This is a genomic window from Lentzea sp., from assembly GCF_035525475.1.
GTDB lineage: Bacteria > Actinomycetota > Actinomycetes > Mycobacteriales > Pseudonocardiaceae > Lentzea.
In genome coordinates this window covers 1-55,246 of record NZ_DATLEC010000066.1, presented here as the reverse complement: position 1 = coordinate 55,246, position 55,246 = coordinate 1, and the positions used below count along the sequence as shown (strand labels likewise).

Annotated in this window: 54 protein-coding genes and 1 pseudogene; 24 read left to right on the top strand and 31 right to left on the bottom strand. The window is 68.8% G+C overall.

Annotated elements, in window-relative coordinates; genetic code table 11:
- Positions 1-246: 246 nt before the first annotated feature.
- Both VM306_RS11515 and VM306_RS11510 read right to left on the bottom strand, forming a co-directional pair.
- Positions 247-1,149: an SDR family NAD(P)-dependent oxidoreductase gene (locus tag VM306_RS11515; protein ID WP_325513967.1), complete on the bottom strand. Its 903-nt coding sequence runs from the start codon at positions 1,147-1,149 to the stop codon at positions 247-249.
- The gene (locus tag VM306_RS11510; protein ID WP_325513965.1) at positions 1,146-1,757 is read right to left on the bottom strand and encodes an NAD(P)-dependent oxidoreductase; all 612 of its coding nucleotides are present in this window, start codon (positions 1,755-1,757) and stop codon (positions 1,146-1,148) included. Before VM306_RS11510 ends, VM306_RS11515 begins: the two co-directional genes overlap by 4 nt.
- 85 nt (positions 1,758-1,842) lie before the next feature.
- On the opposite strand from VM306_RS11510, the gene VM306_RS11505 reads away from it, so the two are divergent.
- Positions 1,843-2,412, top strand: coding sequence for a TetR/AcrR family transcriptional regulator (locus VM306_RS11505; protein ID WP_325513963.1), 570 nt, complete (start codon positions 1,843-1,845; stop codon positions 2,410-2,412).
- 741 nt (positions 2,413-3,153) lie between these two features.
- Here the strand turns inward: VM306_RS11505 and VM306_RS11500 are convergent.
- Both VM306_RS11500 and VM306_RS11495 read right to left on the bottom strand, forming a co-directional pair.
- The gene (locus VM306_RS11500) at positions 3,154-3,453 is read right to left on the bottom strand and encodes a hypothetical protein (protein WP_325513961.1); all 300 of its coding nucleotides are present in this window, start codon (positions 3,451-3,453) and stop codon (positions 3,154-3,156) included.
- 126 nt (positions 3,454-3,579) lie between these two features.
- Positions 3,580-3,945 (bottom strand): hypothetical protein, encoded by a 366-nt coding sequence (locus VM306_RS11495; protein WP_325513959.1) that lies wholly within the window; start codon positions 3,943-3,945, stop codon positions 3,580-3,582.
- A gap of 168 nt (positions 3,946-4,113) precedes the next feature.
- On the opposite strand from VM306_RS11495, the gene VM306_RS11490 reads away from it, so the two are divergent.
- The gene (locus tag VM306_RS11490; protein ID WP_325513957.1) at positions 4,114-4,521 is read left to right on the top strand and encodes an ATP-binding protein; all 408 of its coding nucleotides are present in this window, start codon (positions 4,114-4,116) and stop codon (positions 4,519-4,521) included.
- On the opposite strand, the gene VM306_RS11485 is transcribed toward VM306_RS11490, so the two are convergent.
- Positions 4,511-5,017, bottom strand: coding sequence for a hypothetical protein (locus tag VM306_RS11485; protein ID WP_325513955.1), 507 nt, complete (start codon positions 5,015-5,017; stop codon positions 4,511-4,513). The genes VM306_RS11490 and VM306_RS11485 overlap by 11 nt on opposite strands.
- Before the next feature lie 216 nt (positions 5,018-5,233).
- Between VM306_RS11485 and VM306_RS11480 the strand changes: the two genes are divergently transcribed.
- Positions 5,234-6,415 carry an acyltransferase gene (locus VM306_RS11480; protein ID WP_325513953.1) on the top strand — a complete coding sequence of 394 codons (1,182 nt, stop codon included), beginning with the start codon at positions 5,234-5,236 and terminating at the stop codon, positions 6,413-6,415.
- Here VM306_RS11480 and VM306_RS11475 read toward each other — a convergent pair.
- The 3 genes from VM306_RS11475 to VM306_RS11465 are packed head-to-tail and all read right to left on the bottom strand — an operon-like array spanning position 6,399 to position 8,955.
- Positions 6,399-6,878 (bottom strand): hypothetical protein, encoded by a 480-nt coding sequence (locus tag VM306_RS11475; RefSeq protein WP_325513951.1) that lies wholly within the window; start codon positions 6,876-6,878, stop codon positions 6,399-6,401. The two genes, VM306_RS11480 and VM306_RS11475, sit on opposite strands and share 17 nt — an antisense overlap.
- A complete protein-coding gene (locus tag VM306_RS11470) occupies positions 6,875-8,284 on the bottom strand; it encodes a HAMP domain-containing sensor histidine kinase (protein WP_325513949.1) in 1,410 nt (469 codons plus the stop codon). Before VM306_RS11470 ends, VM306_RS11475 begins: the two co-directional genes overlap by 4 nt.
- Entirely contained in the window at positions 8,281-8,955 is a 675-nt protein-coding gene (locus VM306_RS11465; protein ID WP_325513946.1) for a response regulator transcription factor, read from the bottom strand. The genes VM306_RS11470 and VM306_RS11465 overlap by 4 nt, the downstream gene beginning before the upstream one ends.
- 112 nt (positions 8,956-9,067) lie before the next feature.
- On the opposite strand from VM306_RS11465, the gene VM306_RS11460 reads away from it, so the two are divergent.
- A complete protein-coding gene (locus VM306_RS11460) occupies positions 9,068-9,802 on the top strand; it encodes an SGNH/GDSL hydrolase family protein (protein WP_325513944.1) in 735 nt (244 codons plus the stop codon).
- 308 nt (positions 9,803-10,110) lie between these two features.
- Here the strand turns inward: VM306_RS11460 and VM306_RS11455 are convergent, their stop codons facing one another.
- On the bottom strand, positions 10,111-10,761 hold the full coding sequence (locus VM306_RS11455) for a TetR/AcrR family transcriptional regulator C-terminal domain-containing protein (protein WP_325513942.1): 651 nt from the start codon (positions 10,759-10,761) through the stop codon (positions 10,111-10,113).
- Positions 10,762-10,827: 66 nt separating this feature from the next.
- Here VM306_RS11455 and VM306_RS11450 point away from each other — a divergent pair, with 66 nt between their 5' ends.
- The 5 genes from VM306_RS11450 (at position 10,828) to VM306_RS11430 (ending at position 16,142) form a co-directional block, all read left to right on the top strand.
- A complete protein-coding gene (locus VM306_RS11450; RefSeq protein ID WP_325513940.1) occupies positions 10,828-11,952 on the top strand; it encodes a hypothetical protein in 1,125 nt (374 codons plus the stop codon).
- 19 nt (positions 11,953-11,971) lie between these two features.
- Positions 11,972-13,147 carry a DUF5624 domain-containing protein gene (locus VM306_RS11445; RefSeq protein ID WP_325513938.1) on the top strand — a complete coding sequence of 392 codons (1,176 nt, stop codon included), beginning with the start codon at positions 11,972-11,974 and terminating at the stop codon, positions 13,145-13,147.
- A 184-nt stretch (positions 13,148-13,331) separates the two neighbouring features.
- Positions 13,332-13,661, top strand: coding sequence for a hypothetical protein (locus VM306_RS11440; protein ID WP_325513936.1), 330 nt, complete (start codon positions 13,332-13,334; stop codon positions 13,659-13,661).
- 186 nt (positions 13,662-13,847) lie between these two features.
- Positions 13,848-14,354, top strand: a complete 507-nt coding sequence (locus tag VM306_RS11435; protein WP_325513934.1) for a hypothetical protein — start codon at positions 13,848-13,850, stop codon at positions 14,352-14,354.
- 252 nt (positions 14,355-14,606) lie between these two features.
- Positions 14,607-16,142: a hypothetical protein gene (locus VM306_RS11430; protein ID WP_325513933.1), complete on the top strand. Its 1,536-nt coding sequence runs from the start codon at positions 14,607-14,609 to the stop codon at positions 16,140-16,142.
- A 52-nt stretch (positions 16,143-16,194) separates the two neighbouring features.
- On the opposite strand, the gene VM306_RS11425 is transcribed toward VM306_RS11430, so the two are convergent.
- The gene (locus tag VM306_RS11425; protein ID WP_325513931.1) at positions 16,195-17,904 is read right to left on the bottom strand and encodes an alpha/beta hydrolase; all 1,710 of its coding nucleotides are present in this window, start codon (positions 17,902-17,904) and stop codon (positions 16,195-16,197) included.
- 272 nt (positions 17,905-18,176) lie between these two features.
- Here VM306_RS11425 and VM306_RS11420 point away from each other — a divergent pair, with 272 nt between their 5' ends.
- Positions 18,177-19,373 (top strand): MFS transporter, encoded by a 1,197-nt coding sequence (locus tag VM306_RS11420; RefSeq protein WP_325513929.1) that lies wholly within the window; start codon positions 18,177-18,179, stop codon positions 19,371-19,373.
- A 95-nt stretch (positions 19,374-19,468) separates the two neighbouring features.
- On the opposite strand, the gene VM306_RS11415 is transcribed toward VM306_RS11420, so the two are convergent.
- From VM306_RS11415 to VM306_RS11390, 6 genes are read right to left on the bottom strand one after another with little or no spacing between them, the layout of a single operon-like run.
- The gene (locus tag VM306_RS11415; RefSeq protein ID WP_325513927.1) at positions 19,469-20,398 is read right to left on the bottom strand and encodes a fumarylacetoacetate hydrolase family protein; all 930 of its coding nucleotides are present in this window, start codon (positions 20,396-20,398) and stop codon (positions 19,469-19,471) included.
- 4 nt (positions 20,399-20,402) lie between these two features.
- A complete protein-coding gene (locus tag VM306_RS11410; RefSeq protein WP_325513925.1) occupies positions 20,403-21,341 on the bottom strand; it encodes a VOC family protein in 939 nt (312 codons plus the stop codon).
- The gene (locus VM306_RS11405) at positions 21,338-22,360 is read right to left on the bottom strand and encodes an amidohydrolase family protein (RefSeq protein ID WP_325513923.1); all 1,023 of its coding nucleotides are present in this window, start codon (positions 22,358-22,360) and stop codon (positions 21,338-21,340) included. The genes VM306_RS11410 and VM306_RS11405 overlap by 4 nt, the downstream gene beginning before the upstream one ends.
- A complete protein-coding gene (locus VM306_RS11400; protein ID WP_325513921.1) occupies positions 22,357-23,481 on the bottom strand; it encodes an FAD-dependent oxidoreductase in 1,125 nt (374 codons plus the stop codon). The genes VM306_RS11405 and VM306_RS11400 overlap by 4 nt, the downstream gene beginning before the upstream one ends.
- A gap of 15 nt (positions 23,482-23,496) precedes the next feature.
- Positions 23,497-24,450 carry a cyclase family protein gene (locus VM306_RS11395; protein WP_325513919.1) on the bottom strand — a complete coding sequence of 318 codons (954 nt, stop codon included), beginning with the start codon at positions 24,448-24,450 and terminating at the stop codon, positions 23,497-23,499.
- Complete coding sequence (locus VM306_RS11390) at positions 24,447-25,427, bottom strand: fumarylacetoacetate hydrolase family protein (protein ID WP_325513917.1); 981 nt, start codon at positions 25,425-25,427, stop codon at positions 24,447-24,449. The genes VM306_RS11395 and VM306_RS11390 overlap by 4 nt, the downstream gene beginning before the upstream one ends.
- Before the next feature lie 105 nt (positions 25,428-25,532).
- On the opposite strand from VM306_RS11390, the gene VM306_RS11385 reads away from it, so the two are divergent.
- Together VM306_RS11385 and VM306_RS11380 are read left to right on the top strand one after the other, a co-directional pair.
- Positions 25,533-26,438, top strand: a complete 906-nt coding sequence (locus VM306_RS11385) for a LysR family transcriptional regulator (RefSeq protein ID WP_325513915.1) — start codon at positions 25,533-25,535, stop codon at positions 26,436-26,438.
- 62 nt (positions 26,439-26,500) lie between these two features.
- Positions 26,501-26,815 (top strand): hypothetical protein, encoded by a 315-nt coding sequence (locus VM306_RS11380; RefSeq protein ID WP_325513913.1) that lies wholly within the window; start codon positions 26,501-26,503, stop codon positions 26,813-26,815.
- Positions 26,816-26,956: 141 nt separating this feature from the next.
- On the opposite strand, the gene VM306_RS11375 is transcribed toward VM306_RS11380, so the two are convergent.
- Together VM306_RS11375 and VM306_RS11370 are read right to left on the bottom strand one after the other, a co-directional pair.
- Positions 26,957-27,349: a nuclear transport factor 2 family protein gene (locus VM306_RS11375; protein WP_325513911.1), complete on the bottom strand. Its 393-nt coding sequence runs from the start codon at positions 27,347-27,349 to the stop codon at positions 26,957-26,959.
- Complete coding sequence (locus tag VM306_RS11370; RefSeq protein WP_325513907.1) at positions 27,346-28,359, bottom strand: NADP-dependent oxidoreductase; 1,014 nt, start codon at positions 28,357-28,359, stop codon at positions 27,346-27,348. The genes VM306_RS11375 and VM306_RS11370 overlap by 4 nt, the downstream gene beginning before the upstream one ends.
- Before the next feature lie 110 nt (positions 28,360-28,469).
- On the opposite strand from VM306_RS11370, the gene VM306_RS11365 reads away from it, so the two are divergent.
- Entirely contained in the window at positions 28,470-29,036 is a 567-nt protein-coding gene (locus VM306_RS11365) for a TetR/AcrR family transcriptional regulator (protein ID WP_325513904.1), read from the top strand.
- Between the two features lie 9 nt (positions 29,037-29,045).
- On the opposite strand, the gene VM306_RS11360 is transcribed toward VM306_RS11365, so the two are convergent.
- The 3 genes from VM306_RS11360 to VM306_RS11350 form a co-directional block, all read right to left on the bottom strand.
- Positions 29,046-29,204 (bottom strand): hypothetical protein, encoded by a 159-nt coding sequence (locus VM306_RS11360; RefSeq protein ID WP_325513902.1) that lies wholly within the window; start codon positions 29,202-29,204, stop codon positions 29,046-29,048.
- A 147-nt stretch (positions 29,205-29,351) separates the two neighbouring features.
- Positions 29,352-29,516, bottom strand: a complete 165-nt coding sequence (locus VM306_RS11355) for a hypothetical protein (RefSeq protein ID WP_325513900.1) — start codon at positions 29,514-29,516, stop codon at positions 29,352-29,354.
- Between the two features lie 66 nt (positions 29,517-29,582).
- A complete protein-coding gene (locus tag VM306_RS11350) occupies positions 29,583-30,017 on the bottom strand; it encodes a helix-turn-helix domain-containing protein (protein WP_325513897.1) in 435 nt (144 codons plus the stop codon).
- A 156-nt stretch (positions 30,018-30,173) separates the two neighbouring features.
- On the opposite strand from VM306_RS11350, the gene VM306_RS11345 reads away from it, so the two are divergent.
- A complete protein-coding gene (locus VM306_RS11345) occupies positions 30,174-30,938 on the top strand; it encodes an alpha/beta hydrolase (RefSeq protein WP_325513895.1) in 765 nt (254 codons plus the stop codon).
- A 967-nt stretch (positions 30,939-31,905) separates the two neighbouring features.
- Positions 31,906-32,085 carry a zinc-binding dehydrogenase gene (locus VM306_RS11340; RefSeq protein WP_325513893.1) on the top strand — a complete coding sequence of 60 codons (180 nt, stop codon included), beginning with the start codon at positions 31,906-31,908 and terminating at the stop codon, positions 32,083-32,085.
- Positions 32,086-32,094: 9 nt separating this feature from the next.
- Here the strand turns inward: VM306_RS11340 and VM306_RS11335 are convergent, their stop codons facing one another.
- Together VM306_RS11335 and VM306_RS11330 are read right to left on the bottom strand one after the other, a co-directional pair.
- Complete coding sequence (locus tag VM306_RS11335; protein ID WP_325513891.1) at positions 32,095-33,198, bottom strand: alpha/beta hydrolase-fold protein; 1,104 nt, start codon at positions 33,196-33,198, stop codon at positions 32,095-32,097.
- 16 nt (positions 33,199-33,214) lie between these two features.
- Positions 33,215-34,486, bottom strand: a complete 1,272-nt coding sequence (locus tag VM306_RS11330; protein WP_325513889.1) for an MFS transporter — start codon at positions 34,484-34,486, stop codon at positions 33,215-33,217.
- 66 nt (positions 34,487-34,552) lie between these two features.
- Between VM306_RS11330 and VM306_RS11325 the strand changes: the two genes are divergently transcribed.
- From VM306_RS11325 to VM306_RS11315, 3 genes are read left to right on the top strand one after another with little or no spacing between them, the layout of a single operon-like run.
- Positions 34,553-35,359, top strand: coding sequence for an IclR family transcriptional regulator (locus VM306_RS11325; RefSeq protein ID WP_325513887.1), 807 nt, complete (start codon positions 34,553-34,555; stop codon positions 35,357-35,359).
- A 44-nt stretch (positions 35,360-35,403) separates the two neighbouring features.
- Positions 35,404-37,191 carry a glycoside hydrolase family 3 protein gene (locus VM306_RS11320; protein WP_325513885.1) on the top strand — a complete coding sequence of 596 codons (1,788 nt, stop codon included), beginning with the start codon at positions 35,404-35,406 and terminating at the stop codon, positions 37,189-37,191.
- A gap of 4 nt (positions 37,192-37,195) precedes the next feature.
- Positions 37,196-38,149, top strand: coding sequence for an alpha/beta hydrolase (locus VM306_RS11315; protein ID WP_325513883.1), 954 nt, complete (start codon positions 37,196-37,198; stop codon positions 38,147-38,149).
- Here VM306_RS11315 and VM306_RS11310 read toward each other — a convergent pair.
- Genes VM306_RS11310 through VM306_RS11295 form a run of 4 tightly spaced genes read right to left on the bottom strand, consistent with a single transcriptional unit; the run spans position 38,109 to position 41,670 of the window.
- Complete coding sequence (locus VM306_RS11310) at positions 38,109-38,828, bottom strand: alpha/beta hydrolase fold domain-containing protein (protein ID WP_325513881.1); 720 nt, start codon at positions 38,826-38,828, stop codon at positions 38,109-38,111. The two genes, VM306_RS11315 and VM306_RS11310, sit on opposite strands and share 41 nt — an antisense overlap.
- Positions 38,825-40,099 carry an amidohydrolase family protein gene (locus VM306_RS11305; protein WP_325513879.1) on the bottom strand — a complete coding sequence of 425 codons (1,275 nt, stop codon included), beginning with the start codon at positions 40,097-40,099 and terminating at the stop codon, positions 38,825-38,827. The genes VM306_RS11310 and VM306_RS11305 overlap by 4 nt, the downstream gene beginning before the upstream one ends.
- Before the next feature lie 25 nt (positions 40,100-40,124).
- A complete protein-coding gene (locus VM306_RS11300) occupies positions 40,125-40,901 on the bottom strand; it encodes an SDR family NAD(P)-dependent oxidoreductase (protein ID WP_325513877.1) in 777 nt (258 codons plus the stop codon).
- A gap of 13 nt (positions 40,902-40,914) precedes the next feature.
- The gene (locus VM306_RS11295) at positions 40,915-41,670 is read right to left on the bottom strand and encodes an SDR family oxidoreductase (RefSeq protein ID WP_325513875.1); all 756 of its coding nucleotides are present in this window, start codon (positions 41,668-41,670) and stop codon (positions 40,915-40,917) included.
- 125 nt (positions 41,671-41,795) lie between these two features.
- Between VM306_RS11295 and VM306_RS11290 the strand changes: the two genes are divergently transcribed.
- Genes VM306_RS11290 through VM306_RS11280 form a run of 3 tightly spaced genes read left to right on the top strand, consistent with a single transcriptional unit; the run spans position 41,796 to position 44,068 of the window.
- Positions 41,796-42,353 (top strand): carboxymuconolactone decarboxylase family protein, encoded by a 558-nt coding sequence (locus tag VM306_RS11290; protein ID WP_325513873.1) that lies wholly within the window; start codon positions 41,796-41,798, stop codon positions 42,351-42,353.
- A complete protein-coding gene (locus VM306_RS11285) occupies positions 42,350-43,222 on the top strand; it encodes a fumarylacetoacetate hydrolase family protein (protein ID WP_325513871.1) in 873 nt (290 codons plus the stop codon). Before VM306_RS11290 ends, VM306_RS11285 begins: the two co-directional genes overlap by 4 nt.
- 3 nt (positions 43,223-43,225) lie before the next feature.
- Positions 43,226-44,068, top strand: a complete 843-nt coding sequence (locus VM306_RS11280) for a fumarylacetoacetate hydrolase family protein (RefSeq protein WP_325513869.1) — start codon at positions 43,226-43,228, stop codon at positions 44,066-44,068.
- A gap of 8 nt (positions 44,069-44,076) precedes the next feature.
- On the opposite strand, the gene VM306_RS11275 is transcribed toward VM306_RS11280, so the two are convergent.
- Entirely contained in the window at positions 44,077-44,343 is a 267-nt protein-coding gene (locus VM306_RS11275) for a hypothetical protein (RefSeq protein ID WP_325513867.1), read from the bottom strand.
- A gap of 269 nt (positions 44,344-44,612) precedes the next feature.
- Positions 44,613-46,031, bottom strand: a complete 1,419-nt coding sequence (locus VM306_RS11270) for a cytochrome P450 (protein WP_325513865.1) — start codon at positions 46,029-46,031, stop codon at positions 44,613-44,615.
- Between the two features lie 662 nt (positions 46,032-46,693).
- Between VM306_RS11270 and VM306_RS11265 the strand changes: the two genes are divergently transcribed.
- From VM306_RS11265 to VM306_RS11255, 3 genes are read left to right on the top strand one after another with little or no spacing between them, the layout of a single operon-like run.
- Entirely contained in the window at positions 46,694-47,110 is a 417-nt protein-coding gene (locus tag VM306_RS11265; RefSeq protein ID WP_325513862.1) for a nuclear transport factor 2 family protein, read from the top strand.
- 51 nt (positions 47,111-47,161) lie between these two features.
- On the top strand, positions 47,162-48,268 hold the full coding sequence (locus tag VM306_RS11260; RefSeq protein ID WP_325513860.1) for a type III polyketide synthase: 1,107 nt from the start codon (positions 47,162-47,164) through the stop codon (positions 48,266-48,268).
- 18 nt (positions 48,269-48,286) lie between these two features.
- Complete coding sequence (locus VM306_RS11255; RefSeq protein WP_325513858.1) at positions 48,287-49,210, top strand: aldo/keto reductase; 924 nt, start codon at positions 48,287-48,289, stop codon at positions 49,208-49,210.
- Between the two features lie 256 nt (positions 49,211-49,466).
- Here VM306_RS11255 and VM306_RS41515 read toward each other — a convergent pair.
- A pseudogene (locus VM306_RS41515) lies at positions 49,467-50,162 on the bottom strand (transposase); the annotation flags it as partial.
- Between the two features lie 1,026 nt (positions 50,163-51,188).
- Positions 51,189-55,130, bottom strand: coding sequence for a hypothetical protein (locus tag VM306_RS11250; RefSeq protein WP_325513856.1), 3,942 nt, complete (start codon positions 55,128-55,130; stop codon positions 51,189-51,191).
- Between the last annotated feature and the right edge of the window lie 116 nt (positions 55,131-55,246).

The window sequence follows — 55,246 nt, the reverse complement described above, 5'->3', positions numbered from 1 at the left end:
GAGCCACGAGTCGACCTGGTCGATCTGGGCCTGGAACTGCTTGCGGAGCTCCTCGCCCGCGGCCGGGTCCAGCTGCACCTGACCCGAGGTGACGGTGTCCTTGAGCGGGACAGCGTCGTTGTCACCGACGATGTACATACGAACCGTCGCCTCCCACGTAGTCGTTGCGGCACAACACGGAGCGGCTGCCACCACCTACACGGACGTGGGCTCGGATCGGTTCAGAACGTGATGCGCGTCGCTCGGTCAGCCGCTGAAATGGGCGTGGCTCAACGCGAGGAGCTTCTCCTGGACGGCGTGGTCGTGGGACACCGGCGGCGTGGGCGACTCCTCGTCGCGGTTGAAGTACCGGCCGGTGACACCGGCGATGCCGGGATCGGTGGCAAGGCGGAGTGCGCTCCTCGCTCCTTCGGCGGGAGTGAGCAGGCTGCGGCGGATCAGCGCGCCCACGGGACGCAGCAGCGCGGGCACGAGGTCGTCGATGATGTCCGTGGCAACGATTCCCGGGTGCAGCGCGTTGACGGTCACCGCGTCGCCGGCGAGGTCGCGGGCGAGGGCGTAGCCGGCGGTGACGGTCATGAGCTTGGCGCGCGCGTAGGCCCCGAACGCCACGAAACCCTTGGCAGGGTTCAGTTCCGCGAGGTTCTCGACGCCGGTCAGGTCCAGAGTGGCCGGACGTGCGCGGCCGGCCAGCTTGATCTGCCGGGTGTCGTTCAGCGTGTCGCTGGCGACGTTCACCACGCGGGCCCTGCCGCGTCGCAGCGGCGTGTCCAGCAGGGTCGTGAGGCCGTAGGCGGCGAGGTAGTCGAGGGCGATGTGCATCTCGACGCCGTCGGCCGAGACGCGGTGCTCGGAGAAGTGCGCGCCGGCGTTGTTGATCAGGACGTGGATCTCGTCGTGGCGGTCCCGGATGGTCTTCGCGGCGGTCAGCACGTCCGCACGCCGCGAGAGGTCTCCGGGGATGACGTCGAGCCGGCCAACCGCCTGCGGACCGATCAGCGCACGGAGAGCGTCCGCACGAGCGGGGTCGCGGGCGATGGTGACCACATGGGCACCCGCGCGGACGAGGTCGGCGGCGATGACCTGGCCCATGCCGCCGGTCGCGCCGGTGACGACAGCGACCTTGTGCGTCAGGTCGGCGGCGCTCATCGGGTGATCCGCGGGTGGGCGTGGAGGTAGCGCGGGGTCTCGGCCTCGTCGAGCAGGAACGCGGCGAGGTCGGCGCGTCCGATGGAGCTCCACAACCGGATGCGCAGGTCGGTGCCGGTCCGGTACTTGCCGATCGCGTCGTGGTCCGACAGCTTCGGCGGCCGCACGATCGTCCAGTCCAGGCCGGAGCCGGTGATGAGCTGCTCCATCGTCTCCTTGTCGCGCATCCGCTCGGCCACGTTCGCCCACACCGCCATGGAGTACAGCGACTTGTCGTGCGTCTCCAGCACGCCGTGCGCGCTGACGGCGATCAGCCGGGCCACCCCGGTCGCCTTCATCGCGGTGACGGCGGAGCGGATGCCGTCGGTGCAGACCGTCGTCGGTCCCTCGTCCGCACCGCCCAGCGCGCTGATCACCACGTTCGCGCCGGACAGGACCTGGGTGAGAGTCGAGGCGTCCGTGACGTCGGGCCAGGTCGCTTCCTGGAGGCCCCCCACCCGCACGAACGAACCCTGCCGACGGACCAGCGCGATCACACGGTGCCCGCGCCGCAGTGCGGACGACACCACGTGACGCCCGGTGGCACCCGTGGCCCCGAGAACGGCCACGGTCTTCTCTGATACATCTTGTCTCATAGTGCGCAGCATGCCCGGCCGCCGTGCTACGAGTCAAGTTGTCTCATAGAATCGGTTCGTGACCAGTGAGACGGACCCCCGGTTCCTGCGCAGCCGGGAAGCGATCCTGAACGCCGCCCGCGAGCTGCTGCTCGAGAGCGGCCCGACCGCGGTGACCCACGCGCAGGTCGCCGAACGGGCGAAAGTGGGGCGCGCGACGGTCTACCGCCACTGGCCGCAGGCCGAACCGATGCTCGTCGAGGCCATGGCCACCGTCCCGATGCCGTTCCTCGACAAGCCCACCGTCCCCACCCGCGAGTGGCTGCGCCGAGAACTCACCGCGATAGCGCGGCAACTCGAACTCGACGACGTGCGCGCCGTGTCCACCACTCTCGCGAACACCGCGCTGTGGGACCAGGCCATGGACGCCCGTCGCGCGCAGTTCGCCGGCATCCTCTCCGAGCGACTGGAAGCCGCTCTCGACGACGCCCAGGCGCGGGGAGAGATCGCTCTCACGCTCACCAGCCGGGACGCCGCCGCCATGACCATCGGGCCGATCTACTACCGCAGCACCATCGAACACGCCCCGATCGACTCCGCGCTCATCGACGCCACCATCGACGCCTTGGGCACCTGGCTCACCGCCTAGCGTGGCCGGTCAGGCGTTCGGCGCTTCGGAGTCCCGGGTTGCCCACAGTGGACTGGAACCTGTTCTCCGCCAGGAAAGCCTTCGGGTATTCGGCGGCGAGGCTGCCGAGCAGGGCCTCGAATTCCTCTGTGGACAGTCCGAAAAGGTTCGGCGTCCCGGATTCGGAGTAAGGGCTTCGCCAGGAACGACGGGAGCACCGGTTCGATGAGCACTTCGCCAGGCGCCACGATGAAGTCCGCGGTCACAGCCGTTCTCGACATCGCCTACGTCGAGTCAGGTGCACCAGACGGCACACCGGTCGTCCTGCTGTACGGCTTTCCGTACGACGTCCGCAGCTATGACCGTGTCGCGCAGGTGCTCGCTCGCACCGGTGCGCGAGAAGGCGAAGTGGTACCAGCACTACTTCCAGAGCGAGTCCGGCAGGGCGGCGCTGGAACGGGACCGCGAGGAGCTCCGCGGCCTGCTCTGGCGGGACTGGTCCCTTACCTGGGCGGAGGCCGCGAGCGAGCTCCGGAAATCGGCGCCCGTGCTCGCGCCGACCGACGACGGTTTCGGCATCAACGACCCGTTCGCCGACCAGGACCACTTCACCGGCCCGTTCGAAGGCCGGTACGTGCCTGGCGCCGGCCACAACCCGCCGCTGGAGGACCCGGCCGCCTTCGCGGATGCCGTTCTCCGGTGCCGCACACGCCGGAGCCCTGACGAGCGGTGCTCGTCAGGGCTCCGGTCAGCGACTCGACGTCAGTCTTCGTCGATGTGCGTGACGTGCGTCTCGACGTCCGGGTTCGCGCACAGGCCGCTGTCGTTGTTGGACAGGATCGGCACCGCGATGACGTTCACGTCGACGTGGCACACGTTGATGTCGCTGAGGATCTCGGAGTCGCTCAGGTTGACGAGACCGACCTGGTGGGTGTGGTCGTACTCGGCGACGTAATTGTGCACGTCGCTCATCTCGTAACCCTGCGACGCGAACGCGGGCGTGCCGACCATCAGGAAAGCCGCACCGACGGCAGCCGCGGCGGCAATCTTCTTGATTTCCACAGTCATCCTCCTAAAAGGAAATTCGATCGAGCTTCTTGGTGGAACGAAAGACCGAAACAGGGCGGCCTGTCCCAGCTCCGCCCAGTTCCGTCACGACGGCGCGATCACGGAAAGCGCCGCCTCACGTCACTTGTCGTCGGGGTTCGCGCAGAGGCCACTGTCGTTGTCCGACAGCACCGGAACCGCGATGACGTTGACGTCGATGAAGCAGGCGTTGACGTCGCTGAGCACCTCGGAGTCCTCGAGGTGGACCAGACCGGACTGACCGGTGATGTCCAGCTCAGGGGCGTCGGCCAGCGCCGTGGAGCCGATACCGATGAAGGTGCCCGCGATAGCGAGGGCCGCCCCTGCCTTCTTCAGCACAAAAATCTCCTCGATGAACGATGACGAATCGCAGCACACCGGAATCCAGATGCGGTAGCGATCTCGGCAGCACCATAACCAGATCGCTTCACCGGCCACAATTTCCACGTCACGCGAAGGCGTGAACAATGGCCGATTTTCACACCTTCGAGTGGCGGGCAGGTTTCATCCGTCTTCGCAACTGAATTCGCCGGCGCGCCGGGAGCGGAGCGGCACCGGCGAACTCCAGGCCCGGGAGGCGGTTCGCCACCCCGGCCAGCGGGCACCCAGGATCGACAGGATGCGAAGGAGGACCAGGTGACCAGCGGCAAGACCTCTTCCGATGCAGTCCACGTCTGGGAACTGGAGCCGGACGTCTCCGACATCGGCAGAGTCCGCCGGTGGACCGAGGCGACGCTCGCGAACCTCCACAAGGACGAGCTCGTCGACGTGTTGCTGGTCGTGACCGAGCTCGTGACCAACGTCTACGACCACGCGCGGTTTCCCGCCCGCGTCCAGCTGCGGCACTCGACCGAGCCGTGCGTGGTGACGGTCGCGGTCGAGGACGCCTCACCGTCCACGCCGGTACTGCGGCCGTTCTCGCCGGACTCGGTGCGGAGCCGCGGACTGGTGCTCGTGGACCGGCTGACCAAGCGGTGGGGCATCGCCAAGCGCGCGGTCGGGAAGTCCGTGTGGGCACTGATCCCCTGCCCCCTCACCCGGTGAGTTCCCACCGGCAGCGCGACCCGTCGCCCGGGTAGCCGGAGAACCCGTGCTCGCGGGCGATGTCGACGAGGCTCGCGATGAACCCGCCGTCGCCCTCTCCGTGGACGGTCGGCGACAGCCGCACGACCGACGACCGCAACCCGCGCCCGGCGAGGGCGAGAGCGGCGTCGCTCGGAGGCCGCCGGGCCTCGCCCACTCCGCCGGGGGTGGCCCCGTCGCGTTCGGTGATGGTCGCCCCGGCCCGCCCGTGCCCGAGCACGCCCGCTGCCACGGCGATCGCGCCGCCTGGCCGCAGTCCCGAGCCCATGGCCTCGATCGCGGCGGCGTCCGACGCGACGGCGTCGGCGAAGCGCCCGGCGAAGGCGATGTCGTGCCGGAAGGCGAGGTGGACGACGGCGTCCGCCGACACGGCCGCCTCGCGCAGCACGTCGAGGTCCTCGACCGACCCGCGGACGACGGCGGAGCCGACCCACCCCGACGCACCGGTGACGAACACGCGCTTGGATGAACCTCCAGTGTTACCGGCGATCGGACACCTCGACGCTAATGACCATTTCGTCCACCAGCCAAATACCGATTCGGCATGCCGAACATTCCCGGGAGGAATACGCCGGGCCAGCAAGTGACATCAGAAAAGGGCGTCGCACGCTTGCGACGTAAACGCGACATCGCCCGGACAGGTTCCGCACACGGGCTCGCCACAGTCGTCGGCATGACCGAAGTCCACTCGACCGCCACCGCCCCGAAGCGATATCTGTCCAGTTTGGACGGTCTGCGGGGTGCCGCGGTCCTCGGGGTGCTGCTCTTCCACACGGGCCGGCTGGTGCCGGGCGGGTTCCTGGGGGTGGACCTGTTCTTCGCCCTGTCCGGGTACCTCATCACCGACCTGCTGCTGCGGGAGGCCGACAGGACCGGCACCGTGTCGTTGACCGCGTTCTGGGGCAGGCGGATCCGCAGGTTGGTGCCCGCTCTCACGATGATGCTGGTGGTCGTCACGGTCGTCGTGTGGGCGGTGGCACCGGACGACGTGGTGCGCACGACGCTCGCCGACGGTCCGTGGGTTCAGCTCGACCTGGTCAACTGGCACCTGCTCGCGGAGTCGGCGAGCTACTGGGACCGGTTCGCCTCGGACCGGGTCTTCGAGCACCTGTGGAGCATCGCGGTCGAGGAGCAGTTCTACGCGGTGTGGCCGGTGCTCGTGCTGGTCCTCGCGAGGTGGGGGCACCGGCAGGTCGCGCTGACGGCGGCGTTGGTCTGCGCCGGGTCGCTCGTGCTGATGATCGCGTTGCTCGACCCCGCCGATCCCACCAGGGTCTACACCGGCACCGACACCAGGGCGTTCTCGCTGTTGCTGGGCGCCGTGGTCGCCACCCGGCCGGTGCGGGACGTGCTGGCACGCGCTGTGGACCGGTGGGCCGGCGTCCTGATGTCCTTGCTGCTGGCCGGAATCGGCACGACCTGGCTGCTCGTGGACGGCGTGAGCTCGACGTGGCTGTTCACCGGCGGCCTCTTCGCGCACTCGCTGTGCTCCGCGCTGCTGATCGGGCTGTGCGCGCTGGCTCCGCACACCCGTGCGGCCAGAATCCTTTCGTGGCAACCGTTGCGGTGGTTCGGCCAGATCTCCTACAGCCTGTACCTGTGGCACTGGCCCGTTTTCGTCCTGTTCTCCCCGGACGCGGGCTGGGGCCGCACCGCGCTGGCGTGCGCGGTGTCGGTCGGCATCGCCGCGCTGTCGAAGTACCTCGTGGAGGACCCGGTCCGGTTCCGCGCCACGTGGGCCCGCGGACGCAGCGGGGTTCTCGCCTTCGGCGCGGTCATGATCTGTCTCGCGCTGGTGTGGTCGCTGCTCCCCGCACCCGCGCCCGCCACGATCGACCTCACGACCCTGGGCTGATCAGCGGGCAGGTCCGCACCACGTCCGACTCCGGGGACGGCTGGACGAAGCGGACCTGCGCCTTCATGGTCCTCGCACCACCGCTCTGCACGTGGACGCCCAGCGCCGTGCACACGATCTGGTCGATGCCCAACGGCGTGACGTCCCGGTCCGTGAGCGGAACCGCGAGCTGGATGACCTCCGGGGTCGTCGTCACCACGACCCGCGTCACGGCGCTGGGTGCGATCTCCGTGTGCAGCGCTGAGCCGCCCGCCCCGGTGAGCAGCAAGCCCAGCGCGTCGAAGATCGTGCCGAGCCGGCCGGTCCTGCGCAGCTGGGGTCGCAGGACGCCCTCTCCGTCGACGAAGTACAGCGTCGGCCCCGCAGCCACGCCGGTCGGCGCCTCGCTCCTGTCCGTCACCGCCGAGGGCTCGACTCCGCAGCCCGCGAGCAGCAGGAGCACCACCGGCCAGGTCCGACTCACCTGTCCTCCACCTCCCGGGGCAGTCGCAGGACGAACCGTGCGCCACGAGGACCGTTGCCCGCTTCGACGTCGCCCCCGTGCAGGCGCGCGTTCTCCAGCGCGATCGCGAGCCCGAGTCCGCTGCCCGGCGTCCGCGTGCGGGCCGCGTCGGCCTTGTAGAAGCGGTCGAAGACGTGCGGCAGCACGTGTTCCGGCAGACCCGGCCCGTTGTCGGTGACCTCGACCAGCACCTCGCCGCCGGAGGCCGAGACGACCACGCGGACCGGTGGCTCGCCGTGCCGCAGCGCGTTGCCGACGAGGTTGGCCACGATGACGTCGACCCTGCGCCGGTCCAGCCGCGCGAAGAGCTCTCCGGGAGCCGTCAGCCGCACGAGGCCCGACCAGTTCCTGGCGCGCAGGCAGTCCCGCACGGCGCCGGTCACGTCGAACTCCTCGACGCGCAACCGGGCGGTGCCCGCGTCGAACCGCGACACCTCCATCAGGTCCTCGACCAGGGTGACGAGCCGCCTGGTCTCGGCGATGGCCAGCCGCGCGGACTCCCTCGCGTCCGGCTCCATCCCGTCCGCCGACATCGACAACACCTCGACCACCGCCGTCAGCGTGCTCAACGGCGTCCGCAGCTCGTGGGAGACGTCGGCGGCGAACCTCCGCGCGTCCGCCTGCATGCGCCGCAGAGCCGCCATCGACGTCTGCAGCGACTGGGCCATCTCGTTGACGGTGGCGGTCAGGTCCGCCAGCTCGTCCGCGCCCCGCGGGGTCGACCGCGCGTCGAGGTCACCGACGGCGAGGCGGCGAGCGGTGTCGCGGAGATCGCGCACGGGCCGCAGCACGCTCCCGGCGGCGAGCAGGGCCAGCAGCACGGCGAGCGGCAGCGCCAGCGCGGCGGTGACGACCGCGGACCTGGCCATGCCGGCGATCTCCTGCTCGACACCGCCGAGGTCCCGCGCCGCGTACACCTCGATCCCGGACGGCGTCCGGGCACCGTCCGGCGCGGTGATCACGACCGGTGTGCCCATCAGCAGCCACGGTCCGCTCTCAGTGGTGATCCGCTGCGTCACCATCCGGTTCCCGGTGCGCACCGCGGCGCGCAGGGAGTCGGTGACCAACCCCGCGCCCACGCCGTCCGCGGATCGCAGATCTCCGTACGTCACCACGGTGTTCGCCCCGGCCGCGGCCCGCAGCTGTTCGAGCGCGGCCTGGTCCGGCGGGTAGGTCAGGCCGGGGGCGACCGCGGCGATCTGGCCCGTGACGGTCTCGGTGAACCTGTGCTCGGCGGACGTGACGAGCGCGGCGCTGGCGGACCCCGCGCTCGACCACGCGGCCACCGCCGCACCGAGCACCGTCACGAGCACGAACGCGACGAGCAACCGGGCCCGCAACCCGCGCGGTCGCAGCAGTCCGCTCATACCGGCCCGAACCGGTACCCGAAGCCGCGCACCGTCTGCACGAACTCCGGGGCGGCCGGGTCGGCCTCGATCTTCGCGCGCAGCCGCTGCACGCAGTTGTCGACGAGCCTGGAGTCACCGAGGTAGTCGTGCTCCCAGACCTCCCGCAGCAACTGCTGCCGGGTGAACACGCGGCCAGGAGCCCGGGACAACGTCAGCAGCAACCGCATCTCGGTCGGCGTCAACGCCACCGGTTCGCCGTCCAGGGCCACCGTCACCGCCGTGGTGTCGACGCGGAGGCCGCGGTGGACCCGCACGCCGTCGCCAACGCCTGCGGTCCGGCGCAGCACCGCGCGGATCCGAGCGTCGAGCACGGTGGGCTGCACCGGTTTGACCACGTAGTCGTCGGCACCCGCCGCCAGCCCGCCCACGACGTCGAAGTCGTCGCCGCGCGCGGTCAGCATGATGACCGGGACCTCGCCGCCGGCGCGGATCCGGCGGCACACCTCGAACCCGTCGATCCCCGGCAGCATCAGGTCGAGCACCACGAGGTCCGGAGTGGACGACCCCAGCTCCAGCAGCCCGTCCTCCCCGGTGCCGGCGGTGCGCATGTCGTGACCGTGCCTGCTCAGCGCCAGCTCGAGACCGCGCCGGACCAGTGGGTCGTCCTCGATGAGCAGAATCGCCGCCACGGAGTCGAGTATGGACACCCCCGCGGGGATTCGCCGGTGGCCGCTGGTCCTGCGACACAACCGCGACAAAGCGGCGCAGTGCCCGGGACACCGCACCGGAACCGTCGGACCCATGACCACATCACCACGTTTCGCACTCGGGCTGGCCGGACTGCTCCTGCTCTCCACGGCGTGCTCCGGTCAGCCGACGGCGACCGGCGCGCCCGGTCTGGCCAAGGTGCTGTTCATCGGCGACTCCATCGCCGTGGGCGAGGCACTGCCGATGGCCGCCGCCTTCAAGGCGAGCGGCGTCGAGTTCCAGTCGATCGCCGCGGAGGGCGGCGGCAACGTCGTCGGGCCGTTCGCCGACGAGCACTGGCAGGAGCTGCCCGGCCAGATCACCGAGGCCGAGGCCGGCCTGGTCCTCTACCAGATCACCACGTACGACTGGGGCAGCGCGCAGGAACAACGGGCCGGCTACGAGAAACTGGTGAAGACGGTGTCCGCGGCCGGCGCGAAGCTGGTGTTCGTCACCGCGCCGCCGATCAGGCCCGACGAGTTCTACCAGCCGCACATGGCCGAGCTGGCCGGCGCTCCCGACGCTGCCCGCGCGGTCGCGGACGCGTCCTCCGGCCAGGCGGACGTGCTCGACGCCACCGAGGTGTGGGGCACCACCTACCAGCAGACCAGGGATGGCAAGGCCGACCGCGGCACCGACGGCATCCACACCTGCCCGCAGGGCGCCGCCCGCTTCACCCGGTGGCTGCTCGCCGAACTGGCCGGGCAGCACCCCGGGTTCACGCCCGCGGACCCGCGGGACTGGGCCAACGCCGGCTGGTCGGCGGACCGCCACTTCACGGGCTGCTGACCGCGGTCAGGCGACGTGGGCGATGTCGACCTCCCTCTCCTTCGTCGCCCTGCTGTTGCGCCGCAGGAAGTCGATGGCGTCGCCGATCACCGGGAGCTGGACGCCGCGGGCGATGACCGGCCGCAGCGCGACCTGCCGTTCGCTCGGGTGGGTCGAGAATGCTCAGACCGATGCTCACAAACGCTCCAGGGCGTGCGTCATCGGCCGATGACGCACTGCCCGTTTTTCGGGTCGTTCAGTGCTCACCGGAATCACGTGAAGTCATTCGGTGAGTTCAGATGTGGTTCGTGCCGGGGTGGTTCGAACCGTCAGGCCGGATCGGCGGACCTGCGCCCGTACCGGGCGGCGAGACCGTCTAAAACGAGGGCGAGGTGGCGTTCGAACCGCTGGTCACCGTCGTCGCGGAGGTGTCCGGCGACCTTGACCAGCGGTGCGCGCTCACCCAGCCAGGCATCGCGTTCGGCCAGTGAGTACCGCGCGGGATCGGTCTCGTCCGACTGGAGCCGTTCCTGCTCCTCGATGACGAACCCGACGACGAACGCGAGCACCACGTCCAGGGCGTCGTCCGCCTCCGCGAGGGTCAGCCCCGCCTCCGTCCAGCTGCGGTACAGGGGCTCCTTCATGAGGATCACCTCGGGGTCGGAGACCCGCGCGCCGCTGAAGATGCGGGCGCCGTCCCGGTGGCGCAGGTACTCGGCGCGGAGCACGCGGGCGTAGGCGGCGAGGTCGTCGCGCCAGTTCGCACCGGCCTGCGGCAGCGCCTCCATGATCCGGCGCAGGACCGTCGTGCTCATCTCGTCGAGCAGTTCCTGCTTGTTGCGCACGTGCCAGTACAGAGCAGGAGCGCGGACGTCGAGCCGCTCGGCGAGCGCGCGGACGGTGACGCCCTCGATGCCCTTCTCGTCGAGCAGCTCCAGCGCGGCGGCCACGACCTTCTCACGGGTGATCCCCTTCGGCATGGTTGACAACTTATCAAAGTTAAGCAACTCTGGCGGTGCCAGATTAACTTAGCTAAGGAGCCCACCGTGACGGACCTCCGACCGGGCAACCCCCAGACGAAGATCCTGTCGGTCCACCAACGTCTTCCCACGTCAGGCGCTCGCAGCGCCCACGTCTTCCGCACCGGCGACGGGCTGCACCTCGTCGTGCCCCAGCTGGCCGAGGACGTGCCGGGACAGCCCGCGGACATGAACGGCGGCGACGCCGACGTGGACGCCCTGCTCTACCGCTGGGAAGGAGCGCGGTTCGTCGAGGTGGACCGTCTGCGGTGTCCGAGCGGGGAGGACGCGCTGAGCTTTCGCAGCGGCGGCAGGACGTACCTGGCCTTCGCCAACCTCCGCACCGGGAAGGGTCCTTACGAGACCGACGTCGAGTCGCTCATCTACCGCGAGGACGACGGGAAATGGGTCCTCGACGAGAAGCTGCCCACCTTCGGGGCGAAGCAGTGGCACCACTTCTCGATCGACGACCGCGAGTTCCTGGCGCTGGCGCAGGGCCTGACCATGCCGGGCCTCTCACCCCGGGGTCACGGGCGTTCGGTCGTCTTCGAGCGCATCGACGGGCGGTGGAAGGAGTTCCAGGTCCTCGGAGGGCGCTGGGGGTACAACTGGGACCACTTCCGCGTCGGCGGACATCATTTCCTGGCCTATGCGGACCAGGTCACCCCCAGCGTCGTCTACCGCTGGGACGGCGATTCCTTCGTCCCCTACCAGACCTTCGCGGAGAAGTTCGGCCGGAGTTTCCTGCACTTCTCGCAGGACGGCGAGGAGTGGCTGGCCTTCGCGTGCATCAACGGCGACTCGACGCTCTACCGCTGGAACGGTGAGCTTTTCGAGCCGCACCAGTCACTCGGTGGTCTCGGAGGCCGCGAGTTCGCACTCCACCGGCACGGCGACAAGCTGTTCCTCGTCCGCATCTGCTTCATCCAGGGGAAGCCCCCCGTGGCCAGGACCGATCTGATGTCGCAGCTGTACAGGTGGGACGGCGGCAGGTTCGAGGTGGTCGAGGAGTTCCCCACCTCCGGCGGCACCGACGCGAGCTTCTTCGAGGCCGACGGCACGACCTTCCTGGTCGTCGCCAACAGCCTCACCCCGGACGTGCGGTTCCGCCAGGACTCGATCGTCTACGAACTCGCACTCGACAACGCCTGAACCGACAAGGAGAAGATCAATGCGATACGAGCCCAACCCGCACTTCATGCGGCTGTTCGAGCTGTTCACCTCGGCCCCGGACAGCATCGGCCGGAACCTGCAACGGCGACTGGGCGAGGCCCACTCCGACTCCCCGCTCCTGCTGGCGACGGGCACCGACCTGGTGCTGTTCCCCGGCGGCGGACGCCCGCCCTCGTCAGTCGACTTCAGGAAGGGCACCAGGGGGTTCTTCGAGATCACCGCGATCTCGCACCTCGGCCTCGCGATCCCCTACCTGGCCCGGCTGCGCGAGCTCGGCGACATGAGCTGCAAGGCCGCCGGCAGGGAGCTCATCGCGCAATGCCGCGTCGTCCAGGACCTCAACAGCGTCTCGTACTGGCGTGACGAGGTCGCGGTCACCGCGTGGCGGGGGCACGAGGAGAAGATCACCGATCTCGTCGACTACACCTGCGCGACCACCGCGGACTTCCTGGAACGCGCGATCGAGAACCCGAGGCTCCTGGACTTCGAGCACCTGCGCGCGAACCTGCTCGAAGGCGGCGGGCCGGACGCGGTCCCCGTGCCGTTCAACGACGTGATGGCGGCGACCTTCGCCCTCTCGGCGCTGGACTCGGTGCACCGGAGCCTGGAGTGGCTCCACGAGCAGTCCATCGACTGGAAGAAGCTGATGGTGATCGTCGCCGGTGGCGCCGGACGGCCGAGCGCCGGCCTGACCTGGCAGAGCAACAACGTGTGCCCGCTGCTCTACGAAGCGTCGGGCCACGAGCTCGACCCGGCCCGGCTGATCATCGCCCCGACCGCCCCGGCCATCGAGCCCGAGAAGTTCGCCGACAGCGAGTTCTGCGCTCGGGCCGAGGCGCGCTACCGCGAGTTCTGGTACGGCTGCCTGTCGTCGGTCGAGATGAGCCGTCTGATGTGGCCGGACTACCCGGCGTTCGAGAAGCGGATCGAGCAGGCGCCCGTGGTCGACGACGACACCGAGGTGGTCAACGCCATGCCGATCGTCCGGTCGGTCGACGACAAACGGGCCATCGTGACCCGCCTCCGCTACGTCATGGAGGACCCCGCCGCACAGATCGCGACCGCCGGCATGCAGTTCGTGCTCGACCAGCTGAGCGCCAACGGCAACCGGCCGGAGCTCGTCGAGATCCCCGGCTTCACCCACACCAGCTACCCGGCCGCGGCGATGTCGTAGATCCTGTGTGCGGCAACGCGGAGCGTGACGGCCTCACCCACTCGGTGGTCACCGCGGGTGCTCACCACGACGTCCATTGTTGGATCTCAACGGTGCCGTACTCCTGGATCTGCACGTTCACCACGTCGAGCCAGGAGGGTCGAGCCAGGAGGGTCGAGCCAGGAGGTCAGTCAGGGGCCAGGGTGTGACCACGGTCGTCAAGATCCTCGCGCCGATCGCGTTGGAGGCGCTGGCGAAAGCAGCGGAAGCGTTGCTCGCCGGCGCCGCCTACGCCGACAAGAGATCGGCAACCGCAGCAGCGGCCGGCGACGACGGCAGCATCATCACCGCCGACACGTGGCAGTACTGCGAGACCAACTTCGCGTCCCAGTGGACGCCGTTCTCCAAGCGCTACAACTTCCCCGACGGGCTGATCGTCGACTGCTACATGGTCACCGCCGCGGCGCACGACGTGGACAACAACCCCGCGGGCGTGGCGAGCTACTGCTTCGTCGCCTACGACCACGCCAGGTAGGCGGGCGACGATGCCGCTCATCTACCGCGGAATCCTGCTCGACCAGAACACGCAGATGCCGGTGATCGGTGACCAGCTCGGCGTCCGCGACGCGGATGTCGTGACGTTCCTGTCCAACAACGTCCCCTGGGTCTCGCCGACCAACGCGGGGGCACCACAGGGGACCTCCGTGTCCCCGGGAAGCGGGTGCACCCTGCCGGCACACCGGCGGCCCGCAGGAACGGGACCAACACCAAACCGGCGCTGAGGGTGTGGCAGCTCGACACGACCACGCTCGTACCGAACGAGCTGCAGTACGTCGCGGACCCGGTCGACCTGGCACACGGTTCCCTCTCGCCCGCCGGACAGATGCCGTTGCAGGACCACCGCGGCTACGTGCGCTCCACCGCGAACCTGTGGACGATCGCACCAGCGCCCGCTCAAGCGTGCGTGAACGTGGGAGGAGCACCGGTGAACGTCGAGGAACGGGCCGCGTTGGTGGACGCCACGGCGTCCGGCGGCGACGTCGAGAAGCTGGTGGCGGAGCTCAAGTCCGCCAACACCGCCGGCACGGGCCGCGCCGCCCTGATCGCCGGGCTGACCGCGGGTGTCGACCGCGCCGAGGACGACGACGCGGCCGAGGTGCTGCGCACGGTCCTCGACCGCGTCACCGGTTTCTGCGGTCCGCACGCCCGGATCGACCTGACCGACTAGAGCCGGTCCCACAGGTCGCCCATCGCACGAGCCTTGTGCTGTGCGGTGGGCGACGAGGTCTTCTCCGTCACGGAGTTCCTCGGGCAGCCCGGCCGCGGTGTCCTCCGATCGGGTGATCATCGCGTCGCCGAGGAAGATCCGACTCTCCCCCGGCTACTCCTCGTGCGGTGAGACGGAACTCCCCGTTTCCCGTGCAGGAGCGAGTGGGCCGGACGCGGTTGAGGACGGCTCTGACCACACAGGACGGTGGATGTGAGGAAACGCTGGCATCTCGCCGTGCTGGTGGCGGCCCTGATGGTGACGAGCTGCACCGGTGAGCCGCTCGGGCTCACGCTCCAGGGGGAGACCGACGCGGTGTCGGCCGAAACAGCCGCTCCATCCGAGAAGACAGTCGTCCTGGCCGCCCAGCCCGGTGCGGAGTCGGCGATCGCCGTCAGCTCCGCCCTCTTCCGCAGCGCTCCCGTCGTGGTGGTGGCCGCGGAGGCGGACCGTGCGGCCTCGGCCGGTGCGGGCGCCCTCGCGGAGCGGTTGGGCGTACCGGCGCTCCAGATCCCCGCTCCGAACGCGTCGGCGGCACCGCCGCAGCAGGCCGTGCGCGACGAGGTGAAGAGGTTGTCGCCGCAGGTGGTGCTCACCGTCGGTGCCGACGCGCGTCGTGAGGTCGAGTCGTGGGCGGGCACGGCCAAGGTGGTCGGGGTCGACGCGCCCAAGGACGGTGCCACGGCGGATCTGCCCGACGGGCTGCCGGCCGTCGAGCGCGCCCAGCCCGTGGACGTGACGGTGCTGGCGGACACCAGCCGTGACGACGTCGCGGCGATCGCCACGGCACGGGCGGCGGGGGCGCGGGTCGTCACGGTGGGCGGCACCGATCCGAGGAGCGACAAGTCGGCGATCGACGCGCTGCGCGCGGAACCGTCCGCGGCGCTGCTGGCCCTGGGCAAGGACTTCGGTCCGCCCGACCGGCTGCGCAGGCGGATCGACACGGCACCCCGCGGCGAGCTGCCCGGCGGTGGACAGGTGCTCTTCCCCGGCAGGTTGCTGGTGTGCCTCTACGGCCATCCGGACGGGCCAGCGCTCGGCGCGCTCGGCGAACAGGACCTCGAGGGCACCGTCGCACGCGCCAAGAAGCTGGCCGCCGACTACGAGCCGCTCAGCGACGTCCCCGTGGTGCCGAGCCTGGAGATCATCGTCACCGTCGCCCAGGGCTCCCCCGGCCCGGACGGCGACTACTCGGCCGAGTCCGAGGTCGAGTCGGTGCGCCCGTGGGCGGAGAGGGCCGGGAAAGAGGGCTTCTACGTGATCCTGGACCTGCAGCCGGGCAGGGCTCGTCTGGTGGACCAGGCCAAGCGGTACGCGCCGCTGCTCGAGATGCCCCACGTCGGCCTGGCCGTCGACCCGGAGTGGAAGCTCGGACCGGACCAGGTGCCGCTGCAGCAGATCGGCGGCGCCGACGCGTCGGAGATCAACGAGGTCTCGGCGTGGCTCGCCGACCTGACCGCCGCGAAGTCCCTGCCGCAGAAGCTGCTCGTGGTGCACCAGTTCCAGCTGACGATGATCCGGAACGAGCAGGCGCTCGACACCACCCGTGACGAGGTGCAGCTGCTGATCCACATGGATGGGCAGGGCACGACCGGCCAGAAGGTGTCCACGTGGGACTCCGTCGTGGGGGCTCGGCCGAGCGACCTGCCGATGGGGTGGAAGAACTTCTACGACGAGGACAAGCCGATGCTCACCCCGGAGCAGACCATGACCTACCGGCCGAAGCCGTCGATGGTCTCCTACCAGTGACGCTGCCGGTGCGGCCGGCGAGCAGGTGCTCGCCGGCCGCACCGAATCCCGATCAGCGCAGCGGTGCGTTGATGTCGCTGATCTTCGCTCGCACCGACTCGCGCAGTACCGGCAGCGGCGACTGGGCGGCCGTCGCCACGGCGACCGGTGAGTCCCGCACCGGACCGGGGACCGGGTGGACCTCGGTCTCGTTCGGCAGCGGGACTCCGGGACAGGTGACGTTGCCGGGCCGCGAGTTCCGCAGCAGGAACACGTTCACCATGCCGTCGACGCAGGGGTTGCCCTCGAAGGCGTACTGGCCGTGGAAGGGGCTGTCCGCCACCGACACGAGGCTGACGCCCGGTGCCGCGCGCACCGCGGACCTGGCCTGCTCGTACCCGGTCTGCGGGTCGAGCTCGCCCTGCACGACCAGCACCCGGCCGGCCACCTCCGCCGGCAGCGACGGCAGCTCCTGACGCGGGGCGTCGGACCAGAAAGCGCACGGTTCACTCAGGCCGTACTGCCAGCCGTAGAGCGGGTACCGCGGGCCCTGCTGGTCGGACAGCCGCTTGTACCAGGCCGCCGAACGCGTCGGCTGGTCACCGCAGGCCACGGCGTACCGGGTCGTCGGCACGAGCCGGTAGTCCTGCGGATCGTCGGCGAGCGCCCGGGCCACCGTCGCCGGGGTCAGCGACGCGAGCGGGACGCCGAACGCCTCGCGGGACCTGGCGTCGAGCTCCGGCGCGAGAGCCGACCCGGTCGCCGCCGTGGTCGCGCCGTTCGCACCCCGCACTCCCAGCACGAACACCAACGCGCCCAGCACCCAGCGCAGCGGCGAGCCCATGCCCACGAAGATCGTGTCGAACTGGTCGGGGCTGGTGCCCGAGGACGCGAAGAACCGGCGGGCACGCTCCCAGTTGGCGGCGGCCTCCTCCGTCGTGGCGCCGACCTCCTCCGGGAACTGCCGCGTCATCCACGGCAGGAACGACTCCTCGAACAACCGCTGGTTGATCTGCGGCCACGCCTCGAACGCGGCCTGGAGACGCCCCTGGAAGTCGACGCTGGAGTCCAGCACCATCTTGCCCGCACTGCGGGGGAAGAGCGACGCGTACTTCGCCCCCAGCCAAGTGCCGTAGGAATAACCCAGGTAGTCCAATTGGGACTCACCGAGCAGGATCCGGATCAGTTCCATGTCGTGCGCGGTCTGCCAGGTCGTGATGAACGGGGCGAGCGCCTCGCTCTGACACGCCTCCGCGACCGCGCGCGGCAGCTTCAGGTGCTCGGCGATGCTCCCGGCCGACCGGTCACGCGCGTCGAGGTCGGTGCGCGGCGAAAGACGGTCGATGGGCACCTCGCACGTCTCGGGCGCCGTGCCGCCCTCCTGACCGGTGCCGCGAGGGTCCATTCCGATCAGCGCGTAGCGCTCGTGGAGCTGAGGCTGGACAGCGGCCAGCTCACCGGCCAGGGACGTGCCCTGACCACCGGGACCACCGGGGTTGAGCAGCAGCGAACCGAGGTGCTCCCCGGACGCGGCGACCCGGCTGATCGAGACGACCAGGTCCCGCCCCGACTCGGGCGCGGCCCAGTCCCTGGGCACGGTCACCAGCGCGCACTCGGCGGGCAGCGCATCCGGTTGCGGAGCGAAAGCGCACGCGCCCCAGCTCAGCTTCTGCTCGGCATAACGGGAGAACGGGTCGGTCGAGGCGCTCACCGGCACGGTTGTGACAGCGAGGACGAGCGCTGTGACGACGGCGGGCACCACGGCGGCGGTCGATCTGCGCACGGCAGTCCTTTCGCGACAGGGATCCGGGCAGCACCCATCCGAGCAGGCTCCTCGACGTCGTGTCCACGGCAGCTAGTACTTTCGGCCAGGGCTGGTTTCCGTTGCGTCTCAATGGGTTCCCGGCGGTTCTTCCTGCCGCGCCACCGACACATCCACGCCGTGGATACCTGGCGTCAGGACAAGTGATTTCCGCACAGCCCAGGACGACGCCAAAACTGGGCCAAGTGATGCCGGTCACCGGAGATCGGCATGCACACCTCAACGGAGACGCCGTGCCGAATCCAGTCATCGAACCCGAAGTGGTGCACCCCGCGGGTCGTTCCCAAGCGGTCGTCCTGCTGCTCGCGAGCTGCCTCCCCGTGCTCGGCTCGGTGTTGCTCGCGCCCGTGCTGCCGAACATCCAGCAGGCGTTCGCCTCCACCCCCGGCGTAGCGGCTCTCACGCCGATCGTCCTCACCGCGCCCGCGCTGATGATCGGGCTGACGGCCCCCGTCGCGGGACGTGTGGTGGGACGGACGGGCCGCAAGAGGTTGCTGGTCATCGGCCTTGTCGCGTACGGGCTCTTCGGGACCGCGCCGCTGTGGCTGCCGTCGCTGGGGCTGATCGTGGCCAGCCGCGTCCTCGTCGGGATCGCCGAGGCCGCCATCATGACCTGCTGCACCACGCTGCTCGCCGACTACTTCCACGGGCAGCAGCGGCAGCGGTACTTCGGCCTGCAGACGGTGTGCACGACCGTTGCGGCCACCCTGTTCTTCGCGTTGGGCGGGTTGCTCGGCGGCCTGGGCTGGAGGACACCGTTCTGGCTCTACGCCGCCAGCCTTCCTCTCGCACTGCTGGCGATCAGGTACCTCTGGGAGCCCACCGGAAGCCAGGAGCGGTCCGGGGCGGTTCCGCTGGCGTGGCGTCGTTTGGCCGTTCCCGTTGGTGTCACGTTGGTGGGAGGCCTGGTCTTCTACACGTTGATCGTCGAGTTGCCCTACGTGCTGGGCGGCGTCGGTGTCGACTCCCCGGCCACGATCGGTGTGATCAGTGCGCTGGCTTCACTGGCGACCGCTGCCGGCGCGACTTTGTTCGCACGGCTGGCGGACCGGGGTCCCGGTCTCACCCTGACGCTCGCGTTCCTGTTCTCCGGCATCGGTTTGGGTGTGCTCGCCTTCGCGTCCGGGCTTCCTCTCGTCATCACCGGGGCCGTGGTCACCGGAGTCGGCAACGGCCTGCTCCTGCCCGCCTTGATCACGTGGGCGCTGGGGAGGCTCAGCTTCGACCAGCGTCCCCGCGCGTCCGGCGTGTGGACCGCGGCGCTGTTCATCGGGCAGTTCGTGTGCCCGCTCGCGGTTCTGGCCCTGTCCGAGGCGATCAACGGACTTTCCTCGGCCCTTCTGGTGATCGGTCTGGTCGCGCTGGTCCTCTCGCCTGTCGGCAAGGCCGTGGGCTCGGTCGACGCCAAGCCGGTGCGCGTCGGCCAGTGAGCATCGCCGCGGTCCGCGGGTGGTGCCGCTGGACGGCATGGCCGCGCCCGGGCAGGTGGGTCACCTGCTCGGGCGCGGCCACCAGGACAGCGAAGTCACGGCCTGTTCCGCGGTCGCCGGCGAGCACGGGGCAGCGGGTGGACCGTCCCTCCGGCGGTCACGGTGGTGGTGAGCCGGCCGATGCCCTCCACGGTGAGGGTGACCGTGTCACCGGGCCTGAGCGGCGGACGGTCCGAGCCCCGCCCCCACAGCTCCGCCAGACATCCCCCGTTGCCGCAGGTGCCGGACCCGAGCACGTCGCCGGGCCGCACCGACGTGCCCCGCGAGGCGTAGGCGACCATCTCCTCGAACGTCCAGCTCATGTTCGACAACAGGTCCTCGCCGACCACCTCGCCGTTGACCTCCGCGGTCAACGCGAGGCGGAGCAGGCCGTCCTCGTCGCGCCACGGCTCGAGCTCGTCCGGGGTGACCAGCCAGGGTCCGAGGGTGGTCGCGGTGTCCTTTCCCTTGCACGGTCCCAGTCCCACCGCCATCTCGGCGGTCTGCAGGTCGCGCGCGGACCAGTCGTTGAAGATCGTGTACCCGGCGATGTGGCCGCGTGCCTCGTCGGCCGTGAGGTCGCGGCCTTCGCGTCCGATGACCGCCGCGACCTCCAGTTCGAAGTCGAACCGCTCACAGCCCGGCGGGAGCGGCACGTCGTCGTCCGGGCCGAGGACGGCGTGCGGGTTGGTGAAGTAGAACGTCGGCGCCGCGTACCACTGCTCCGGCACCCCCGTTCCCGCCCGCATGCCCTCGACGTGTTCCTCGAACGTCACGAAGTCCCGCACCGACGCCGGTTCCAGTGGTGCGAGTAGACGCACCGCCGAGATGTGCGGACCCGGTGGCGCCGACAACGCCTCGTTGCCCGCGGCGGTCAGGTCGTCGAGGACCTCGACGAGCGAGCCCGCGTCGACCGGGTGGAGCAGGTCGTGGTCGAGCACGCCGATGCGCGTTTTTCCTTCGTGCGAGTACCTCGCGAACCTCATGGCGTCACACCGGCGGTGCGACGAAGCAGCCGCGGTCGGGGTCGTTGAACGACTCCTTGGCCACGAGCTCGTTCATCGGGTTGGCCGTCCCCCACTGGTCGGAGACCTCCGGCTGGGAGAGGTCGTAGACGCTCGGGTGCCACGCGTCCTCGTCCAGCATCTCCAGCTCGGTCGTGTACTCGACCGTGTTGCCGTGCGGGTCGAAGAAGTAGGAGAACGTGTTGTCGCCCGCGAGGTGCCGGCCGGGTCCCCAGATCTTGCGGACCCCGGCGCGCAGCAGGCGACCGGTGCCGCGCATGTACTCGTCGATGCCGCGCATCTCGAACGAGATGTGGTGCAGCGACGTGTGCGGTCCCCTCGCGAGGGCCAGGCTGTGGTGCTGCGGGTTGATGCGCATGAAGTGCATGAGCTCGCCCATGTGGGGCGAGCTGAGGCTGTCCGACAGCGCGAAGGACAGGTGCTGCTCGTACCAGGCCCGAGTCCGGTTGAGGTCGGGCGAGTTGAGGACGACGTGGGACAGCCGGACGGGGATGGCCTCCTTCTCCTCGACGCGGCGGTGCGTGCGCGTGTCCACGTCGGCGGAGACCTCGACCGTGCGCCCGTCGACGTCGAAGAACCGGAAGCCGTACCCGCCGCCGAGCGTGCCGAGCTTGTCGGGGGTGCTGATCAGCCGCACCCCGGCTGCGATGAGCGAGTCGGCGAGCGCGTCGACGTCGTCGGTGTTCGCGGCGCCGAACGCGACCAGGTCCAGGCGCTTGTCGTCCGCCTTGCGCAGCCGGACCACGTACTGCTCTGGCGACCCTTCCGCGGCGAGGAAGCTCAGCCCGCTGTCGTTCGCGACCTCGGTCAGGCCCCAGACCCCCGCGTAGAACTCGCGCTGCTTGTCGTAGTCGGGCACGGCGAGGTCGACGTGCCTCAGGTGGGTCAGCAATCGCCTGGTCACCGGTTCTCCTCCAGGGTGAGCACCGCGGCGGCGTTGCCACCGCGGATGGTGTCGAAGTCCGATTCGGACAGTGCTGCGGCGCGCAGCGTTTCCAGCGGGTCGTCGGCGCCCATGTCGAAGGGGAAGTCCGATCCGAGCAGGACGCGGCTCGCTCCGGCGACGCGCACCAGTTCGCGCAGCACGCCGGCGTCGTGGACGAGCGAGTCGAAGAACAGGTTGTGGCGCAGGTAGTGGCTGGGCGGGTGGGCGCAGCCCCGTGCGTCGGGCCGGACGTGCCACGCGTGGTCGGCCCGCCCGATGTGGGTGGGCAGGTAACCGCCACCGTGCGCCGCCACGACGCGCAGCTCCGGATGGCGGTCCAGCACGCCCGAGAAGATGAGGTGGGACAGGGCCACGGCGTTCTCGGTGGGCTGGCCGACGCTGTTGGACAGGTACCAGCGGTCGAGCCGTTCGTTCAACGTGCATCCGAAGGGGTGCAGGAAGATGATCGCGCCGGTCTCCGCGGCCAGTGCCCAGAACGGTTCGTACGCCGGGTCCGACAGCTCGCGGCCGGGAGCGTGGCTGCCGATCTCCACCCCGGCCAGCCCCGCGCTCAGAGCGTGGTCCAGCGCCCGCACCGCCTGGTCCGGGTGTTGCAACGGCGCCAGTCCGAGGCCGCGCAGGCGATCCGGAGCTTGGGCGCAGTGCTTGGCGGTGGAGGTGTTCGCCGTCTCCCACACCGCTCGCGCCAGTTCCGGCTCGGCCCAGTAGTGGTAGTGCGACGGCGACGGGCTGACGAGCTGCACGTCGACGCCGGCCATGTCCATCGCCGCGAGCCGGTGGACCACGTCGGTCAGGAGCTGCAGCCGGTCCCTGACCATCGCACCGCTGACGGCCAACGCCTCAGGGCCGTTGCGGCGGGCATCGAGCTCGCGTGCTTCGGCGTGACCACTGGTCTCCGCCACGAGGCGGTCCACTTCGGGCAGCAGGACGTGCGCGTGCACGTCCACGGTCGGTGTCGTCGTAGGGGGTGTCGTCACGGCCGGCCTGCCAGCACCGCCATCGTGCGGCCCATGAGGCCCGGCACGTCGGCATCACGGACACCGTCGAGCAACCACTGTCCTAGTTGGACGGACGCGTCCACCACGGTGCGAACGCGCTCATAGCGCCGCGCCCGGTATTCGGTGAGCACCGCGTCGTCCCACACGTCGTGCGCGGCCAGCAGTTCGGCGAGGACCTGGCTGTCCTCCAGGGACATGGCGGCGCCCTGCGCCAGCGTCGGAGGGCAGGCGTGTGCGGCGTCGCCGACGAGCACGACGCGCCCGCGGTGCCACGGGCCGTCGACCAGCAACCGGTCGAACCAGGTGTAGTTGACCAGCTCCGGATCGGTCAGGGCTTCCTGGATCTCCGGCCACGGCCCGCCGTAGTCCTTCGCCAGCGCCAGCATCTCGTCTGCGTAGGTGGACGGCGCGATGGTGGCCCGGTCGCGGTTGCGCTCCACCAGGTAGGCGTAGGCGGTGTCGGGCCCGGTCGGGCAGCAGCCCGCGATGAAGCACGCTCCGCCGTAGATCATCTGCGTGTGCTCCACCCCCGACGGCCGCGGCACGGGCGCGCGCCAGATGGCCATGCCGGTCGGCACGGGCACGTCGTCGATCCCGATCAGGCGCCGCGTCGCCGAGTTGAGGCCGTCCGCGCCGACGACCAGGTCGTAGCGCTGGCGCGTGCCGTCGGAGAACGTCACCCCGACGCCGTCGTCGTGCTGGTCGAACCCGGTGGCGGTGAGGCCCAGCCGCACCGTCGCCCCCGACGCGCGAACGGCGTCGATGAGGATCTGCTGGAGGCGTGGTCGTCGCATTCCCACGGTGGCGGGCAGGTCGTCCCCGCCGAAGGAGACGCCCGGCTGCACGGCGAGCACCGTTCCGGCCGGGTCGAGGATGCCGAGGTCGTTGAAGGGGAACCCGTCGCGGAGGACGTCGTCGAGCACACCGACGTCTCGCAGGACGCGCAAGGCGTTGCCCTGGAGGGTGATCCCGGAGCCCGCGGAGGCGTTCCAGTCGGGTTTGGCCTCCACGAGGTCGACCAGATGACCGTCCCGCCGGAGCAGGACGGTCAGCGCGTTCCCGGCGGTGCCACCGCCGAGGACGAGGACGGTGCGGGGCATGGAAGCTCCTCGTGGTTACTTGACGGCGATCGGGTTGACCGGCGAGCCGACGGCTCCGGTGACGGGAAGCGGGGCGGCGGACAGCCAGAACTCGTGGACCCCGTCGCGGGCGCAGTCGTCGGCCAGCGCCTCCAGGTCCCACATCTCCCCCACCAGGAGCCCGATGTGGGGGATGACGACCTGGTGCAACGGCTGGAACGCCTCGGTGAACTCGTTGGGGCGGACCTCGAACCCCCACGTGTCCGTGGCGATGGCGGCGATCTCGCTGCGGTGCAACCACTCCGCGGTGGTGAACGACAGGCCCGGTGCCGGGCCTCCCGCGTAGTCGCCCCAGCCGTCGCGTTTCGCGCGGGCCAGCTGCCCGGTGCGCACGAGCACGATGTCGCCGCGGCCGACAGCGACCCCGTGTGCCTCGGCCGTGGCCACGAGGTGGGTTTCGGTGATGGCGAAGCCGTCGGGCAGTTCGCCACCACCGACGACTCGGCCCACGTCGAGCAGCACGGCCCGGCCCGCGACGTGGGCTGCCATGTGCTCGATGCCGGTGACCAGGTCGCCTTCGGACGTGACCGTGGTACCCGCGTCCCGGCCGTTCCAGGCCCGTCCGTGGTCGAAGATGTGGCCGAGACCGTCCCACTGGGTGGAGCACTGCAGCGGCATGGCGATCACGTCGTCAGCGCCGCCGATGCCGTGCGGGAAGTTCTGCAGACCCGCCGCGGCGTCGGTTCCCGTGTCGAGCATGGTGTGGACGGGGTTGGTCCGCCGCCGCCAGCCCTTCTGCGGTCCGTTCATGTCGAACGGCAGGGACAACGAGAAGCTGTCGCCGCGCCGCACCAGGGCGGCTCCCTCGGTGCGCTTCTCGGCCGTGAGGTAGTTCAGCGTGCCGATGCGGTCGTCCTCGCCCCAACGTCCCCAGTTGGAACAGGTCTTCGCGGCGTCCGCGATCGCGCCCTCGGGATCGTCGCGGTTCACGCCTGCTCCTCCGCGACGCACCGGGTGCGCTGGACGCCGAGACCGGTGATGGTGGACTCCATGACGTCGCCGTCACGCAGAAGGCGACCGTGGTGGATGCCGTTACCGGCGGGAGATCCCGTGAGCACGATGTCGCCGGGCAGCAGCCGGGCTGTGTGCGAGGCGTAGGAGACGACCCGTGCGACGTCGAAGATCATGTCCTTTGTGGACTCGTCCTGCATGGGAACGCCGTTGAGGCGCAACGTCAGCCGCAGGTCCATCGGGTCGGGGACGAACTCGGCGGGCACCACGAACGGCCCCAGCGGGGTGAAGCCCGGAGCGTTCTTGGCGCGGAACCAGTCGGTGCCGATCTCCTTCATGTCCTTGCGGAACACGAGGTCGCGCGCGGTCAGGTCGTTGGCGATCGTGTAGCCGGCGACGTGCTCCAGCGCCTCTTCCGTGGACACCCGGTACGCGGGCCTGCCGATCACCGCGACCAGTTCCAGCTCCCAGTCGGGCTGCGTGGTCCACGACGGGAGAACGACGTCGTCGTACGGACCGGTGACCGCGGAGGGCAGGCCGGTGAACACGTACGGCTGGTCGTCCCGCGCACGGCGGTCCATCAACGCGGCCGCGCGCTCCCGCGCCTCGTCCTCCGTCTCGGCCGCGTCCTCCGGCCGGTTGGCGACGACGAGGTCGATGACGTGCTGGCGGTAGTTGGCGCCGGACTGGACCACCTGCCGCGGCTCGACCGGCGCGTGCACCCGCAGACCGTCCAGCGGCCGCCACGCCTGGTTTCCATCGCCCGCCAGGTCGCGCAACGCCGGCAGGGCCTCGTCCCAGCGATCCAGGACCGCGACGGTGGAGGCGGGCTGCCACCGGAGCGCCGCGCCGAGGTCCAGCACGCGGTCGTCGACGACCAGGCCGGGGAACGGCGGCTCCCCACCGCCGGAGAAGGTGCCCAGTGCGAACCGGACCGGTTGCGCGAGTGTTGCCATCAGGTGTCCTCCCGTGTCTCGAGGACTACTGTGACCGGCGTCAAACGATCACGGAAATGAATGTTCTGGATGCTCTTCATCCATGACATGGATGCTGGAGGCGCGGTGAACCTGTCGAATCTCGACCTGAACCTCGTCGTCGCCCTGCGAGCCCTGCTCGAGGAACGCAACGTCACCAGGGCAGGACAACGCATCGGACTGACCCAACCGGCCATGAGCGCGGCACTGGCCCGTCTCCGCCGCCACTTCGACGACCCGCTGCTGTCCCGCACCGGCTCGCGCTACGACCTCACGCCCCTCGGCGCCGTCCTCCTCGACCGCGCGGCCACCGCGTGCGACGTCCTGGAACGCACCTTCACCAGCCAGGCCACCTTCGACCCCGCCACCGACAGCCGCGAGTTCACCCTCATCAGCTCCGACTACGGCGCGACGGTCCTCGGCGTCCCCCTGGCCCGCGTGCTCCACGACGAAGCCCCCGGAGTCCACCTGACCTTCCACCAGACATCGCCCATCCTCCAGGAAAACCTCGGGACGCTTCTGAGCACGGTGGACGGTCTCCTCCTCCCCCACGGCGTCATCGACGGCTTCCCCGCGGTCGAGCTGTTCAGCGACCAGTGGGTGTGCCTGGTGGCCGAGGGCAACCCCGAGGTCGGTGACGAGCTCACACTCGACCAGCTCGCGCACCTGCCGTGGGCGGTCTACCAACGCGCCTACGACGCACCGGTCACGCGTCAGCTGAGCATGCTGGGGATCAGTCCCCACGTGGACGTGTCGGTGTCCTCGTTCCACCTGCTGCCCATGCTGGTCGCGAACACCAGGCGCGTCGCGCTCGTGCAGAAGAGGCTGACCGAGCTCTTCCCCGCCTTCGGCGTCCGCGTCCTGCCTTCGCCTTTTCCGTCCGTGCCGCTGCAGGAAGCCATGTGGTGGCATCCTGCGCACGCCCAGGACGCCGGGCACGCCTGGCTGCGCAAGGTGATCAGGGAAGTCGGGCAAGCCGTCACCAACTCGTGACCCCGAAGACAGAACAGGAAGAACCCGTGAAGAGACCAGTCGGACGATGGCGGATCTGTGAGATGGAGACGTGGGACCAGGAAGCCGTTGAGCTCCTGGGACCTGGATTCATCGAGTTCACAGCCGATGGAACAGGCCGTTTCGGCATCGTGGCCGTGAGCGGGTGGATGGACTGCCGGTGGGGCAAGCGCGACGGTCACCCGTTCGTCGAGTTCAGCTGGGACGGCGATGACGAGGGCGATCAGGTGAGCGGGAGAGGCTGGGCCGCCCTGGCTCCGGACGGCACGCTTTCCGGACACCTGTTCTTCCACATGGGTGACGAGTCGAGCTTTCGCGCGGCACCGTTCGCCAAGGGCGACACCTCGGACAACCGCTGAACGACGTCCGCTGTCACGCACCCGGGCGCGTGCGAGACGACGGCCCGACCGCCTCGGACAGTTCGGCGGCGGCCTGGGCCACGAGCTCGGCGAAGGTCGCGTCCGGGAGGCAAGCTCGTCCTCGTCCTGTGACCAAGCGACTCACGACCAGGCGTTGTCGGCGGCGAGGACGAGCTCCGCGATCCGCCACTCACCCCCGGCGTGGTCGAGCCGGAAGGTGAGGACGCCGGTCGTGAGCACGGCCGCGTTCGACGTCAGCATCAGGTACGCGGTCGCGGTGCCATCTCCGCGGACGACGACGTTGGTCAGGTGGTGCCGCCGCTGCCCGGTCTCCGCGGCCCACGCGGTTCGCACGAACTCCAGAATCGTCTCGCGTCCGGCGACGGGGCCGAGGGCGGGCGCGCCGGGGATCTCGAACGTCCAGGTCGCGTCGTCGGTCAGGACGGCCTCCAGCGCCGCCGGGTCGTGCCGGTCGAGCGCGAAGGCGTAGCGGGACAGGGTGTCGTGGACGGCGAGCCGTTCCGCCGGATTCATGCGACGGTGAGCACGATCTTGCCGCGGAGGTGTCCCCGAGCGGCTCGTTCGTGCGCGGCCTGGGCGTCCTTGAGGGCGAAGGTGCTGTCGATCGCGACGCGGAGGGTGCCGTCCTCGAGCAGGCGGGCGATCTCGGCCAGCTGCGCGCCGTTCGACCGGACCTGCGTGGACGTCACCGTGATGCCCAGCCTCGCGTTCTCCTCGTCGTCGAACTCGCCGAAGTAGACCGGGTAGAGGGAACCGCCGCGCTTGACCGACTTGAGGAACCGCCTGCTCCGAGTCCCGCCGACGCAGTCCAGGACGAGGTCGACGTCGCGGACGACCTCCTCGGGGCTGTCCTTCGTGTAGTCGATCACCTGGTCGGCGCCGAGGTCGCGCAGGAACTCCCCATGGCCGGCGGAGGCGACGGCGACGACCCGCGCGCCCCTCCACTTCGCGAGCTGCAGCGCGAGGTGCCCGACGCCCCCGGCGGCGCCGTTGACCAGGACGGTGTTCCCGGAGCCGAGCGCCACCGGGCGGTGCGGGGCCTTTTGGAACGGCGAGGGGAAGTCGTGGCCGAGCTCGATCAGGAACTGCCACGCCGTCAGCCCCGACATGGCCACGGCCGCGGCGTGCTCGTGGCTGACGCCGACCGGCTTGTGCGCGAAGTCCGACGCCGGCGCGGTGACGTACTCCGCGTAGGCGTTGCCCTGCAGGGAGGACGGGAAGTTCAGCATGCCGAACACCTCGTCGCCGACCGCGAAGCCCTCGACGCCGTCGCCGACCGCCGCGACGACACCCGACACGTCGGTCCCGGGGATCAGGGGCAGCTCGACCGGCGGCTTCAGCTCCTCCGGCACGTCGGGCATGCCCTCCCGCGCATACCAGTCGGGCGGGTTGACACCGACCGCGTGCACCCGGATGAGCAGTTCACCGGCGTGCAGCTCGGGCACGGGCGCTGCCTCGTAGCGCAGGACCTCGGGCCCGCCGTACTCGTGCAGGCGGATCGCGTTCATGGTCTCAGTCGGCACAGCTCTCTCCACTTCTCACGGGGGTAAGCTCTAAACGAGTCACGGACCCGTTTATCCGGGTCACTGACCCGAATATATGGGTCACTGACCCGTTTACGCAAGGAGCGCAGATGAGGGCGGACGCCAAGGCCAACCGCGACCGCCTGCTCGACGTCGCCGGCACCGTCATCACCGAGCACGGCAGCGAGGCGTCGATGCGCGACATCGCCCGCCGCGCGGGAGTCGGGCTGGCCACGTTGCAGCGGCACTTCCCCACCAGGGAGTCGCTGCTCGAAGCCCTGCTCCGCACGAGCTTCGACGAGCTGACCGAGCGGGCGACCCAGGTCGAGGCCTCGAACCCGCCCGACGAGGCGCTGACGCTGTGGCTGCGCGACTTCATCGCGGTCTGCACGAACTACCGCGGCGTCGTGACGGCGATGGTGCAGGCGATCGAGGACCCCGAGTCAGCGCTGCACAGCTCGTGCGTCGCGATGCGCGGGTCCGGCGCGCGGCTGCTCACCCGCGCCCAGGAGGCCGGTGAGGCGCGCACCGACCTCGACGGCGCCGACCTGTTCGCCCTGGTCTCCTCGCTCGTCTGGCTCAGCGACCAGCCGGGCCTCGAGGCGCGCGCCGAGCGCCTGTTCGACGTCGTGATGAGCGCCATCGTGACGAAGACGCGGGGGAACACTCCGTCCTGACCGGAGGGCCTACTTCTTCGACACCTCGATCTGGCGCTCCTTGATGTGCTGCAACCCGAGCGTGATCGACTCCTGGTCGTTGTTCGGGCCACTGCAGGAGAGGCCGACCATCTCCGAGTCCGGTTCCCGGTACACCTCGACGTACCGGATGCCCTTCTGACGCGGCACTGCACGACGCGGTGGGCGAAGTCGGTGGCCTCCGGGTCGCCCTGTCGGTGACTTCCTTGGACGGCGGCGGGTCGGCCCTCTTGTCCACACCGTGGTCCGTGGGGCACCGGAGGTAGGGCGCGAGCAGGGCGTCGTGGTCCTCCGGCGTCATGTCCAGGCGTCCGCGCGGTCGTTGCCCCTCGGGCGCTGCCGATGCCGACGTGCCGACCGGGGGGACAGGGACAGGGACGCCGCCTCCTGGCCGCCGCTCTCCGGCCGCGCGGAGCACGACGCCAGGACCAGGGCCGCGCAGACGACCACGATCCGCTTCATGCGGTGATCCTCGCGGTCGCTCGTGAGGAACCTGTGTGGATCAGGTGTGCAAACGCACCAGTGACGTCACCGGGTATGGAGACCGTCGGCGGCGTCGAACACGGCGCAGTTCTGCTGGACCACCGGCATGTACCGCTCAGCCCACACCCGCAGCCCCTCCAGCGGCGCGACGAGCGTCGTGCCCAAGCCGGTCAGCCGGTAGTACACCCGCGGAGGCTTGCTCGCCTCGACACGACGACCGACGAGCCCGTCCCGTTCCAGCGCCCTGAGGGTCTGCGCCAGCATCTTCTGCGACACACCGGTCATCTCGCGCTTCAGCTCGGTGAACCGCAACTCGCCCTCGGTGGCGGCAAGCGACAGCACCGCCATGACCGACCACCGCGACCCCACCCGGTCGAGCAGGTGCCTCGTCGGGCACAGGGGATCGAACAGGTCCCCCTGGCGCGAGGCGGTTACCCCGACGTCACCTGGTGCCGCCAAAGTGCCTTCTTCCCCGCTCACTGGCGGTTTCCTACAGTTACCACGTTCCCAAGCGTAACCAAGGAGGGCCTTGTGCACCAGCTGACTCTGTCTCCCCACCTTCCCGGCGCGACCGTGCACCGGATACCGATCGACGGGGTCGAACTCGCCGTGGAGACCCTCGGGCAGGGACCAGCCGTGCTGCTGCTGCACGGCTTCCCGCACACCCGCGCGATCTGGCGCGATGTCGCACCCCGGCTGGCCGCGGCAGGTTTCCGGGCCATCGCACCGGACCTGCACGGGCTGGGTGACAGCACCGCCGCCGTCCGTGGCTACCAGGCATCCGCGATCGCCACGGACCTGCTCCGGATGTTGGACGTTCTAGGAGAGCACGAAGCACACGTCGTCGGCACCGATCTGGGCGTCACGCCGGCATTCGCCCTGGCGGCATCGTCGCCCGAGCGCGTGAGCAGCCTGACGCTGTCGGAAGGGCTGATCGGGCTTCTACCCGGCGCAGAAGCCTTCTTGCGGCAGGGGCCGCCGTGGTGGTTCGGCTTCCACCAGGCACCCGGCGGCCTGGCCGAGGACGTCCTGGAGAACTCGGCGGAGCGCTACATCCGCTTCTTCCTCTCCGCCGGCAGCCGCCGAGGTCTGCCGGCAGACCTCACACAGGTGATCGTCGAGGCCTACCGGAGCAAAACGAGGCTCAGCAACGCTTTCGACCACTACCGCGCGATGCCGGCCACCACGGAATGGATCGGGAACCGGGCGCAGGACCAGCGACTGACGACGCCGACCCTCGCCATCGGCGGTGGCGTGGTCGGCACGGTCACCGCCCGCCAGCTAGAGCCGATCACCGACCGCCTCGACCAGCACCTGCTCGAAGACTGCGGTCACATCACCCCGATCGACCAGCCGGACACCTTCGCCGACCTTCTCATCAAGCACGCCAGGTCTGTCTGAGCTCCGCGACTGGCAACTCGGCGGGCCACCTAGGTCCTCCGATCAGAGGATGCGGCATGACTGTCCGGTGGACCGAGTTCCAGCCGCTGACCCCGGATTCGGTCGATGTGCGCCCGGTGCCGGCGCTAGGACGGTGTGCGTGCCAGAGAACCGACGCCGGAAGGGATCGCGGATGAGCCGGTCGGAGCACAACCAGATCAGTCGTCGTGTGCTGCTCGCCAGTGCGGGTCCCGCGGCAGGCGCCACGCTGACAGCCGGAGCATCCACGCAGGCGGCGGTCGCCGAGCAGGCGGTGTTCGGACCGGCGGTGTTCGGGCCGGTGAAGATCCGGCCGGGCGACCCGCGGTACGAAAACCTGTCGCGCGGCAACAACTTCCGGCACGGGGGACGGCCGGACGAGATCCGCGTGGCCGGCTCGACCGACCAGGTGGTGCGCGCGGTGACCGAAGCGGTGCGGGCCGGGCGGCGGGTACGGGGCCTTGTTCGGCATCACCAGCCCCTCCGGCTTCGGCTGCGATCTCGCCGGTGTCGTGGACGAGGTCGGGCACGGCGTCACCGGCTCCGTCCAGGGCGAGCGCGTGTACGGCGGCGTGCTCGCCGCGGCGTTGCCCACGCCCGGCCTCACCGCGGCGGCCGCCCTCGACGCGGTCCGCCTCGGGCCGGCCGCCACCCTTCTCGTCGGCGGCGCTGCCGGCGGCGTGGGCGTCCTCGCCGTACAACTCGCCCGGCTGGCCGGTGCGACCGTGATCGGCACCGCGTCACCGGGACCCTTCGACTTCGTGGAGCGGCTCGGCGCGATACCGACCACCTACGGCCCCGGCCTCGCGAACCGGGTTCGCGCGCTTGCCCTGGGTGGCATCACCGCCGCCATCGACCTGCACGGCACGGAGACCGCCGAGGCCGCGCTCGTCCTCGGCGTGCCTCCGGCACGGGCCTCGACCGTCGCGCGGACCACCGCATCCCCGGCGTGCACGCGACAGGTGCGTTCGCCGCCGCACCGGACGCACTCGAGCGCATCGCCGACGCGGTCGTCGCCCGCCACCTCTTCGTGCCCATCGCATCGTCGTTCCCCCTCGACCGAATCCGCGAGGCCGTCGCCCTGCAGGCCGCCGGCCACGTGCACGGAAAGATCGTCATCACGCCGTGACCCAGGGGTTCAGTCGTGCCGCTGGAACAACCGGGGCGCGAAGTCCCGCAGGTTGTCACGCCACGTCTGCCAGGTGTGGCCGCCTGGAGCGAACTCGGAGTACGTGTGACGGATGCCGAAGCGTTCGAAGACCGCGCGGGTGGCCACGTTGTTGGTGTAGGCGATGTCGTCCGGGTTGCCGCAGTAGACCCGGTGCAGACGTGTGCGCTGGTCGACCCGGGGATCGCGGAGCAGGTCGGCGTGCCGGGTGACGAGCCCGTCGAGCACTTCGGGGAAGTAACCGGAGCTGAAGTCGCCGATGTGAGCCATCGACCCCGGCCGGCTCAGCAGGACGTTCCACGTCTGCAACCCTCCCAGCGACAACCCGGCGAGGGCCCGGTGTTCAGGGCCGCGCAGCACGCCGAACGCGCGTTCCACCGCCGGGACGAGGTTGTCCAGCAGTTCGGCGGGATAGGAGTCGTCGCCCGGCAGGCCGGTGGCTCCCGGCACGGTGCCGTCCGGCATCACGACGACCATCGGCCGCAGACGACCTGCCTCGTACAGGTTGTCGAGGATGACGTTCGCGCGTCCGGGTTCGATCCAGTCGAGGTGGTCGCCGCCGCCCCCGTGCTGGAGGTAGAAGGTCGGCAGGTTCCGGCCACGGTGTCCCGGCGGCATCCACACGGTCGCCGCGCGCCGTGATCCGGTGACCGTGCTGTGGTAGGTCAGTTCGCTGACTTGGCCCCGAGGCCCCGGCCCCGGAACGAGGAACTCGGTTCCCTTGCCTGGTACGAGGAACGTCGACAGCGACGGGCTGGAGTGGACGGAGCTGGGGTTGGTGGGGTCCTTGGTCTCGACGCCGTCCACGACGAGGCTGTACTGGTAGTAGTCGGGCGTCAGCGGACCGGTGGTGAGCGTCCAGGTTCCCCCGCCGTCGTTGGTCATCGGCTGGTTGATCAGCCCGAACGACGGCCCCCAGCCGCCGCGCACCTCGACGGTGCGGGCGGCGGGAGCGCGGAAGGTGAAGGTCGCGGTGCGGTCCTTGCGCACCACCGGGGTGCGGGTGGTCGCACCGGCAGTGGAGGGCAGGACGGCGATCGCCGCTGTGGCTGCGAACAGGGTTCGTCGTGACACCACGGGACTGCTCCTTTCAGGAGACCTTGCGGATGGGCAGGACCAGCACGGCGCCGACCAGTCCCGCGACGGCACCGAGGACGAACAGGGCCGTGAAGTTCTGCGGCGAGGCGGCGGTGGCGCCGATGGCCAGAACGGCGGGCGCGATCGCGGGGATCAGCGAGCTCGGCAGCGTGCTCGCGATGTTCATGATCCCGAGGTCCTTGGCGGGGTTGTCCGGGTCCGGCAGCAGCTGGGTGATCAGCGCGATGTCGACGGCGAAGTAGGCGCCCTGGCCGAGGCCGACGATCGCGACGGCCACGAGGAACATGCCGAACGAGGTCGCGAACGCGGCCGTCGTCAGGCCGACGGCGAAGATCACCGCGGCGGCGACGACGAACGGCTTGCGCCTGCCGACGCGGTCGGACAGCTTCCCCGCCAACGGCGCGAAGAGAAGCGCCATCACCGTCAGGACCAAAGTGGACAGAAAGACCGCGTTCGCCACCTCGGCGGGCGGGTGGTGCAGCACGACGATCAGGTAGAACGGTTGGTAGGCCTGGATCGCGGCCACCCCGAGGAACACCATCAGCCTGCTCAGCCACGCCCAGCCGAAGTCCGGCCGGCGGCGCGGGCTGACCCAGAACGTGCGCAGCAGGTCGATCCAGCCGAACGGCTCCCGCCGGGTCGCTCGCGCGTCGGGCAGCCGAATGGCGAACGCGACGCAGCCGAGTGCCGCGATCGCCGCCGGGAGCAGGATCATCGCGTCGAGGTCCGGCGCGACGAGCTGGGCGATGAAGAGCCCGGCGACCGCGCCCACCGGGAGGCTGAGCCCCACGACCGCGGACGCGGGGCCGCGGCGTTCCGGCGCGAACTGGTCGGCGACGACCGCCGTGCACGCCACCGTGGCGGAGCTGAACCCGAGCGCGGTGGCGATGCCGGACAGCACCAGCACCGGCGTGCTCTGCCCGATCAGCATGAGCACCGCGCCCACGACGAACAGCGCGGCGCCGAGCAGCAGGAACGGCCTGCGTCTGCCCAGACGGCCTGTCGTGCGGTCGCTGAGCCGTCCCAGGACCGGGAAGGACAGCAGTGACCACAGGGCGCTGATGCCGATCACCGTGGACAGCAGGGTGGTCGCGCCGGCCGGATCGAGAGCCGTCGCCTTGAGCGAGGTGGTCAGCACGGCCGGGACCAGGTTTCCCATGCCGGCACCGACAGCGGCGAGGCCCAGGAAGAAGAGGAAGCCGCCGCTTGGGTTGGGCCAGGCCTGGGTCGACCCGGTCGAGTGGTCTTGGAGGAAAGCGCTCATCGTCGGGCACCTTTCGCCGCAGTTGCGGGCGAGGATGACCAGCAGCCTGCGGTATGGTCCCCGCTCATGCCAACCAATGGAACGTCGGCGAGAAAGCGGGGGCGTCGGCCGGCGCACGGCGAGCCCGTGGTGGACCGGGCGCTGTCCCTGCTCGCGGCGTTCGACGCGGAGCACCGCGCGTTGTCGTTGGCGGAACTGAGCCGCCGCACCGAGATGCCGCCGAGCTCGGCGCTGCGCCTCGCGAACCGGCTCGTCGACTGGGGTGCGCTGGAACGGGACGAGTCGGGGCGGTTCTCCATCGGGTTGCGGCTGCTGGAGGTCGCCACTCTCGCGCCGCGCGGGCACGGCCTGCGGCACGTGGCGTTGCCGTTCATGAACGACCTGGCCGAAGTCACCCGTCAGCACGTCCAGCTCGCGGTCCGCGACGGGATGCAGGCGATGCTCGTCGAACGGCTGTCCTCCCGGCACGCCGCACCGGTCGACTACCGCATCGGGGGCCGGCTACCGCTGCACTCGACCGGCGTCGGGCTGGTGCTGCTGGCGTTCGCGCCGCTGGAGGTGCAGGAGGAGCTCCTCTCGCGGCCGGTGTACAGCGAGCCGGACAACAAGCTCATCCCGACGGACAAGCTGCGGCGCACGCTAGCCGAAGTGCGCAGGGAGAGGCTGGCGATCTTCCGGCGGGACGACGAGCACGAGTCGATCGTGTCCGTCGTGGCACCGGTGTTCGGTCCGGACGACACGGTGCCGGGTGTGCTGGGAGTGCTGGTGCCGCAACGAGTTGCGCAGCCCAGGCGACTCGGCCTGGCCGTGCAGACCGCGGCGCTCGGCATCTCGCGCGAGCTGGGCGCACGCCGCACGGTTGCCATTGAATGACACGTCGGTGTGGGTGAACCGGATCGTCGGCCCATGCTCTGCGCATGCTGCCGTACCAGGACCCGGACCGGCCGGTCGACGCCCGCGTGCACGACCTGGTCGGCAGGATGACCCTGCCGGAGAAGGCGGGTCTGCTGTGCCACACGCCCGTCGCGGTGAGCCCGGACGGTGACCTGGTCGAGCAGTCGCACGGTCCGCTGCCGGTCGCCCCGACCACGCACGCGGTCGAGGACCTGCACCTGCGGTGCCTCAGCCTGATGGCACCGGTGTCCGCGCGGCAGCTCGCCCGGTGGCACAACCGGGTGCAGGCGCTCGCCGCCAGGAGCAGGCTCGGGATCCCGGTGCTGGTGTCGTCGGACCCGAGGCACTCGGCGAACGCCAACCCGCTGACGTCCGTGCCGTCCGGCAACTGCTCGCGGTGGCCGGAACCGCTCGGGCTGGGCGCGCTCGGCGACGAGCGGCTGGTGCGCCGATTCGCCTCGGTGGTGCGGGCGGAGTACGCCGCGGTCGGCATCCGGCTGGCGTTGCACCCGATGGCCGACCTGGCTACAGAGCCGCGGTGGTGCCGCGTCTCCGGCACGTTCGGTGCCGACCCGGCACTGGTCGGCCGGCTCGCCGGCGCCTACGTCGAGGGGTTGCAGGGGCCTTACCTGGGACCGGCGTCGGTGGCGGCGATGGTCAAGCACTGGCCGGGCGCCGGGCCGCAGGCAGGTGGCGAGGACGCGCACTTCCCCTCCGGGCAGGACCAGGTCTACCCCGCGGGCCGCTACGAGCAGCACCGCGCCCAGTTCGGTCCCGCGCTGCGGGCCGGTGCCGCCGCCGTCATGCCCTACTACGGCCGTCCGGTCGGTGTCCGGGGTCTGCGCGAGGTGGGGTTCGCGTTCGACCCCGAGGTGATCGCCGGGCAGTTGCGTGGCGGCGAGGGCTTCGACGGTCTCGTGTGCACCGATTTCGGGCTGTTGACCGACTCTGTGCTGCCGGACGGGTCGGTGTGGCCCGCACGGGCGTGGGGGCTCACGCACCTCGACCGCACCGAACGGGCGAGGCAGCTGATCGAGGCCGGCGTCGACCAGTTCGGCGGTGAGTGGTGCCCGGAGGTCGTCGTCGAGCTGGTGACGAGCGGGCGGGTGAGCGAGGTGCGGGTCGACGACTCCGTGCGCCGGGTGCTGACCCTGATGTTCCGGCTCGGGCTCTTCGAGAACCGCTACGTGGACGAGGACCGCGCCGCCGCGATCGTCGGCCAGGCGGACTTCGTGGCCGAGGGCAAAGCCGCGCAACGCCAGTCGATGGTGCTGCTCACCAACAACGGCGTCCTGCCCCTGGCCACCGGTGTTCGCCTCTACGTCGAGGGCATCGACCCGACCGTCGCGGCGCGGTACGCGTCCGTTGTGGACAGTCCGGCGGACGCGGATGTCGCGCTCGTGCGCATCACGACGCCCCACGAGCCCCGGCAGCGGCTGCCGGAGGCGTTCTTCCACCAGGGGCGGCTCGACCTGCCGGACGAGCAGCTCGACCACCTGCTGCGGCTCGCGGCCACCGTGCCGACGGTGATCGACATCTTCCTGGAACGCCCGGCGGTGGTGCCTGAGCTCGCCGAGCACGCCGCCGGATTGCTCGGGGACTTCGGCGCCGAGGACGAGGCCGTTCTGGACGTGGTGTTCGGGCACGCGCGCCCGGGCGGCAGGCTCCCGTTCGAGCTGCCGAGCTCGATGGCCGCCGTCGCCGCCCACCCCGAGGACCTCCCCTGCGGCACCGAGAACCCGACGTTCCCGCTCGGTCACGCCGTGCCCGCAGGAGACTGGATCCCCCGCGTCACCGAGTCGAAAGGCTGACCGCATGCCCGTGCACCCGCTCATCGCGGCGAAGTTCCCGTTGCTCGACGGGATCACCTCGTTCGAGGCGCTGATCACCGACCCCGCGCTGCGTGACCGGTTCGCCGAGTTCAGCCGGACCCCGGCAGGCGGACCTCCACCCGAGGTGCCCTGGCAGAGCGTGTCGGTCGACGGCCCGCACGGTCCGGTGCCCGCGCGGATCTACCGGCAGGACCACGGCGACGACCAGCCCTGCCTGGTGTGGCTGCACGGTGGGGCGTTCCGCATGGGCGACCTGGAGATGCCGGAGGCCGACTGGGTCGCCCGCGAACTGGTGACGCGCACCGGAGCGGTCGTGGTGAGCGTGGACTACCGGCTCGCGACGGGTGGTGTGTGCTACCCGGTGCCGCACGACGACGTGGTGGCCGTCCTGAGGTGGGTTCGCGACCAGGCGGACGATCTCGGCGTGACCAGCATCTGCGCGGGCGGCGCGAGTGCGGGCGGCAATCTCGCGGCGGGCGCGGCGCTGAAGGTGCGCGACGAGGACGACTGGCAGCCGCGGGGACTTGCGCTGGTCTACCCGGTGCTGCACCCGCGGTTGCCGCCGGCTCCCGCGTCGTTGACCGCACGCATGGCCGAAGTCCCCGCGTTGCTGCACTTCCCGCCCGACGAGGTGCGCCGCATCACCGAGAACTACCTGGGCGGCCCGGTCAGCCGCGCGGACGGGTACGCCATGCCGGGCCTGGCGGAGCTGGAAGGCCTGTGCCGCACGCTGGTGCTCACCGCGGAGTACGACGACCTGCGCGGTTCGGGTCAGGTCTTCGCCGGTCAGCTCGCCGAGTCCGGTGTGGATGTCCGGCACGTGCAGGTCGAGTCGATGCTGCACGGCTTCCTGAACCTGTCCTCGGCGCTGGAACCGGTCGGCCGGGCGCTGGACCTCATCGCTTCGGTGGTGCTGCCAGACGGCGGAGAAAAGTGACCGATTGATCCATTATGGACTCGGTGTCGGCGTCGAGCCACATGTGCCCGGCACCCGGGACGAGCTCCAGTTCCACCGGTGCGCCGGCGGAGCGCAGCCCCTCGGCCATCCGGACGCTGTGCTCCGCGGGTACCAGGTTGTCGTTGTCGCCGTGCAACAACAGCACCGGGGGCGCCGCGGCGTGGACGTGCGCCACCGGACTCGCCGCCCGAGCCAGCTCGGGCACGTCGTGCGGAGCGGCGCCGAGCAGACCGGCCTCGCGGGAGGTCGGTCCCGCCGGCATGGCCAGCAGGTCGGTCGGCGGGAACCAGGCCACCACACCCAGCACCGGGGACGAGCCGGTGAGGGCCGCGAGCAGCGCCAGGTGCGCGCCGGCCGACTCGCCGAGCAGGAACGCGGGGCGCCGCAGGTGGTCGAGCGCGACCAGGACGTCCTCGAGCGGAGCGGGAAACGTGGCTTCGCCGCTGAGCCGGTAGTCGACGGTCGCGACCGCGAACCCTTCCGCGACAAGGCGTTCGAAGCAACCCGGCACCACCGGACGGCGACGGGAGCCGCGCCGCCATCCGCCGCCGTGCAGGTACACGACCGTGGCCACCGGGTCGTCCGGCGAGTACAGGTCGAGCTCCAGCGGCCGGAAACCTGTCAGCTCGCGGTAGACGACGCCCGCCTCGAACCTCACCCGGCCAGCGCTCCCGGCATCTTGTGGAAACGGCCACCTTGCACGATCGCGAGCAGGTTGTCCTGGTCCTGCAGGATCGTCACGTCCTCGGTCGGGTCACCCTGGACCACCAGCACGTCCGCGAAGTACCCCGGTGTCAGCACCCCGACCGGCATGTCCAGAACCTGCCCGCCGTACTGCGTCGTGGCTTGCAGGACCTCGGCGGGTGAGTACCCGAACAGGCGGACGAAGAGCTCGAGATCTCGCGCGTTGCGGCCGATCGGGTTGTTGGGAAAGCCGTAGTCCCCGCCCGGCAGCACCCTCAGGCCGCGCTTGCGCAGCTCCGGGTACAGCTCCGTCATCGCCTCCAGCGAACGGACCGACCCCATCTTCTCCGCCAGGGCGCGGTCGATGCCGAACTCGGCGCCTTCGTGGACGTTGGCCCACATGATCCCGACGGCCGGTGAGAGGAAAATCGAGTCCTTGTGCTCCTCCAGCAGGTCGATCGCCTCGGGATCGGCGTAGGAGCAGTGGTAGATCGACCGGAACCCTGCGCGCACCGCCAGTTTGATCGACTCGGGGGCCTGCGCGTGGCAGTTGAGCCACACCCCGGACTCGCGGGCCTGCTCGCCCGCGGCATCGGCCTCCTCGGCGGTGTACTGGGTCATCATCGAGCCGCCCTCGACGAAGACGTCGTCGTTGCTCATCAACAGCTTCACGCTGTCGAAGCCGAGCTCCGCCTGTTCCCGGACGAACGCGCGGACGGCGTCCGGGCCGGTCCGCTGCGGCACGGGACCGTCCGGTCCCATCCGCACGGGGTTGTTGTCGCGCTCGAACGACGCCGCCCGCATGCGGGGGCCGGGTACCTCACCGGCCGCGATCCGGTCGCGCAGCCGCACCTCGGTCGGCACCGGGGTGAGCGAACCGGCGGAGTAGGCGCTGGTGAACCCGTGGTCGAGCAGGATGCGGGCGTTGCGCTCGGCGATGGCCAGGTGCTCGTCCGGTGTGGGCATGCGGTGGAAGAAGCTGACGTCGATCGGCGGGTTGAACGACGGGTCGACGTGGCCGACCGCGGACGGGAACGTCAGGTGGCAGTGGGACTCGACCATGCCGGGCATGACCGTGGTGCCGCGGCAGTCCACCACCCGGTCGTCCGGTCCGGCCTCGGCGGTCCCGGCGGGCAGCACGGCGTCGATCCGGTCGCCGCGCACCACGACGTCACCCGGCACGGCCGGGGACCCGGTGCCGTCGAAGACCTTGCCGCCGGAGAAGATCAGAGCTCGGTGTTCCATGTAGACCGTCCTCGTCGTCATCTCATCATGCGCCGATCATGTTGTAGCCGCCATCGGCGAGCACGAACCCGCCGGTGATGTGGGCGGCGTCCTCGGTGGCGAGGAACAGCGCGGCACCCGCCAGCTCCTCCGGACGGGGAATCCGGCCCATGGGAGTGTTCGCGCGCAACGTCTCCGCGCGGCCGGACTGCCAGTCCTCGCGGCCCAGGGTCGCCTCGGTCTCGATGAAGCCCGGCGCGAAGACGTTGACCCGCACAACGGGGGCGAACGCGTGGGCGTAGGACTTGGTGAGTCCGATGATCCCGTACTTCGCCGCCGCGTACTGGGGTGCCCGCGCGCTGCCGCGCACCACGACCGTGGAGCCGATGTTCACGATCGCCCCGCCGCCCTGCGCCAGCATCCGGTCGCCGAACTCGTGTGTGCAGAACAGGGTTCCCTTGATGTCGACCGCCAGCACGTGGTCGACCGACTCCTCGGTCAGGTCGCGCCACGACATCTGCTCGCGCGCGACGTCGCCGACGTTGTTGACCGCCACGTCGACGCGGCCGAAGTGGCTCCACACCTCGTCGGCCATCCGCACGACCTGGCTCCGTTCGGCGATGTCCGCCTGCACCAGGAAAGCCTTCCGCCCCTGCTCTTCCACGCGCTCGGCCGTGCGTTCCGCACCTCGTCGCGACGAGCGGTAGTGCACCGCCACGTCAGCGCCCTCCTGCGCGGCCCGCACGGCGATCTCGGCGCCGAACCCGGTGCCGGCGCCCGTGACGAGCACGGTCTTGCCGGCGAACCGCTGGGGGTAGGTCACTGTCGATCTCCGTTCAGACGAGGGTGCGCCCGCCGTCGACGTACAGGACATGACCTGTCACGAACGCCGCCTGGTCGGAGCAGAGGAAGAGGATCGGTCCCACGAGGTCGTCGACCGTGCCGAGCCGACCGGCGGGCACGAGCGCGGTGAGACCGTCGCGCACACCGGGTTTGTCGAGGTGGGCGCTGGTCAGGGCGGTCTCGGTGTAGCCGGGCGCGACCGCGTTGACCGTGACGCCGTGCGCCGCCCACTCCCTGGCCATCACCCGGCACAGCTGGTTGACCGCGCCTTTCGTGGCCGCGTACGGGGCGTGGTCGGCGTGGGCGAGCAGCCCGGAGACGGAGGACAGGAAGACGATGCGGCCACAGCCGGCCTCGACCATCAACGCGCCCGCCGCCCGAGCGGTCCAGAACGCGCTGTCGAGGTTGACCGAGATGATCCGCGCCCACACCTCGTCCGGCGTCTCCAGGACCGGGCGCCGGTCGTTGACGCCCACGGCGTGCACGAACACGTCGAGCCCGCCGAGTGACGCCGCCGCGTCCTCGACCGCCGTCCTCGCCGCGGCCGCGTCCGTGAGGTCCGCGGCTTTCGTTCTCACCGCGGTTCCCGCCTCGTGTGCGGCAAGGGATACGGCGTCGAGTCGTTCCTGGTCGACGTCCACCACCACGACGGTGGCGCCCGCACCGGCCAGCGCGATCGCCGCCGCGCCGCCGATGCCCCCGGCGCCCGCCACGACAGCGCGCCGTCCGTGCAGACCCAGCCAGTCCAACTCCGCTCCTCCCGCAGCCCGAACCTGGAGCCGACGCTAGGAGGCGACGCGCCGACCAGGAACGGTCGTGCCATTCAATGGCAGCCTCTAGCCGGTGGCGCGGCGGCGTTGCTGGGATGGCGGCCATGGCCAGACTGCCCTGCCTCACGCCCGCTGACCTGGACGCGGAACAACGCGCCCTGTACGAGTCCATCACCGGTGGTCCCCGCGCGAACGGCCCGTTCGCGCTGACCGACGAGGACGGCCGGCTCACCGGACCGTTCAACGCGATGCTCGTCGCGCCCGCTGTCGGTGCCGCACTGCAAGGGCTCGGCGCCGCCGTTCGCTACGAAACGTCGTTGAGCGCACGTATCCGGGAGCTCGCGATCCTGGCCACGGCCGCGCGGTGGGACTGTGAGTTCGAGCGGTACGCCCACGAACCCGCGGCGCTCGCCGCCGGTCTGACGCCGGGGCAGCTCGCCGCGATCCGAGCGGGGAACGTGCCGGACGGGCTCGATCCCGCCGAGCTGGCCGCGTTGCGGTTCGTCCACGACCTGCTGCGGAAAGGCGACGTCGACGACGTGACCTACACCGCGACCGTGTCAACCATTGGCAACCGGATGGTGGTCGAACTGACCGCGCTGGTGGGCTACTACGCGACGCTCGCACTCCAGCTGCGGGTCTTCCGAGTGGGGAGCCCATGAAACTCGTGACCTTCGACGACCACCGCGTCGGCCGCATCGCGGACGACCTGGTGCTGGAACTCGACACGTCGTCCACGCGTGAGTACTTCGAACGCGGCGGCACCGTGCGTGAAACCGGACGCCGGGTGCCACTGGCAGAGGTGCGGCTGCGCGCACCGATCGTGCCGAAGAAGTTCTTCCACACGGCGGGAAACTTCCGCGAGCACCACGACGACCTGGTGCGCGTCAACTGGTCGCACCCGGTCAACAAGGGGATCGTGTTCTTCCAGAACGTAGACGCGATCATCGGCCCGGACGACGACATCGTCTATCCCGGCCACCTCACCCGGGAGCTGGACTACGAGCTCGAGATGGCCGTCGTCATCGGCAAGCCGGGAAGGTTCTTCTCCGCCGACGAGGCCGCCGAGCACATCGCCGGATACCTGGTCTTCAACGACATCACCGCCCGCGACATCCAGCGCCGTGAGATGCAGTCGGGCGTGTTCTCCTTCTCCAAGGCCATCGACACGTTCTGCCCGATCGGCCCGTACATCGTCACCGCGGACGAGGTCGGCGACCCGCACGACCTGAACATGGAACTGCGCGTCAACGGCCAGGTGCGCCAGAAGTCCCACACCGGCCGCATGTCGGTATCCATCCCCCAACTGATCGCCTACCACTCTCCCCAAACCTACAGCGCAGGCGACCTGATCACGACCGGCACAGTGGCCGGTGTGGCGGCGAGCACCGACGACCCGTTCGCGAACTACCTCAAGCCCGGCGACGTGGTAGAGGCCGAGATCGAGAAACTCGGCGTGCTGCGCAACCGCGTCGTGTCGTGGGAAGACGCCCACGGCACACTCCCGCCCGCCGCCGACCAGTGGATCTGACCGATGCGCATCGCCAACCTCGCAGGTCGCGCAGTGCTGCTCCACGGCGACCGAGCCCTCGACGTGGAGACCGCCAGCGACGGCCGCTACGGCCCCGACCCGATGACCGTGCTAGACCGCTGGAGCGACTTCCTGCCATGGACGTCCACTGCAAACCCAAACACGGCAACGCAGTTCGACCCGTCTCGCCTCGGCCCGCCTGTGCCGCGTCCACACCAGGTCTTCGCGGTGGCGCTCAACTACCCGCCCCACGCAGCGGAAGCCGGCTACCGGCCACCGACCGATCCGCTGGTGTTCACCAAGTTCCCCAGCTGCCTGACCGGTCCACATGCGACAGTCGAACTGTCCGGCAGCCGCGTCGACTGGGAAGTAGAACTCGTCGTGGTCATCGGCCAGGGAGGCCACCACATCCCGGCTCTGCGGGCGTGGCAGCACGTGGCCGGTCTCACCGTCGGCCAGGACCTGTCCGACCGCCACGTCCAGATGCTGGGCAGCCCGCCGCAGTTCTCCCTCGCCAAGTCGTTCCCGGGCTTCGGACCCACCGGCCCAGCGCTCGTGACACCGGACGAGGTCGGCAACCCGGACGACCTCGAGATCAGCACGATCCTCAACGGCGAGGTCGTCCAACAAGCGTCCACAGCGGACATGATCTTCCCGGTGACCGAGCTGGTGGCACGCCTGTCCGCCATCTGCCCGCTGCTGCCAGGAGACCTCGTCTTCACCGGGACACCCGCCGGTGTCGGCAACCGCATGGTCCCGCCTCGATACCTCACGACGAACGACTCTCTGGTCAGCCGCATCGCGGGAATCGGCGAGCTGCACACCACCTTCAGTCAGAGCGGATAGCAAACGGTTCAGAGGCTCACTCGCACAACGGTGAACGGCAGATTCGGCTCGGCGATCTGGTACTGGAAGTTGACCACCAGGGGGTCGTCACCGTCGACTGCCGCCGCAGACGGCACGTCCATGCCCCGGCCGTTGATCCGGCGCTGCACCCAAGCCCGCGAGTAGTCCTCGCTCAACCGCAGGTCGCTGATCTCTCCCCAGGGATGGAAGAGCCTGGTGACGCTGTACAACTCGCCGTCGCGCAACAGCAGTCCGTCGGAGCCGATGTCGGTCACACCACCGAGATCGATCCGATCAACAACACCGGACGCGGTGCCGATGCGGTAAACGCCTGCGAGACGGCGGAGCCCTCGGACCCAGTCGCTTGGCCGAAGGCCGACTCGACGACAAACGTCACAGCGGAAGCAGCCCTGCCGTGTCATGGTGAAGTCCTGCTTCCCATACATAGTCGTTTGACCACCACGAATTCGGCAGGACGACCACACCGGCCAAGCAGTTGACGACCCACGGATCACCCACGGCGGTTGATCTTGGAATCGACGCGTTAGATGAGCCACTTCCGGCTTCGCGTCGGCCTGCGCCTGCCTCCCCGAGCGGCCCCTGCCACCTCAGCTCCCGCGCGGATCGGAACTCGGCGCACTGGCTTCAAGCGCAGGCCTCGCGGAGTCAGGTTGACCGACGAACGCGTCTGCAGCGGAGTACCTGCCACCGACTCCAATCGCCACTTCGAGGCAACTGTGGCGACGGCCAGCACCATCTCGTTGAACGAGAACTCGCCGGCGATGCATTGCCTCACCCCGTGCCCGAACGGGATGAAGGCGTTACGAGAAGGCAACGGCAAAGACGTGTCCGCCCAACGGTCAGGATCGAACCGAGAAGGGTCGGCATAGAGCTCCGGACGCCGATGGACGATGTAGGGGCTGTATGCGACAACAGTGCCCACCGGCAGATCGTATCCACCCAACTGGATGTCCTTGACAACCGTGCGCAAAGGGGCGAAATACAGCGACGGGTACATTCGAAGTGATTCGGCGACGAGGCGCTTGGTAAGCTCCAGCTTCGGAATGTCAGCAGCGGTGGGGATTTTCTCGCCGAGTACTGCGTCGACCTCGTCGTTCAACCGGTTCTGCAGGTCTTCGCGTCGTGACAACTCGTGCCAAAGCCAGCAAAGCACACTGGAGATGGTCGCAGTCGGCGCGATGAGAAAGGTCATCGCGTGGTCGATCAAGGTGGTCGAGTCGAACCACGGAATCTCCTCCCCCTCGGGACTGAGCAGAGATGACAGCACACCGAGCTGATCATTTCCCGATGCCTTGTGCCGGACGATCGCCTCATCGACCGTCCTCCTCACACGCTTCGTCGCCGCGCGGAAGCGGATGTTGGTCGGAGTCGGAAGCAGGTCGAGCACAGGCGGACGGGACATCCGCTGCGCCACCCCGACCTGCCACGCGGTGAGGTCGTCCGCCATCTGGTCGACCGTGTCCTCGTCGAAGACCCCGGCGAACAAGGTGTCCACAGCAACTTGGATCGTGATCCTGCGCGCCTCAACCGGCATGTCCATGACCTGCCCGTCACGCCACCCGTCGACGACCTTGTTGATCGCACCGGGAAAGCGATCCGCGTGCACCGAGGCGACCTCACGACTGAAGATCGGCTGAAGTAGCTTCCGGGCCGGCTTGTGCTTGGCCATCGGACATGTTGCGAGCCCTTCGCCGACCAGGGGCGCGACCATGTCGACCAACGGTCCACCTTTGTCGAACGATTTGGTATCGCGCAACATCTCGTCCGTCAGCTCCGGGTTGCAGATGATCACCACCGGATGCGGTCCGAGCCGGATCTGCACCAGGTCGGGATAGGCTGCGAGTGACCCCAGGAAAGCCATCGGGTCCTGCCCGAGCGCTCGTCCATGACCGAGCACGGGGACAGCGCCAGGGACAGTCGGAATGGTTGACAGCGTCTTCATTAGCGGGCCCTCACTAGTAACGTCAAATTACACCCCGACAACGTCTGCACAAGAAACGAAAGTGCACAAGCGCACTTGGACGATCAATAAGACCGCTCGATCGCATCATTTACCGAGCGTGAGTAAAATCACTCCGACTGTCTTTGAGCAACCAGTGAGACATGTCCTTGCCCGGCCGGGCAGATGCGCCTGCCCGATCAGACATCGACGCAAACCGTCCACATGAGTCTGGCCGCTGCCGGGCTCCGACCAGACCCGAGCGTCCTCACGACCCGACTCGTTCGCACGTTCACGCTGTCGACCGCACTAGCGTTCTGGCCGCTGATGGGCGCTCGCCTCACACTGCCCGATCCGCCCGGGCCTCGACGAGACCGTCCAGACTGGACACTTCGGTTCCTGACTGCGGCGTTGCGGAGTTCGGGCAACCACGACTGGTCGCGCGCGAAACTGGCGACGAACTGGGCCTGCCGCAACCGCCACGACTCAGAAGATCCGTCACAGAAAGTCCGCCGAAGACAGTACCTGATCGTCCACAGAGGATTGGACCAACGGGCAAAATCTGCGTCCCTCTTCACACTTCACCAGTAGCAACATGGTCACTCATCGGCAAGATGTGAGGCCATGTCCACCACCCCGTTCCGGCGACCAAAAGTGCGGCGATCATGATCACCACCTATCCCTCGGACGGCCTCCACCCGAACGTTCGAACCCTCAAGGCCATTTACGCTGACTTGTCCAGCATCGGCGAATACACCGTCGACGACGTGGTGTTGCACCGAGCGAATCGAACCGTCGACGACCCGCACCCGGTGATGGGAAGAGACAACGTGGTGGCGCACGAAGTCGGCCTGGTGGCGATGACCGGAAACACCCTGGTCATGGACGTCGCGCACATCGCGGCCAACGACCACTTCGGAGCGGTGCTGGGAACCTTGCGCGTCCGGCACCCGGCCCCTGCGACGATGCCCTTTTGTGGACTGTGGCGCTTCGAGAACGGCAGAGTCCTTGAGCATTGGGAAAACGCCTACGACGCAACGGCGTTCATGGAAGTCCTCACGCAGTTCGCCGGTGCGAGCTGACCTTCCGGAAGGGCTCCGACTCATGCCCCCGTTCAGAAAGTAGATGCGCCGATGGCAACCCTGTGCCAACCCGCGGTGTGGGTTCCCGAGTACGTCGTCACCCTCGACGAAACCTTGTCCTTGTGCCGCGAACTGCACTCGGACCACGAGAAGCTGCCGCTGGTCCTGCGGTTGATCGAGAACACCGGTGTGCGCAAACGGCACATCATCCGGCCGATCGAGGAGACCCTGCGGCATCCCGGTTTCGAAATCCGCAACCGTATCTACCAGGAGGAGGCTAGGACGCGAATTCCTGCGGTGGCCATGCAGGCCATCGCATCAGCAGGCCTTGCGGTGCAGGACATCGACGCGATCGTGTTCGTGTCTTGCACCGGCTTCACCATGCCACCGCTGACCTCGATGATGATCAACGAGATGGGCTTTCGCAGCGACACGAGGCAGATCCCGATCGCGCAGCTCGGCTGCGCCGCCGGTGGCGCGGCAATCAACCGCGCACATGACTTCTGCCTCGCATATCCGAACGCCAACGTGTTGATCGTCGCGTGCGAGTTCTGCTCGCTGTGCTACCAGCCCACTGACCACGACATCGGTTCTCTCCTGTCCAACGGCCTGTTCGGCGACGCGATCGCCGCCGCGGTGATGCGCGGTTCGGGCGGCGAGGGCGTGCGCTTGGAGCGCAACACCTCCTACCTCGTACCGAACACCGAGGACTGGATCTCCTATGAGGTCAAGGCCACCGGTTTCCACTTCCGGCTGGACAAGCGCGTACCGACGACGATGGCGATGCTGGCTCCCACTCTGAGCACACTGACAGACCAGCAAGGCTGGAATGCCTCCGACCTCGACTTCTACGTCGTGCACGCCGGTGGTCCGCGCATCCTCAGCGACCTCAGTCACTACCTGGGCGTGGATGAGCACGCGTTCCGACACAGCCGCGCCACGCTGACCGAGTACGGGAACATCGCCTCCGCCGTGGTGTTCGACGCCTTGCGCAGGTTCCACGACGAAGGCGTCGCCAACGGAGCCCGTGGGCTCATCGCCGGCTTCGGCCCCGGCATGACAGCCGAGTGCGCGGTGGGCACCTGGTCCTCCTACACCGGCAGTGACAGCGGCAGCGCCGATTCCCGGCAGCACGAACTCCTGACCTCCGCCAACTAGTTCGAGGAGAAGACCCCTGTGACCGTGACGAAAACCCTGACGCTCGGCGACCTCACCATCAATCGGATGGGCTACGGCGCGATGCACCTCACCGGCCACGGTGTGTGGGGCCCGCCGGAAAATCCCGAGAACGCCGTCAAGGTTCTGCGCCGGGCTGTCGAACTCGGCGTCAACTTCCTCGACACCGCCGACTCCTACGGTCCCGGCTTCAACGAGCGGATCATTCGCGAAGCGCTTCACCCGTACCCGGACGACCTCGTCATCGCGACCAAGGGCGGGATGCTTCGCAGCGGCCAGTCCGACTGGCTGCGTGACAGCGGCAACCCTCCCTACATCGTCGCCTGCGGCCGGCCGGAGTACCTGCGCCAGCAGGTGGAACTGAGCCTGTACAACCTCGGTCTCGACTGCATCCCGCTCTACCAACTGCACCGCATCGACCCGGTCGTCCCGCTCGCCGACCAGCTGGGCCAACTCGCTCAACTCCAGCAGCAGGGCAAGATCCGGCACATCGGTGTGTCCGGCCAGCCAGAGGTCAGCGTCGAACAACTCGCCGCGTGCCGCGAGATCGTCGACATCGTCGCGGTGGAAAACCTGTACAACATCGCGGACCGGTCCAGCGAGCCCGTACTGACCTACGCCGAAGAGAACGGCATCGGGTTCATCCCGTGGTTCCCCCTTGGTCACGGGGACCTGTTGGGTCCTGGCGGCGCACTCGCCAAGGTAGCGCCTTCGGTCGGTGCCACGCCGTCACAGCTGGCGCTGGCCTGGCTGCTTCACCACTCCCCCAACACCATCCTGATCCCCGGAACGACGTCGACACACCACCTGGAGGAAAACGTTCGCGCGGGTGACCTCGTCCTCGACGATGCCCAGTGGGACGAGATCGCGGAACTGTGCTCGCATGAAGAGCCGTGGCGACCGGAGCAGGTACCTGCCTACTAGGTGCACGCTTTGTGGGCGCCGCCTTGATCTTTTGCTCGGTGTCCTCGTGCGCGCCGAGCCGGCGGGCGATCGCGTCCCGATGCCGAAGACCATGGTGATCGTCGCCCGCTGCCCCCGGATCGATTCGTGGCTTGCTACGACGAGCGATCCGCAACAGCGTGCGGCCTTCGTACCCGGTTAACCGCCGTGCTCTGACCGGCTCGGCTATCGACGTTCCTCACGCTCGACAACGACTTCATCGCCGTCGAGCGTGAGATCAACACAGCTCAGCGTCCAGCTCCGTCGCAGGACTGCGGCGGAGCTGGGGTACAGATGGCTTGGGCGACGGCGGCGAAGGTGACGTGGCGGTGCCAGCCGAGCCAGGCGCGGCCTTCGAAGCGATGCGCCGGCGGATCTTGGGCAGCCGCACCAGGTCTTGCAGCGCAGGCTTCCGTCCGCGGCGCGGGGGATGTTGCGACTGGCCGGCCGCACCCGCAGCACGAAGAACGCGATCGCATGCTCGCGGCCGGGTTGATCGATGACTTCTGGGCTCCGTGGCGCCGGACCACGACCCTGCCGACTGAACGTCCGGCATTCATTTGGAATGCTTTTCAGATCGGCCGGCTTGTCGGGACAGCGCGTTCGGGCGGGCGGATGGTGCCGACCCGGGCCGCCGTGGTCGGCACCGCCTCGACCGGGTGGGCGGCCGCGCGGGCAGCCCCCACTCGCCGGTGACCTTGTCCAGCATGTCCAGCGCGAGGCGCCCTCTCCCGATGCCGCACCCCGTCCGGGATCGCGCTGCGGGCTCGGCGCGCACGGATCTCCGCGGCAGTCTTCTCGTCGGCGGTCTTTTCGTCGTCCAAGAATTCCTGCAGGAACAGCCGCCAGTCGATCGCGGCCGAGGCCCAGATCGGGGTGACCGCGTGCACACTCACCCCGATCTGGCAGTGCCGGTCTTGCCCACCACGCCGCACTGCGCCAGATCTTCGAGCACGCCGTCGTCGTGTCCGATCGCCACGATGTCCGCACAGGAGCGATCCCACGGCGAAGCAATGCCTCCCCTGCCAGCCTGCCGAGTTTGCCCGTTGCTCCAGTAACAACGACCGCATCGCTTGATCCCTCAAGTTCTGGTCGTTCTGGTTGGTGTTTTCACACAACACCGATCCGCCGAGGACGGGAAGGACGCACTTTCTTGTAAGGAAGTGACCGTGCGGAAAGAGCCGAGCTAGAGACCCTGCGACGTGACGGAGTCATTTGTGCCGCACCTGGTCCGTCGCGGCCAGATCCGAGTAGCGGACCGAGGTCGAACTTGGTATTTCCAGGCGCCGCACGATCGGCGGTTCTCCCGGCTTCCAGGTGTCCGGCAGCGGCGGGAAACGCACCATGGCGTGCGATCACCGCCGTCATGTCTGACTTCGTGTTGCGGGTCAGCCGCTACAGCACATCGCTCAGTGAGTCGCTGCGGATCCAAAGCCGTGAACCCGGCGGTGAACGCCATGCGCCGCAGTGCCTGAGCCCGCGGAGTTCGGCAAGTGGCGCTGCTGCGCTTGGAGATGCGGCCTGACCGCGTGGTCTACCCCGCCGTGCCCGCTCTGCGGCCAACTTCAGCGTTGCGGCTCGTTCGTGCTCAGCAGGACACCTCATGGCACAGCATCACATCCGACTCACCGCGAATTCGCGCAGCAACGCTGCACCACAGATTTCATCGATCACGCGCCCGCCTGCGGCCCGCCGTGGAGGTGCGGCTGCCCTGGTTGTCGTGCAGATGTACTTGCCGGCGGACGTGACATCGAGACAGACGACGGTTCGTCAATCGAGGCCAGAACCATGGCAAGCATGATCTCGGTCATCGTGCCCATTAGCTTGGCGGCCGCAACAGCGCATACCTGATCCATGACACTCAAGCATCGGTGCTCAGTTGCCGCAGTGTGTCGCCCATGGGGACAGGGAACGATCTCACTTTTCGTTCACGATGCCGGGTCGCTACCAGGATCAATGATCAGTCCCATTCCATGACACTGGGAAGATGTTCATCCACGTGGCTCTCATCCCCCCGCACGTCGGGCTGGGCCGCGTCCTGGCTCTCCACCTCACGCGGCTCGTAACGAGGCAGTGGCGGCAGCGGTGGCGGCTGCCAGCGCGGCACGAAGTCATCACCCTGTGCCGCGACCTGGCTCTCCACCTCACGCCGCTCGTAACGAGGCAGTGGCGGCGGCGGTGGCGGCGGCCGACGAGGCACGAAGTCGGTCTCCACCCCACGCGGGCCGTGATCACGTACTGGCGGCGGCGGTGGGGGCGGCCGGCGAGGCACGAAGTCATCGCGCTGGGCCACGACCTCACTCTCCACCCCACGCGAGTCGCGCTGGGCCGCGTCGTCCATGTTCTGAACCGTGTCATCTGACTGATCACGGTGATCAGTCAATGTTCGAGCGTCACCGTCCGTCCGATTGACTGCTGTCACATTATTCAGCGTCACTGTCGTTTCATCGGTTCCCGTCGGCACATTCTTGTATTCAGTGCCATATTCGCGAGCGGCCGCCATCAGAGATCGCGGCAAGTCAATCCAGAGCCCATGATCGATTCCGGTTGTAGCGGCCAGAAACCCCCTGACGAAACTCACACAGTTGTAGCTAAATACGTTGTACTGACGGTCAAATTGCCCAATCGCATACTCATAGCCCCGATAGAGCTGCTCAGCGCTGATTCGATAAGGGCCGTGACTCGGTATTCCCTCTTGTACTGATTGCAGAATCGGGAAATGTCTTTCAACGAACCCGGGCACCTTCTTGAGAACGTCCCAGTTCGAATTGAAATCAACAGGCCTGAAGCCGAAGGATACCGAAGTTCCATCGGGAAGAACCAAGGCGACCCAAGCATGACCAGTCTCTCCCTGCAACGCAACGTCGATGAGTCGTTCCGCGCCCTCGTGGGCGACGATATACAACTTCACGTCGGGCGAATTGCGGTCATCGGCATTCGCAATGTACTTCCTAAGAGGCTCAAGCGTATTCATCACGTGATACAAGCGTTCATCTTCCCCCGCCCTCCACTTCTCCCGGTCGAATTCAAGCGGATTTTCTGGATGAAAGGGTTGACTGATATCGTGATAGAGGGCCTCAGGCAGATCTCCTAGTGCGTCATGAATTTCGGGATACACCAGTCCCTCAATCGCCTCTCCACTCCTGAGAGGATGAAGCGTCAGAAAATCCGGCTGAGTCCCGTCATATGGCCGATAGGGTTCCTGCGGCAGCGACTGCGGCTCTGGCGGATCAAGACCTGGCGGCGCCGGCCGTGCCGGCTGGTAAGGCGGCGGTGGCGCCGGCTGATAAGGCACCACACCAGGCACTCGCGGTGGCGGGTGAGGCAGGAAGTCGTCGCGCTGGGCCACGTCTTCGCTTTCCGCCTCACGCGGGTTGAAATGAACCGGGTACTCGGTCTCCACCCCACGCGGGTCGTGACCACGTACTGGCGGTGGCGGTGGCGGCGGCTGGCGAGGCACGAAGTCGTCACGCTGGACCACGTCCTCGCTCTCGGCCTCACGCGGGTCGAAATGAACCGGGTACTCGGACTCCGCCCCACGCGGGTCGTGACCACGTACTGGCGGCGGTGGCGGCGGTGGCGGTGGCGGCGGCGGCCGGCGAGGCACGAAGTCGTCACGCTGAGCCACGTCCTCGCTCTCCACCCCATGCGGGTCGAAATGAACCGGGTGATCATCGCGACTGGCAATATCCTGATGGTGATTGTCACCGTGGAACGGCAGCCCGTCGGCGGATTCACTCGTGTCTTCGTGCGAAAATTCGAGGTCGTTTAGCAGCTCATTCAAAAGTGAGAGTTCGTCACGCCAATGCTCTTGGGCCGCATTCGAAGCCTCGCCCTGGTTATGCCAGTTGCTCTCCTCGTGTCCGTCTGCGCCACCCACAAGTCCCTTGGTGAGCCTTGTGTCGAAGTATATCGCCAATTGACGCGACAAATCTCTGGCCCCTTGTTCACCGTCGGTGATCAAGTTATGCGCCACTACGTCGATGATTTCGTCAGCCAGTACTCGACGAGCGACTAGTTCGGGCTTTGCGGGCCCGATGATGATTGGTATGTCATGATGACTGCTCACGATCATGGACGCCATGCCGATCACATTTTCATACTGCGAGACTGACATCTTGCCCAAGCGGGTCTGCGCCAGGTCGACTTTCGCGCGCCACGTAGGATCAGCGGATTTGGCAAGGCGGGAAGCATCCTTTGACAGAGTTCGCTCGCCAGGAGAGTCGATGATACTAGGAGACAAATTGTCTGAAGAGTTCGAGGGCAGGGTCGCTTCGCCTTGCAAGACGTCCTTGAGCTGAATGCTCGAAGACTCGTGAGGGCCTTGCTGAAGTTGGGCGAGTTCGTGATCATCGTTGCCATGCACAGTGGACGAAAGTGCGCGTTCTTCGAACTTGGTGAGATCAGCCATAGCGACCTCAAGACGGTTCGCCGCATCAGTCGCTTGCTGCCGGAGCGGTTCTAGTTCGGCGGTGAGGCGATCACGGAACTCCGCAGCCTCAACCATCATAGGATGGTCCGTCGCCAATTCATCACCGCTGAGCAGCGCAATATCCGCAGTGAGGGCCTCTATCCGGGCTTGCACCTCAGCCTCAGCCGAGGCCAAAGTCTCACGTGCGACTATTTCCGTTACTGTGGCCTCGGCGAGCTCATCGATAGCGGCATGTCGGTCGCGCCGAGGGGACGTGACATTCGTAGGATCGACATTGGACCGCTGCGGAGCGGCTTGCGTGGGACTCATTGATACATACAGGTCGTTGATAGCCGAGTCGCCGCTGGAGTGTGGCGCATCGTACGAGATGTCGCCGATCTCTCGTACGATTAATTCAGCCGACTGAGGCTCTATGACTTCCACCGTCGACGGGAGCGGTGTCGTCAGCGCCGGTGTCTCTATTGCCGTAGGAGCAGTGATTGATGAATCGAGTTCTATTGACTCCGGAGACGGTGACGGCAACGACCTCATGTTCGAGCCTAGGGTTGAGTCTTCCGACATCGACTGCGCCGTTACCGGCCCGTCGTTGACCCCGGGACTGTCGACAGAAAGATTATTCATTAACAGCTGCGAGGACGCATCTATCGGCGCGCCGCCGATTTTTGGCATATCGGCTAATTCATTGGCCGGCATTGCACTTGATATCGCGGGTGGCGCGGAAATCGGTTGAGGCGCCGACAGCGATGTGATTTCTGTGGCGAACTCACCTGCAGGCGGCGATGATGACCTATCACCTATGATGAAATCTGCATCGTTTTCGCTCGTCCCAATCGGATCAAGGACGTCCACACCATTTTTGGCAGCCGGAACATCCGCATCTTCGAAACGGATGCCATCCAGGTGTGACGAGCCATCGGGACTTGCACTGTCAACGCCGCCCGAACCATCGGTACCAGCCGGATCAGCTGGCTCATCCGTTCCTCGCCCGTCGACCGCACCTGACCCAATCACGTCACCGGTGTCCGGCCCCTGAACAACATCCGGGCCGCCGACAGCATTCAGACCTCCGACAGCACTCGGGCTGTCTGCAGTATTTGGACCAGCCGGCTCATCCGTGCTTGGCCGGTCGACGGTGCCGGGGCCGTCGGCGGCACCTGGCTTGGCCAACCCATCCGTGCCCGGCTCATCGACGGCACTCGACCCGATCGAGCCATCAGCGCCCGGTTCCTGAACAACATCCGGACCGCCGACTGCATTCACGTTCCCGGCATCACCCGGACCGTCGGCGGTATTCGGACCGGCCGACCCGTCCGTGCCCGGCCCGCCGGCAGCATCCGGTGCGCCAACGGCGCCCGGCACTGCGATGGCAGCATCCGATCCATCTTTGGCGGCTTTGTCGCCGATGGAAGTGTCCCCGTCAACGGGCACGGGCACAGGGCCGTTGATGGTCCCGCGGTCGGCGTCGGGCACCCCAGCGCCACTGGCACTGTTGTCGGCGCCTGCCTTACCCCCGGCATCGTTTGAGAGGGTGGTGTTGGTTTCGGGGTGGGTGCCGCGGTTGCCGGCCAGCGCCCCGTCGTCAACAA

Bases quoted from the DNA above. Each gene is read 5' to 3' on its own strand.
- VM306_RS11325 (WP_325513887.1), top strand. From the start codon at position 34,553: ATGCCAACCAATGGAACGTCGGCGAGAAAGCGGGGGCGTCGGCCGGCG.
- VM306_RS11460 (WP_325513944.1), top strand. From the start codon at position 9,068: ATGACCACATCACCACGTTTCGCACTCGGGCTGGCCGGACTGCTCCTG.
- VM306_RS11260 (WP_325513860.1), top strand. From the start codon at position 47,162: ATGGCAACCCTGTGCCAACCCGCGGTGTGGGTTCCCGAGTACGTCGTC.
- VM306_RS11400 (WP_325513921.1), bottom strand. From the start codon at position 23,481: ATGCCCCGCACCGTCCTCGTCCTCGGCGGTGGCACCGCCGGGAACGCG.
- VM306_RS11285 (WP_325513871.1), top strand. From the start codon at position 42,350: ATGAAACTCGTGACCTTCGACGACCACCGCGTCGGCCGCATCGCGGAC.
- VM306_RS11390 (WP_325513917.1), bottom strand. From the start codon at position 25,427: ATGGCAACACTCGCGCAACCGGTCCGGTTCGCACTGGGCACCTTCTCC.
- VM306_RS11365 (WP_325513904.1), top strand. From the start codon at position 28,470: ATGAGGGCGGACGCCAAGGCCAACCGCGACCGCCTGCTCGACGTCGCC.
- VM306_RS11270 (WP_325513865.1), bottom strand. From the start codon at position 46,031: ATGAAGACGCTGTCAACCATTCCGACTGTCCCTGGCGCTGTCCCCGTG.
- VM306_RS11290 (WP_325513873.1), top strand. From the start codon at position 41,796: ATGGCCAGACTGCCCTGCCTCACGCCCGCTGACCTGGACGCGGAACAA.
- VM306_RS11320 (WP_325513885.1), top strand. From the start codon at position 35,404: ATGCTGCCGTACCAGGACCCGGACCGGCCGGTCGACGCCCGCGTGCAC.
- VM306_RS11455 (WP_325513942.1), bottom strand. From the start codon at position 10,761: ATGCCGAAGGGGATCACCCGTGAGAAGGTCGTGGCCGCCGCGCTGGAG.
- VM306_RS11355 (WP_325513900.1), bottom strand. From the start codon at position 29,516: ATGAAGCGGATCGTGGTCGTCTGCGCGGCCCTGGTCCTGGCGTCGTGC.
- VM306_RS11280 (WP_325513869.1), top strand. From the start codon at position 43,226: ATGCGCATCGCCAACCTCGCAGGTCGCGCAGTGCTGCTCCACGGCGAC.
- VM306_RS11445 (WP_325513938.1), top strand. From the start codon at position 11,972: ATGCGATACGAGCCCAACCCGCACTTCATGCGGCTGTTCGAGCTGTTC.
- VM306_RS11380 (WP_325513913.1), top strand. From the start codon at position 26,501: ATGGAGACGTGGGACCAGGAAGCCGTTGAGCTCCTGGGACCTGGATTC.
- VM306_RS11470 (WP_325513949.1), bottom strand. From the start codon at position 8,284: ATGAGCGGACTGCTGCGACCGCGCGGGTTGCGGGCCCGGTTGCTCGTC.
- VM306_RS11330 (WP_325513889.1), bottom strand. From the start codon at position 34,486: ATGAGCGCTTTCCTCCAAGACCACTCGACCGGGTCGACCCAGGCCTGG.
- VM306_RS11515 (WP_325513967.1), bottom strand. From the start codon at position 1,149: ATGAGCGCCGCCGACCTGACGCACAAGGTCGCTGTCGTCACCGGCGCG.
- VM306_RS11305 (WP_325513879.1), bottom strand. From the start codon at position 40,099: ATGGAACACCGAGCTCTGATCTTCTCCGGCGGCAAGGTCTTCGACGGC.
- VM306_RS11415 (WP_325513927.1), bottom strand. From the start codon at position 20,398: ATGAGGTTCGCGAGGTACTCGCACGAAGGAAAAACGCGCATCGGCGTG.
- VM306_RS11375 (WP_325513911.1), bottom strand. From the start codon at position 27,349: ATGAATCCGGCGGAACGGCTCGCCGTCCACGACACCCTGTCCCGCTAC.
- VM306_RS11265 (WP_325513862.1), top strand. From the start codon at position 46,694: ATGATCACCACCTATCCCTCGGACGGCCTCCACCCGAACGTTCGAACC.
- VM306_RS11480 (WP_325513953.1), top strand. From the start codon at position 5,234: ATGACCGAAGTCCACTCGACCGCCACCGCCCCGAAGCGATATCTGTCC.
- VM306_RS11315 (WP_325513883.1), top strand. From the start codon at position 37,196: ATGCCCGTGCACCCGCTCATCGCGGCGAAGTTCCCGTTGCTCGACGGG.